Origin of the sequence: Bradyrhizobium sp. BRP22, from assembly GCF_020194175.1 — a bacterium.
Lineage (GTDB): Bacteria > Pseudomonadota > Alphaproteobacteria > Rhizobiales > Xanthobacteraceae > Bradyrhizobium.
The window spans coordinates 1-56801 of record NZ_JADYVX010000044.1 but is presented as its reverse complement, the minus strand read 5'-3'; the positions used below and the strand labels follow the sequence as shown (position 1 = coordinate 56801).

Here is a 56801-nt window from a genome sequence, read left to right as displayed (position 1 = left end):
GCGGCGCAGCGTTCGGCGACTCTTCGCAAGTACTATGAGGGCTTCCTGAGCGAGGTTGGTTAGACGGTCTGCTCGGCAAATGTTGGTGGCCGAGCCAAGTGAGCGGTGGTGCGACCCATTGGCGATCAGTACGTCGCCCAGCGGCGCCGCGCGTCGCCTCGACGAGCGCTGTCTTCGGACAGTCGAATGGCTTCGCTTTAAAGACGAGGCGGGGCGCCTCCGCTCGCGGATGCCGAGCACTTTCGGAGCCTCGACCTCGTCGATCCTGATCGCGAGGAACTGCGTAGCTTACAGAATAGATCTGTCGTTCGTTCATATGCCGGCTCTAGTCCGCAGATTGCGAAGCTTGCCGCGATTTAACACTCTGCTCTTGCATCAGATCCTATGAACGCGCCACCTCTCTCGATGTGTTTTTGTTGATCGGATCGAGCGGGCCGCGTTTGGCCAAGCGAGCGAGCGTTGCTGCGTGCGCGCCATCGAACGCGGCCGCCTTCAACAGAGGCACGGCAAGGTCGAGACACACGTCGCTCCTCTCGGTAGTCCTGAGGCAGAGTTCCGAGTCGCTGCAGGTTCCTAGCGGAACACATCCGTCTAGGTCGGACCTTTGGTTGCTAGCTCGGTAGAGGAAATTATCGAGCTTATTCCTGGCTCCCCTAGTTTCTTTGTGAGCGAGGATCGCTGGCGAGCCACAAGATCGGGCGGCTCAACTACAAGAATTTATAGGAGAGGAATATCTTTTGGACTTAACTTCCGAAGATCGGTCACGGTGACTGTTGCTTCGGGATCAAGCTTGCGCTGAATCGCGGGCGAGACCATTAAGTGCGTATTTCGCAAATGCGGAACAGCAATTTCGCTAAATCGCGGACGGGCGCGCAACTTTTTTCTTTCGCATGCTGTTGTCTTCGAGGTCGATCTCGAAGATGGTGTCTGCGAGCGCGGGATCATCGAACACGCAAAGGTACCCCCGTTCTTGACCGGGTCGTGTCTCACGTCACGATTGCCGACCCGCGTCATTTTCTGTTTGGACGGCGGCTTGCCGTCTTAACGGAACGATCGGGGCGCGGTCCTGCGTACGTCGTTGTCGCGCAGCCGGCAGTTCGGATCGCGTCGACAGATTCGCTGAACCGCCAAACTGTACCAGCATTGCCGACTTACCGCGCATCAGCGCGCGCACACCCATCCCATTGTGCCGGTTAAGTCCAGCGCGAATCCAGCCCGTGAGGTCGTTGAGCTCTTCTCCGGGGTCTGGGCCTGACCCGCCGACCGCTTCCAGGCCGTCCTCGCGCTCAAATGTTGCATCAGTTCGGGATGACCAAGAACGATATCCGCCAGGTCACCGACTTTCGCATCGTTATTGTGGGCGTCAACCAGTTGGGCCTCGGTGTGCGCGATCGCTTGAGCGAATTCGGCAATTAGGGGACGACTCTCGTCGATGACGTTCCCCTCCGCAATCACGCTCTTGTCGAAGGGAAGCAAGAGTTGACGCAATTCTGCGTAGACGCCCAGCGCGCGGAGGAGATCGTAAAGGGTTCCGCCCTAGTGGTCGCATGCGCTGAATTCGGCGGGAGCGGTCTTCTCAAGCCGTGGAACGCCCTTGCTTTCCAACAAAGCAAACCTTTTCTGCCGGTGCTTATTGAGGATGCCACCATCCGACTCGGCCCGCTTGTGATCCCGGAGCAGACGGCGTGCCTGGCCTGTCTGGAGGTACGGCAGAACTCCCATCTACGAGAGAAGGTGCACGACCAGCGTCTTATTGAGGCCTTCCTACCCCAGGGGCAGGCCTTCATCGGTGCGCACCCGGCGGTGACCTCCATCGCTTGCAAACTTGCGGCCTTCGAGATACTCCGGTTCAGCGCGAACCTGTTTCCGCGCCGTGCGGGCAAGCTCATCGAGATGAACCTGATGGGCTCGAGCATGATCGCAAGCTGCGTGTTGAAGGCACCACGCTGTCCCGTCTGCAGTCCGCTCCGCCACGCGAGCAAGGTGAACCTCGAGAAAATCTCCCTGAACCGAGAGCGCTGGGCCCAGGTCGAGGCGATGGGAGGGAGGAATGACGCGGATTAGAACAGCCGCCGGCTTCGACCGGCTGCGCGCCATTTTAAGCTACCTTTACGATCCGAAAGTCGGCATCCTCAATTCGATACATTCGATACAGGAGAACGACAGGGAGGCCGGGTCACCGGAATTCTTTCGATACATGACCGTCGCCGCGGGCACGCGCGCCTTAAGCGGTCTCGAGAACTTCTCCGTCGGGGGTGGTGGATCGACGTCTCGCGACCTCGCGTTGGCGAAAGCCATCGGCGAGGCGATCGAACGCTATGTCGCGGCGATTTACGATCGGCGGGACCATCCAATTTACACCTATCAGTCGGCGCCCTTCCAATGTGTGCCGCCCACCGACTTCGCGCTGTACGACGACCAGCAGCTCACCAAACTGGACTTCCCTTATCGGCCCTTCACGGCGGAAAGTGACGTCCGCTGGATGCCGGCCCGCAGCTTGGTCTCGGGCAAGAGCATCCATGTGGCAGCCTGCTTCGTCTACTTGCCCTATCTATTCTCGCCGGACGGAGACGAATGGCCCTTGGCACAGTCAATCTCGACCGGACTGGCCTGCCACGATAGCTTCGAGCGCGCCGCGGCAGCAGGTATCTGCGAGGTGATTGAGCGGGACTGCTTCTCGATCACCTGGCAGGCCATGCTCTCCCGCTCCCGCATTCGGCTCGATAGTCTGGCCGACCACCAAAAGAACCTGATCCGCCGTTTCACCTCCGTCCGTTACGGGATCCACATGATGGAGATCAGCCAAGACAACGAAGTCCCGACGATCCTCACAGTCCTGGCGGCCCCCGGGGCTCCAAGGCAGCACCGCTCGCGGTGGCGGCAGCCGCCGACCTTAGCCCTGATGTCGCCGTCACGAAGTCGCTGGAGGAGCTGGCGCACACCGAACGCTATGTCCGCCAGTTGATGGCCGAACTCAAACGGATCGACGAAGAATGTGACCACAAAAACGTCTACAGCCAAGTGAGCCATGTGAACTTCTGGACGTCGCCGGAACGGGCCGAGCAGGCAGCATTTCTTATTCCTCGGCTACGGAGATCGACTTCCGAGAGCTTCCCGACCGGGCCACCGGCGAGCCTGCGCGCGATCTCGAGACGCTGGTCGACCAGGTGGCTGGGACGGGACACGATGTCCTGGCCGCCGACCTGACGACAGAAGACGTCGCGGCGCCGGGCTTTCATGTGATCCGGGCCCTGATCCCCGGCTACCACCCCATGTTCATGGGCTATGCGTCGCGGGCACTGGGACGCGTCTCTGGGAACTGCCACGGAAGCTGGGCTATCCCGGCCTGACCAGGGAACATGGCGACAATCCCATGCCCCATCCTTTTCCCTAACCGAGATTCGAAGGACCGCGATGAGATCCGATAGACCAACATGGGATGACCTGGTCTGGGGCACCGAGGATCTGGACCTGATCTGGGAGGCGTTCCATGAGAACTCCAAATCCACGGCCGTAGACGACGCGCTTCCCAACTACGTCGTCGTCGATTGGATGACCCGGATGAAGAATGCGCTGCCTTACGATGCTTTCGCGGCCATTCCCCTGCCGCCGGTCGCCATTCTACCGCCCTTCAGGCTCGGCCTGGGCGAGGCGATCTTGGCACGACAAACTCCCAGGGGCATCGCACCCGCGAGTATGTCATTCGCAATGCTAGCGGCGCTCCTCTTTTACAGCTACGGCATCAACCGGCCCAACGAAGCAACGCCCTTCCCGCGCCCGCTCCGGAATGTGCCGTCGGGTGGGGCTCTCTTTCCGCTGGAAATCTACTTCCATGCGCGTAGCGCGGTCGAGAGCCTAGCGCCCGGCCTATACCACTACAATTCCGAGGAGCATTGCGTACGCCGGATCGTCAATCGGGACCTTTCGGAGGAGCTGGCCTGCTGTCTCTTTCAGCCTGAGATCGTCCGAGGTGCCGCGCTCTTGGTCATCCAGACGGCGCTGTTCCGCCGCAACACGGTGAAGTATGGGGATCGTGGCTATCGGTTCACATTGATAGAGGCTGGACATGTCGCCCAAAATATAAATCTCGTCGCGACTGCGCTCGGGCTCGGCGTTTGGAACGTCGGGGGCTTCCAGGACCGGGCGCTTGATCGACTCTTGGGCATTGATGGCATCAACCATTCATCCCTCTACCTCCAGGCCATCGGAGAAAAGATTGATTGATCAGGCGCTCATCGGGAGCGGCGTCTGCTTGCTCCCCGTTATCGCACCGGAAAAGATCTGTCTTGGGTCGCAGCTTCCCTCTCACGCGGAACACCATTCATCGCCAGCGACCTCACTCTCGGAAGCTGGTGGAGCCATTGGGTCGCACGCGAGCTTGCAAATGAGTTAGACTTGGACCTGCGAGCGATGCCGCGCCCTGCACTGGGATTAACGGACTGGACGGATGCCAGCCACGCCGAGGCTGATCCGCTTCCTCGGCCGGGCTCACTCCTCCACGCCAGCCGCCCTATGGCGTCCCGCGCATTCAGGCCGAGGTTCAGGAGCGCGGTCGAGAGCTGACTGGGATCGATCAGAGCCGGCGCGCAATCGTGCGCCAGCATCGAATCGATTTCGATCTGTTCGCCGAGCGTGGGTCGTAGCAACCGCGCTGTCTCGACGACCAAAGCGTTGACATCCGTGCTGCGCGGCTGCAACGGCTGCTGACGGGCAAAGGCCAGCAGATGTTGGATCAGGTCGGCCCCTCTCGATGCAGCGGCGCTAAGCATCTGGGTGATTTGGACGAGATGCGGACGATCCTTGACCGCGTCGGCCAGGATTTCGATGGTTCCGGTGATCACGGTCAGAATGTTGTTGAAGTCGTGCGCGAGACCACCGGTGAGTTGGCCGACGGCTTCCATTTCTGCGCTTGCCGGACCTGAGCCTCGTTGGCCTCGATCTCCTGAAAGCGTTTGACCATGGCTTCGGCGGTGCGCCGTTGTCTGATGTCCTCCTCAAGTGCCGCATAGGCTCGCTGAAGTCGCATGCGTGACGGCAGCACCAGGATTCGCGGCAGCAGCAGCAGAGCTGCCGTGATGCCGACCGAAATCAACGCCAGCAAGCACTTTGTTAGGCCCTCGATGTGGTAAGCCGGGACCCATAAAGTGAGGATCGACAGCAAGCGGGTCACTCCGCAGACGCCGGCGAAGAGGGCGAAGGCCCAGAATACGCTGCGGAACATAATGTCACGGCGCCGCCACACGAAAAAGCTGAGGACGAACGCGGTGGTAAAGAAGGCGCCGGCGAGCATGGCATCGGAAACGGCGTTCAACCAGATCAATTCCGGCTTCCACAGCAGACACGCGCCATACGGAGTGAGCGTCGACATTGCAGATAGCTCCCAAAAGAAGCGGAACAACTCTCATCGCGATCCGACCTGCGCCGGAACAACAGGGCGGATGATCAGCGTTCCCTCATCGGCGCAGCGCCGACCGTCAGATACGTTCCGCAGGAGTCCAGAGCCGCCCGGCTGCAAGGTTTTGCCGCTGTCGCGATTAGCTTGGAGTAACAGTAGACCGCGGCGCCACGAGCATCCTCGGCCGCGTGGTGTCGAAAATCTATGCAGAGCGCTCGAGCCAGATTGGCTAAGCCATACCGGCCATCCGGTCGGAAATGCTCCCCGCTTCGGCTAGCCACACGTAGCCCATCAACCCATACACAGGGAGAGGCATTTGGCTCCGTATTTCTGGGCCGCCCGCGCCAGTGCCGTGCGGTCGAACGCGCTGTGGTGGGCAATCGCTATGTCCTCGAACGCTGAGCTGATGACCGGCAGCACCTTCTCCATCGTTGGCTTGCCGGCGACATCCTCCGGTCTGATGCCGTGGTTAGATATTCATCGGATCGAAGTAACCTTGCGGATCGATCAGGATCACCAGAGATCTCGCTCTGCCGGAAGTGCACCAGCCCTATTGAAGATACTAGCCGAATCGGCATTGGCCGGCTCAACTGCGTGTTTTGGCAGTTGACGGACACGGATTTCGGTAATTCGCGGATAGCGGTTTCAGTGATTCCGGGACAGGAATTCCGGTAAATCACGGACAGTTGTGAGGGTTGGTTTTCGAGAGCGCCGTTCGGGCAATGTTCTCTATCAAGGTGAGTTTGAGAGGAGCAGTGCCAAGCGCGTTTAGTTTCGGCGAACGAGCGGGGTCTCCGACCATGGCATTGGCAGCAAGGGCCAGCACTTCTTGCCTCGATCCATCCAGTAATCGCCGCGATGCTGCCCGAATCGGAAGGCTAATGGCCTCTCGCAACGCTCTCCTGGGCGTTGTACCTTGGCGAACTCGCTTCATCCCTTCAGCCCCCAAGCCCCGGGGTGGAGCGAGTGTCCAGCAGTGCAGCGTCTGCCCTTCTGGTCGTGTGCTCTCAAAATGCCCCAGGTGGCCACGCGACGCGTCACGGCCCATGCGCATCCTTATTCAGCGGCCATTACTTCTGTCGTGCGGTGCGGTTGTGATGTTGATACGATTAACCTCTTATTCGAGCTGGCGCCAAATTGGCCCCGTCAAGATCCAATTCACCGGATTCCGGTCGCATTGTGTCGACGAGAATGGGTATCACTTGACGACCGAAATTGCGGTACCGCAGCGAACCCCTCCGGATCACGCCGGCAGAAGCTGGCTCGCGAGGAAGTCCGGACCGGTCCCCTTGGGGCGAATACGATCGTATTCACCGGCCCGTTACAAATCGCGCGTTCCGAGGCCGCTATCGCCGCGGCCGAGGCTGGCTGCACGGTAGCGGACTCTGTAACGAAAAAAGACCACCATCCTAGTCGTCGGCAATCAGGATCTCCCACCTTGCGAGGGGGAAGAGCTCGAAGCACCGGAATTGTGAGAATCTGATAGCGGCCGGCGCAGCCATTCGAATTGTTGGCAAGAGCGATTTCATGCTCATGGTGGGGCGCTACGTAGGAGAGCGTCTCCATCCCAGCATTTATCTTAGTCTGGTCGGCCTATCGCCCGCGAGAGAGGGATCGCGATTGCCGACTATTCGAAGCCCTGCGGTTGAGGGCGCGAGCCCGCGCCCCCTGGTGGACATGGAATACTCTGACGGCGTACCCAACCAGCGCGCCGGCAAAGAAGACGCCCACCAACAAAGCCGGTGCAGACAAGTCCATTGAATGAACCTCGCTGCCTCGACGGTCTGATTACTGGATCATAGCAAAGTGCCTGAGAGTTTACTCGCTCCACAATGCTTTGCTGATTGGTGTCAAGGAGCCGAGTCTCACATCCCTGGAAAGCCGCATGTCAATGAGAGAGGGCTGTCCCTTGCTGTGGTCCTTGCGGAAGTTGGCGCGCACGAATTGGTTGAGACCGCTCGGCTATCTCCCGACCTGGAGCCCGCCAGCGATAGAGGGCGGCCGCCCGGCCTTCATGGAACGGTGAGCACGCTCCAGGTTCGCCCCAGAGAATTAGCCCAAGGGCTTGAAGCGCACGTAACGTCAGGTTGTACGGTCAAATGAAGGTTGAGGGCGATCCCCAGAACGTTCATGACGCAGCTCGGATATATTCCAGATGTACCGGCGAAAGGAACTCGAGCACGGTCTTGATCTGGATAATGGCTGACCGACCACTCTCATCAACTGACGGTGAGGATCGTTTGCGGGTGCGGGCGGAATCGGTATAGCGTCGCAACGCGAGCTGTCACCTGCGGCGACGGATCAATCGTTAGCACAGAGCCGCGGCGCAGCCTCCGGACGTTTCCTGTTTCGTTAAATGCCATTTGTCATGCCCGTGTAACTCTGACAGATAGAAGACAACCGGGAATCCACATCATGCTCGCCGAGTCGGAGATCACATGTGCGAATGCAAACGTTCGAACAAGCATCGTCTGGACAATTGTGCTCGGCTTTGCCGCCGATCCATTGATGCGCTGGAGTTGGCCTGACGTAAGGCAATATCTTCGAAACATGCCTAACTTCGTTAACGCCTGTGGTGGACGAGCATTCGACCATGGGACAGCGTACGTCACGGGAGGGATCCGCGCCGCAGCCCTGTGGCTGCCGCCTGGCGTACAGCAAGACGAGTCCGCGTTGGACGAAATCATGGCACTGTCCCTGAACCCGGAGATCATCGACGACATGGCGCTCCTGCGGCACGAAATGGCCGAACATCGTCCGCCCGAGCCGCACTGGTACCTGCCTTTCATCGCGGCCGATCCGAAGTGGGTCGGACACGGACTTGGCACATTACTGATGAAATACGCTCTTCATCGATGCGATGAGCAGGGCATTACCGCGTATCTTGAAAGCTCGAATCCCGAGCACATTCCCTTTTATCGTAACCACGGCTTCAAGATCATTGCCAGAATACAACATGGTTCTCCGCCGCCGCTCACGCCAATGTTGCGAGCAGCCAAATAAAGCGAATATCGGGCGAGGCTCGGTCTGATCGATGCGCCAAATCGGCAACATTGGCAACGGTTGTTCGGGCCTGGTGGCACTTCACGTCTCTAAGCGATGGAAGGACCGGCGGGCGCTGCGGGCAGCGAATGACGTAAGGGCATGTAGACGACGTCCTCCGCGCCGAGCATTAGCGCCAGCAGCGCGGGACGAAAGCGGTGGCGATCGGCACCAAGGCGACTTACCCAGCCTTCATCGAGCCCGCGCTGGTGACACAGGTGATCGGGTGCCCTCCGGGAGGCGCTGGATCGATGAGATCAAGTTCGACGGCTACCGCGCCCAGCTCCACATTGCCAAATGAGGCGATCAAGATCTTCAGGCGGCGGCGTCTCGACTAGATGAACCGCCTCCGCAAGATCGCAGATGACACCTGGCACGTCTCCGAGGATAGCCAACCAAGGTGGCCTTACTCTGCCAGCTTTGTTTCGATGTACGCGTTCACGAGCTCGGCGAAGGAGCGGCGATCCCCGATCACGGCATTGGCGTGAGAGAGAATGTGTTGCTGAACAAGCCGAAGGCCGCTCTTGCGAGCCCTCGGCAGGGTGACGTCCCAGTATTCGTTAATGGCCCTCTCAGCCAACCGAATGCGGTTCAGATCGCCTTTAGCGATCAATCTACGCAGGATTCCTAAACAAGTTTCCAAGTGGGGCATCGGTCGAAGACTTATTGCTTTTCGAGTCTTTGGTCGTCTGCTGCAAGCTTCTGCCATTCATCGTCGAGGCGCTGCCACGGCTCTTTGTCGAGGGGGCGGCTCGCTCGCTCCGCCTGCGCACGGCAATCCTCGACCTTGGTGCGGTAATAGGCTGAGTTATTTCAAGGCATATTCCGTTCTAGGTCATGTGCCCCGGCGCGACCGTTGGGCGCGCCGGGCCGGGGCGGTGCTCCCTCTCGGCCGATCGTGGGGTCAGGGGCCTGACGCTCGATCAGCAAAGAGGTCGCACATCAGCAAAGGCGTCTCGGTGAACTGCCGGAGGCTGAGAGTGTCGCGTTCGTCAGGCTCACTCCTGCAGGCGTCTTCGGCTGAGGCGAGCACCGGTAGCTTTGCGAGCCTCAGTCATTCATCGGAACGCCGCAGTAGTCGCATCGCGCCAGCCGGCTTTGCAGTTTGCTGCCGGCATTGCTCGGCTCGCGCTGGGAGAATTTCTGCATGATCAGCCATAGCGTCTCGTACTATTGATAGCCCGAAGGGCCACTCGGCCTACCAGCAACATAGCGCGGCTAATTCACTTTGGCTTTGATTTAGATCATCTTCCCGGGACGCTCGCAGCCCGCTGCGCGAGTTGGTTGCTGCCCTTCGCATCCGTAGCAGTTACGGCAGGCTTCCAGCACCGCCCGCACGGCGAGCCGCGGTAAGACAGCGGTATCCGATTGGCCTCTGCGGCCAGAGCCAGTATCTTTTCGGCTAGGCATGCCTTCAACGATGACGTCCGCTTTGCTGTCGGTAATCTGACAGGCGTTTGCGGACGGCAGTTGACGCGCCTGATGTCGGAAGCTCCAGGCCGCGCTGTCGTCGGCTGGCGTCCGCCACACACGAACAGACCCTTCGCCAGATCCCCTGCGCAAGCTGTCAGTGCCGTCGGTGGGTGCTGCCTGAAAGTTGGTGGTCGGGCTGGCGGGCTACCTAGCCCGATTGTCGAACAGGCGTCCAAGGACGCCGTGACACTTCAGCGCACGGAGCTCGATGTTGCGGGCCGGTCGAGAGCAAACGAGCTGGTGGCCCCGCGTTGCGCGCCACGAGTTTCGCAGATCAGACACCTGGCAGCGTAGAACATCCTCCAGCATCCACGACAGCAGAACGACAAGCCGCGGGTTCTCGGTCGGATGGGGAAGCTTGGTGCGGCAGCGGCGAACGCTATGTCCGGGCCTCGGTCATGCCGCGGCCCCGACAAGGTTTTGGCTTGCAAAGGGGGTGTAAGCCTTTAATGTGGCTGTCCGGACAATCGCCCCAGCCCTTTAATTGCAAGGTGTTGTCACACTTCCATTCTTTGTCTCCAGTGGCACGGTGGTAGCGACCACTTGGTCGGAGCTGGTCGAGGTTGCCGAGACAAGGTGATCGCGGGTGACGAGAGAAATCGCCAACCGGAACTGGCTAAGGACAGTCTCTTTAACCGGTCAACTTGATCGCGTTGATGTCGCAGCTGGGGTTATGGTCCTTTCGGAGGTCGCGGGCGGTGCGGTCTCGGGCATCATCAGCATGGCACAGAGCCCGGCCGCGCTGGCGACAAGCATTACCAGGCGGGCGCCAGCGCGTTCCCGGTAGCGTGGATCAGCCAGTGACGACGACTTGCGCTGTGCCTCCGAAGATCGCGATCGCAAAAGCGTAAATCGTCGCGAAGGCGCCACCGCGAATGTCCTTGGGCAAGCCTTCGGCCATACTCACATAGAAGGCGCTATACGGAATCGTTCCGATAAGGGTGAGCGCGCCGAGGCCTCCGAGAAGTGCGGGGGCACTGCGGCTCTCTGTGATCCACAAGAACACCGGATACGTCATCAGCAACGCAGCAATCTGCGGCCATATCATGATGTGCCGGCGTCCGGCCAGATCCGCGCGCCAACCGCCCAGCAAGGCGGCAGCAATTCCTGCCGTGTTGCCGATGAGCGTGGTGGCAAAGGCGAGAGGCGCAGACACTTGCAGGGTGTTCAGCGCATAGGTGGTCATATATTGCGTGACGTAGGTAATAATCGTGCAGCTCGCCAATATGACGAATCCCAAGCTCATGATGCGGCGAGCGGCATGCGATCTCCTTACAGTCTGGACGAGGAGAGCTGAGGCTTCAGGGCGCTGCAAGTTTCCGACAGGCCCTCCGCAACCAAAATCCGAACGGCAGCGTACCGGCGCCGAGCAAAAGCGCGATCCGTCATCCGTACGCATTGAGTGCCTCGGTTGTCATAGTGAGGGAAAGTATTTCTCCAACCAACGCTCCGGCGGTCGCAGCTACCTGTTGGCTGGCAGGCTGAAACGAGACAGCAAGACCGCGGGCTTGGGCCGGGGCCGCTTCCATCAAATAGGCGGTAGTCGGACCGACTTCACCTCCGAGAGCGAAGCCCTGCACCAAACGTGCGAAAATGGCCAATAAAGGAGCAGCAATCCCTATTGTCTCGTAGGAGGGCGTAACAGCCAACACCAGGATCGCGGCACTGATCATGGCAAAGCTGGCCGTCATCGCGGGCCGGCGCCCGACCCGATCCGAGTACGAGCCGAGCACGATGGCCCCGATCGGTCTGGTTACAAAACCTGCGCCAAACGTCGCTAGCGACAGCATGAGGCTGGCGAACGGGTCGCTCGTCGGGAAGAACGCCTCACCGATCTGGATCGCGAAAAAGCTATAGGTCCCGAAGTCGTAGAATTCGAGAATATTGCCGATCGTGGCACCCAACACGGCGCGGCTGGTCAAACGCTCGTCTGCTGCAACGAGGACCGGCTCCAGCGTCTTCCGAGCAAATTGCCTGGTCATCCTCGATCCGTCTGAAGCACGATCGTTGGCCGAGCATTTTCGACCAGCCAGGTCGCGCACTCGCATTTCACTTGCCTCACGCACCCTCTGTCTTGACGTGGCCGGCCCGCGCGCCAGTGCTCACATGTGAAGCATGTGTTGACGAAGCTCATGATAATGAGCGCAATAAACATGCCTGCCTCTTACAGGCCCATTCAAGCGCTGAACTAATTGCGGCAATCGCCAGCAAAGATGATGAACGCGCTGCAATTCTTGGGCGCGCGCGTTCATTGCGCTCCTTTGCATTGGCGAGTTTGCGACAACATTGGTGGGCGCCGAACGTGGTAGTGCCTGCTTTCACACACAACGGCTACCCGCGCGTGCATACTGCCTTCTCGGCTGCGTGCGCGGACGCGTTAGGCGATTGGCCCGGCTTTTGCTCCGTTGCTTGGCAGTTGCGTGCAGCTGTCACTGCCTCGGGATTGTCTCCTGCACAATACAGAATCGCCGCGCGATCAGAGAGAAATAGGGAGCTCGCATTGCTGATGGACCATGAAAATGACCGACACCATCCCAGCGCAGCAGACATCAGACGGTGATATCCGGGCGCGGCGAGCCTCGGCTCAGCGGGGCGCAAATGCCAAGCGTGATGCGCCAGAGTTTGAGAATTAAGCCGCGGCGGGAAAGGTCTTCCGTGAAGCCGGTGAAGCGAAGCGCTCGGGCCGACATGACAGCGCTCCGGCCCACAGATAGAATTGCTGCCGGATCGGCTGCAATGGCTGTTCATTCCAGGCGGCCTCGAAAAGGAGCCGCGCCGAGACATGCGGCGCTTATCACTAACGTAGACCGTCAACGCCGAGAGGCGCAGTCGGGCAAGGATCGAAGTTGTTAGTCCGTTTCGTACCGTACTTTGTTGAAGCAGGCCCCCTACAGACCCTTGCTCCTGAAAAACACTTACCTATTTCAGCAGCGCCTGCGCTGGCACTGCGGGCATGGATCGCTAGCAATCCATAAATCGTCAACTTATGCAGATGTTAGGAGGCCTGTATGAAATTCCGTCCGCTTCACGACCGCGTCGTTGTCAAGCGCATCGAGGCAGAGGAGAAGACCGCCGGCGGCATCATCATTCCAGACACAGCCAAGGAAAAGCCCTCTCAAGGCGAAATCATCGCTGTTGGCCCAGGTGGCCATGACGAGGCTGGCAAGTTGACCGCGATCGACGTGAAGGTCGGCGACCGCGTCCTGTTCGGCAAGTGGTCGGGCACCGAGGTCAAGATCGATGGCCAGGAGCTGTTGATCATGAAGGAGAGCGACATCATGGGCGTTCTCACCGATCTGTCTTCCAACAAGAAGGCTGCCTAATCCACCGCTCGCACCCCTCACCCCTGATGAGGAGCGCTCGTCGGGCGTCTCGCTAAGGGTGAGAAGAAACGAAACTTAGGGAAAGATCATTATGTCAGCTAAAGAAGTCAAATTCTCCGTCGAGGCGCGCGACAAGATGCTGCGCGGCGTCGACATCCTCGCCAATGCGGTGAAGGTCACCCTCGGTCCGAAGGGCCGCAACGTCGTGCTCGACAAGTCGTTCGGCGCTCCCCGCATCACCAAGGACGGCGTCACCGTCGCCAAGGAGATCGAGCTCGACGACAAGTTCGAGAACATGGGCGCCCAGATGGTGCGCGAAGTCGCCTCCAAGTCCGCGGACGCGGCCGGCGACGGCACCACCACCGCGACCGTGCTGGCCCAGGCGATCGTGAAGGAAGGCGCCAAGTCGGTCGCCGCCGGCATGAACCCGATGGACCTGAAGCGCGGCATCGACCTCGCGGTCGAGGCTGTGGTTGCGGACCTGCAGAAGAACTCCAAGAAGGTCACCTCCAACGACGAGATCGCCCAGGTCGGCACCATCTCCGCCAACGGCGACGCCGAGATCGGCAAGTTCCTCTCCGACGCCATGAATAAGGTCGGCAACGAGGGCGTGATCACGGTCGAGGAAGCCAAGTCGCTGGAGACCGAGCTCGACGTCGTCGAGGGCATGCAGTTCGACCGCGGCTACATCTCGCCCTACTTCGTCACCAACGCCGACAAGATGCGCGTTGAGATGGACGACGCCTACATCCTCATCAACGAGAAGAAGCTCTCCTCGCTGAACGAGCTGCTGCCGCTGCTCGAGGCCGTGGTGCAGACCGGCAAGCCGCTGGTCATCGTCGCTGAAGACGTCGAAGGCGAAGCCCTCGCTACCCTCGTCGTCAACCGCCTCCGTGGCGGCCTGAAGGTCGCAGCCGTCAAGGCTCCGGGCTTCGGCGATCGCCGCAAGGCCATGCTGCAGGACATCGCGATCCTGACCGGCGGCCAGGCGATCTCGGAAGATCTCGGCATCAAGCTCGAGAACGTCACGCTGCAGATGCTCGGTCGCGCCAAGAAGGTGATGATCGACAAGGAGAACACCACGATCGTCAACGGCGCCGGCAAGAAGGCCGATATCGAGGCGCGCGTGGCGCAGATCAAGGCGCAGATCGAGGAGACCACCTCGGACTACGACCGTGAGAAGCTGCAGGAGCGTCTGGCCAAGCTCGCGGGCGGCGTCGCGGTGATCCGCGTCGGCGGCGCGACCGAGATCGAGGTGAAGGAGCGCAAGGATCGCGTTGATGACGCGATGCACGCGACCCGTGCGGCGGTCGAGGAAGGCATCGTTCCGGGCGGCGGCGTCGCCCTGCTCCGTGCGACCGAAGCGCTCAAGGGCCTGCGCACCAAGAACGACGACCAGAAGACCGGCGTCGAGATCGTGCGCAAGGCGCTGTCCTGGCCGGCCCGGCAGATCGCGATCAACGCCGGTGAAGATGGCTCGGTCGTGGTCGGTAAAGTCCTGGAGAAGGATCAGTACTCTTACGGCTTCGATGCGCAGACGGCCGAATACAGCAACCTGGTCTCCAAGGGCATCATCGACCCGACCAAGGTCGTGCGCACCGCAGTCCAGAACGCCTCCTCCGTGGCGGCTCTCCTGATCACCACCGAGGCGATGGTCGCCGAGTTGCCGAAGAAGCCGGCCGCCGGCCCCGCAATGCCTCCTGGCGGCGGCATGGGCGGCATGGGTGGCATGGACTTCTGATCCAGCCGCCGACCATGTGAACCACGAAATGCAAAAAACCCGGCAACAATGCCGGGGTTTTTGTTTGCTCTTGCAATCTTTTGCCACGTTATTCCGGGATCCCACTACGCGCGTGCCGAAACCTGCTGTTGGCTAAAATGCAGCAGCGCTGGTCGGCTTTTTCGTTAATCATGTTCAGCCGATTGTGAACCCGGGATTTCAAATGCCGACCCGATGCAACAAAAGTCTCCGCGAGACGCCCCGCTCGTCTGAAGCGTCGGTTCCCGGCGGCCGACGGATTGAACCGCTGGCCCGTCTCGGCAGCGAGCTGTCTACCGAGAGTCTCTAATTCTCGGCGGCGCAGCATGCCGACCTATGAGCCGAGAGAAAGGTTGTCCGCATCTATCCAGTTGGGCTGATCCGCCAACGGGCCAAATCTTAAGCAAAGAATCAATTTGTGATTTCTTTGCTGAGCGTCTGATGCGCGAATGGTGCTTCTACAGGGCTGAAGCAGATCTGTGCCTTGGATAAACTCTCACAATTGCTTTAGCGGTCGGCTACGATTCATTGGTTTGGATGTGGGGCGGCACAATTATGGCATTGAACTTGTACACACGGTGCTCACGCTAGAACGCGGCCGGAACCCTACCGCCCGTTCGGGCTACGCCTGGCCCAGTGGCTACGGTTTGCACGACATCGACATGCCGCGGGCCTCCATATAGAAGGATCCTGATGACTTCGCCGCCGCTAGCATCCGCTGACACTCCTCATACCCCTTCAGCTTGTCCGCGAGCGTCTTCTTGTTGTCAATCACCCATTTGAGCTCTGGTAATACCAGTACCGACACGACGTGATGCCCTCCGCCGCATCGGCCTGATTGGCGTCAGTGGAGGCGATGCTGGACAGAATGCATGCGATCGCAATCTTTCTCATTCGATCCTCTATCTCCCGCTGACTTTGCGCTGGACCACGCCAACGCGTCAGCAGGCGAATGCAGCCGGGTTGTGGGTTGACAGTCGTCGCTAATGCACGTGCGTCATGCTGACGATCTTGCCGCTGTCATATCTGACAAGCCCGCCTTCGGTGCGGCAGAAGCAGCCGAGGTGACACCCGTGTCACAGCCAAGAACCACGCGAGCAAGGTTGCTCTTGTTTCCTTCGAGGTTCGGCTGTCGGACCGTGATGTCCGAACCAGTACGGTTTCACAACCGACGCCCGGCGCTGCGCCCGCCTGTCAGATCTGGCACGCATGGTTATGACAGATTGCGTTCGTTATCGGCACGCAAGTTTGTACGAAATGGACCAACGTGTGCACTCGGCAACTGTGTTCCAATCGTGCCGGCGTACACTGTGCACCGCTGATTCTCTTCAGTTGCCTACACCGACGTTTAAGGCGTCCCGTGTGTACCTATCGCTCGCGCAATCCATCCAGTTGAATGCAGGTGTAGCGACACCACCATGAAGCTCACGAACACGGTGGCGATCGCGTACAGTACGAGTTCGACCGAGAACATCGTGACCCAGAAGCTGGTCGCGAAATTCGTGTCATGCGGCCGCAAGATATCGCCGAGGACGGTCGGTAGCATCAGCACGCAGTTATCAGCGACCAGCCGAGCTGCCGCCCCGACAGGGCGGCGCTCGCTCCACAAGGAGAATGGTTCCCGAACCTAACTTGGTCGAAGTTTCGGGCCGGGCCGTCCTTAAGAGAAAAGCCCCTCGCGGGCTCGCGGGCCTCTCTAAATTGGGGCAGTCTCGAAGTTCTATCGGGGCGGCTGTAGCCCCGACTAAGAAGCCCATTTCTCGATATGCGCTGCGGTTGTCTGATTTGATTTTTGGCGGACCGATTTGAACATTAGTGGTCTGAATCCGCCTCGTCCACTGGAGTTGGTTGCGTGGCGTTTTTCAGCCTCCATAGCCGGCCGTGGTCGGCCGCCGCGCTGCGCCGATTGAGCCAGCTCGAAGCCGTCCCTGGGGGGATAGATCCCGCGGCAAACCGCGAGGTTACGCTAAATGATTTCTACGCCAGCATCGTTTCCTGGTACGACGAAATCCGGGTTTGCAGGTGAATGCGAAATACCGCGCTCGACGATACGGGTCGCTAGCAGCCACTCATTTGCGTGGTCAGTTGCAATGATCATAAGCGCATCCTGGTTAGGAAGCGCCTGCAGGCGAGCGATCAACTCCCGAACTTGCATAGCGATCTCCGCCTGCGGCCGGCTCTCAGAACCCGGTCGCAAGAAGCGTCGCCTCGCTTCCATGTTACCGAGGATGTCGTGTCGTTCACCTAAACAAATGTTTAGTCATGGTTTGTCACCGACGATACTGGGGCCCGTTCCGCCCCTTGCGCAAGCTTCAGCCAATCTTCGGCAAGAAGCAGCCAGGCCTCCTTATCCCGGCTTACCCCAACAAGCGACGTTGATGAGCATAGGTCGGATTGCAATCGCTATCCCTGGTCCAGGCCTATCACTATATCGCCTGCTTCGTGTATTTCAGCGTTTCGGTTCACTTTGCGGAAATTGCCACTACTCCGCGACAGGCCGCTTGGCGTTTGCGGCCCCGCCGTGTGTCGCTGCCTCGTCTTGCAGCTGTTTGATGCTCTCAATTTGCGCCGTCGAGGTCTTCGGCGGCCGCGATCTTGTTGCGCGCTCCCTCGACTGCGAGAATGAGTTCACTCAGCTTGACTTGCAGCGCGAGGGTGTCCCGGTTCTGTGAATGCTGGATCAGGAAAACCATTAGAAACGTAATGATAGTCGTGCCTGTGTTGATGACGAGCTGCCAAGTGTCGCTGTAGTGGAAGATCGGTCCAGTAACACCCCAGAGCACGACGATAGCGGAGGCGAGAATGAACGCGATCGGCTTCCCGGCAAGGCGGCCGCATTCGCAGGCGAACCAATGAGACCACTCTCGGCTTTTACTCTCCTGGTGAGCTTGCAGGGTCTGGAAGTGTTTCCGTGCTGAAGTGGTCATAAAATGCTCCAGTATTTTTGGCCGGCACCATAATACTCGTATTCCGCCCCCAGGCGCCTTGGTACGCAAGTATCGTTCAGCCGCCCGCCGCGAAATGGTGACAGACAGTCATATCGCCGTCAATAAACAGAGTCGCGCCGGTGACGTAGTCGGCGGCATCGGAGAGAAAGCCAGGCAACCGCCTGGGCGATATCCTCGGGCTCATCGATGCATTTGTACGGGACGAGCGTCATGAGCTGGCGATCGGCTGCAGGGGTCTCCCAGGCGTGAGAATTGATCGGCGTCCGAATGGCTGCGGGCGCCACACCATTGGCGCGGATGGCCGGCGGGCCCACGTGCTCGGCGATACTACGCATTGCATGACGCCACTTTTGCATGGCGTAGTTGACGTAACCGGCCCAAGGGATCTCTTGGTAGACTGGGCTCATGAACACAAGCTTGCCTGCCGCCGGCTGAGACATCGATTGCAACACCGCCTGACGAATTCGCCGACGCTTCTCGCGCACAAAGGAACTGGCCGGACAGATTGACACTGATTACCTTTTCCATTGGTTCAACGTCATGTCTTGGAAACCGGCGTCCTGCTGCAATCCCGCGTTGTTGACCGCAATGTGCAGCGTTTCGAAATGAGCAATGGCCCGCGCAAGCATCGGATTGGATTTTGTCCTGCCTGCTCACGTCTGCTTGGATCGTGATTGCCCGCCGACCGGACGCTTCGATAGCGTCGGCCACCTCATCTGCCGCCGCTGGGTAAAACAACGCAATCGACAGCGACCTCAGCGCCAGACGCGGCAAGCCCAAGGGCCACCGCTCTGCCGATGCCCGACCCCGCCCCGGCTTACCAGTGCCGGCTGCCCTTGCAAGACAAGGGGAAACCGAATGGACCTAGCCGTAGTCCACTGCGACGACACGTTTGTTTAGCACGCCAAAACTATCGCGCTTGTATTCCGCAGGAACGATGCCTGCCTCTGGCTCCGCATTGCCAAGTACGAGGCAATGGACGGGCTGGCCGAGGTCGCCCTGGCATGGGCGTTTGTTACGCCCAAAGATGGGCCTGGACCTTCGTTCAGGATCTCCCCGCCAGGAACTTCCATGAGATCGGGCCGGCGACGAAGGTCATCGAGCTGCAGCGGCTCGTGCTGTGGCGCTCTCCTTGCGCCAATCATCCAAGCAGCGGCGCGTGCGGTCCACTGCTCGATTGCGCGAGCAATGCTGCGGCTCGGGAGAAGTTCGTGCTCAAGCGCTATTGCGATGCTGGGCAGCGTGCCGAATTCGCAAGCGCTCGCCATCCTTGCCCGGGTGTCATTCGTTGGAGCCCCGATGAGTTTACTCCAATTCGGCCAACTACTCCGAAATGGGACCGACGTTCTCCTTCGCAAAGATTGCTCCGCCCGCACCGAGCTTTACGTGGTCGGCCCTCTTGCCGGCTCGGAATGCCCCGTCGCCGCGATCGTTGATCATTCCAGTCGTCTGGTCCCCGCCTGGTCCCACAGCCGGTGAGCACCCCCTCCATTATTATCTATCAGCCGGAAACCGGTGCTCCGCTGCAGGCATGTTGAGGCGTCGTCGGCCGGCGTGCGAATCAAGAGATCTGACCGCATATGATCGATCGGTTGCGGGGGCTTCGGACAGTGCACGAATAACTATTCGCCCCAGCTGCCTTATCCCGGGTCGTCGCAACGAATTCAGGTCTCTCGTGGGCCAATCTTGAGCCAACTTTTTGATCCTGAGACGCCGCCTGCCATCCAGCTCTCATCCGAATTTGAATAACACCCCGTATCCGCCACGCGGATAGCTCCATTCGATGTCGCCACTTGGTTCACCGATGACGCGGCAGGTACCGCATTCGATGCAGCCGTCGACGGTGACCTCGACCTGCCCTTTGTCGTTAAGCTCATAGCAGCGCGCCGGGCACACCTTCAAAAGTGCAAGCAGCTGCGCGGTCGGCTTGGTGTGTGCGCGCACTTTGATGTGAGGATGACCGACGTCGACCAGATAGCGGTTGTAGAACAGTTTGTCCTCGACGCGCACTGATGTCTCGACACTCATATTTCAGCTTCCTTGGCTTCGATTCGGAGAGGTTACCGCCAAGCGCGCGCGAGGCGGAATGCATCGCCAAACAGACCGGTCCATGACCGCGCATTGACAAAGGATTTCAATGTCAGCTTCTCTTTCTCGGCCTTCGGTGTGCCGTCGACGCGTACATAGTTCTGCATCGCCCTGGAGAGGAGCTGCGGATAGGTGAGAAAGAAGTTTTGGGAATTGGTATGCATCAGCCTCGGCATATCTTTGTGCTTCTTGAGATCCTTTATCACAAAGGATTCGTCCAGCATCTTTTTGTAGAGTGACAGATTTTCCGCCGTCATGGGCTGGCGCCGTGATCTCACCTGCACGATGGCTTCCGCCGCAATGCGGCCCGAGGTCATCGCGAGGTTAGAGCCCTCGCGATGAACGGCGTTGTTGAGCTGCGCTGCATCGCCCACCACTAACCAACCGTCGCCATAAAGCTGTGGGATAGCCTTGTAGCCCCCTTCAGGGATGAGGTGCGCAGAATATTCCTTGACCTCCGATCCTTCGATCAGGGGCGCGACGGATGGATGACGCTTGAAACCATCGAGCAGACCATATGGCGTCTCTCCAGTGCGCTGAAAATCGGCAACGATACAGCCGATACCTAGCGAGATGCACTCCCTATTGGCATAGATGAAGCCCATCCCAGTCATGCCGCGGGAAATGGTGCCGGCCGCTTCGACGACGACGCCTTCGTCGCCCTTGAGATTGAAGCGGGCCTCGATGGTCTCACGCGGCACGAAGTGCATTTCCTTGACCGCGAGTGCCACCCTGTCCGGCTTGGGCCGCTCGCGCAGGCGCGCACGCGTACCGAGTAGGCCATTGACGCCTTCGGCCAGCACCACGACATCTGCGTGGATTTCGCCGTCGCGGCGATCTGTACGAACACCGATGACTTTCCCATGGGCGTCGCGCGCCAGCTCAGTGACGGTGGTCTCGCACAGCACAGTCGCGCCGGCCTCGCGCACTTTCGAGGAGAACCACTTGTCGAACTGCGCGCGGATAATCGTGTACCGGTTCGGCCGCTCTTCGTTGAAGTCCTCAGAGCGGTAGTGCACGCCGACATGCGAGCGATCGTCCATCATCCAAAACCGCTGCTCGACGAGATGACGTTCGAGCGGCGCGTCGTCGCGAAAGTCTGGGATCAATTTTTCCAGCATGTCGGCATAGAGGATTGCGCCCTGGACATTCTTCGAGCCGGCATATTCACCGCGCTCAAGCTGCAGCACCTTCATGCCGCGTTTGGCCATGGCCAGCGCCGCCGCGTTGCCGGACATGCCGGCGCCGACCACGATTGCATCGAACTTCTCCTCGATCACAACGACCTCCTCTAGCTCGCGATCCGGTCGCGGAAATGCGGCGAAAGCCGTGCACGAAATGCGGCCGTCAGCGCCGGTAACAAGTGCATAGCGTCATTGACGATGCCGATATGGGCGAAGTCGAAGATCGGTGCGTTCTTGTCGGTATTGATGGCAACGATCAGATCGGCGCCCTCCACGCCGACACGATGCTGGATCGCGCCGGAAATGCCTGCGGCAATATAGAGCTTCGGCCGGATGGTCTTGCCGGTCTGGCCGATCTGCCGGTCGGATGTGACCCAGCCCTTTTGTACCAGCGGCCGCGAACAGCCATATTCCGCGCCGAGCACATCGGCGAGCTGTCGTACCAGCTGGAAACTCTCCGGTGAGCCCAGCCCCAGCCCGCCAGCGACGACGACGTCGGCATAGGCGAGATTAGATTTGGCCGAATCACGGTCCGGCACGAAGGACAGCACCTTGGTGACGATGTCTTCTTCGGGCAGGCGGAGCGGATGGACGATGATGCGGGCGGCATCGCGCGCGATCCGCTCTGGCATCGGCATCACGCGTGGGCGGACGGTTGCCATCTGCGGCCGGTAATTCAAAGTGTAGATCGTGCAAAGCAGCGATCCGCCAAAGGTCGGACGCGTGGCCGCAAGCGAACCATCCGCGTCGACATCGAGCTCGGTGCAGTCCGCCGTGAGGCCCGTCAGCAGTGTGGTGGCTACCGAGCCCGCAAGGTCGCGACCGAGCGTAGTTGCGCCTAACAGCAGGATCTCTGGCTTATAGGTGTTGACGAGATCGGTCAGCGCTTTGGTGTAGGACTCGTTGCGATACTCCGATAGCACATTCTCGGTTACGAGATAGCTTAGGTCGGCGCCATAACAGAAGGATTCGAGCGCCGCGTTACGGGTGGCCTCGCCCTCCGGGCCGATGACAACAGCGGCGAGATCAACCTTCAGCTTGTCAGCAAGCTTCCGGCCCGCACCCATGAGTTCCCAGGAGACGGGATGCACCTGGCCGCGCTCCTGCTCGACAAAGACCCAGATATGCTTGTAGGCCTTAAAGTGCTCCGGCAATTCTCTTTTCGCTCCTGCACGGCCGCCCGCGACCGGCGTGGGAGCTGTGGTGATGTTGCTCATAGCCTTGCCCCTCAGAACCAGCGCGCCTGCGCCACAACACCGGTTTGTAGCTTCGGTTGGCCCTTCAAGATGGCTATCATCAACAACTCGGTCGGCTGCTTCGTGGCTGCCATCAGACTCTTCGCGGCGTGTGGTGAAGGCGCAAAGACACGCTCGAGTATGATCGGCGAGGCGCGCACGCCGTATTTTGGAATGTTCTCGACGCCGCCCTCCTGCCCGCTCCATTTGAGAACTGGCCCCAGCGCCGCGCGCAGGGCGCCGGTTATGCTGCCGCGGCAAATTTGGCTCTCTTCCGCAATGGTTGGCCAGGGACGGCCGCCTTGTGCGCAACATCGGCGCGCCGCGTTCGGCGCGGCGCCACACGTCGAGCGTGGTGAGCGGGGTGATCTTGCTGGAGAATTTTTCACGCAGTAAGCGCGCGGCCTCGTGCGCAAACAACGCGTATCGGTTGACGATACTCGCCCGCCCCGGCGCAACGTAACGTTGGTCAGAGGATTGATGCGGATCTGTGCGGAATCGGGAACCTGCTTGATGGAAACGATACTGTGCATGCCTTCTCCAGAGCTAGCGTGGAAACGCGAGTTACCCATTAGCGGCCAACTCCCGGTCGATCCCAGTCTCAATAGCGTGAAAGATAAGTCCTCATCAGTCTGAGCGTGAACCACCAGATGATGGCGGCGCGAGCGGCGAGCAGGAACGGCAACATGATTGGTCTTGCTCCAAATCTCGTCTCGGCAACAATTCTGCGTAGTCCGTCGCCGAATGACGGACCTGGCCGGAGAACAGCAAGTGTCGTACCAGTTGGAGGCCATCGAAAATCGGAGCTCCGATCAATGAGTTGAGAAACCTTGAATGAAGGGATCAGTTAGCATCGCAGACAATAATCCGACATACGTCGGGAAGACGACAGCGTGGCTTCGCGCGTTTCTGTAGAGAGTGATCTGGATGAACCGGAATATGGCACAACGCGCTGGACCGACATCGCTTGAGCAGATCTGAGCTCAAACGTGAGGCTATTTCAGTGAGCTCAACGGTACGAAGGCGGCCGGTTTCTTGGGCTCGGCGACCGCATCCTTCAAGACCTTGAACACCCGCTGGTCCATCGGCGAGGACGCCACGAAATCGGCATAAGCCTGCTCCAGCACCGTCTTGCAGCGCGCGGCGACCTCCTCCTCCGCCCTGCCTTCGAATTGTTCCTTCGCAAGATATTCTCCCATGCGCTTTAAGATATGCAGGCGCGCGACATTGACGATCCTGGGGTCGTACTGGACGCCAAGCAGCGCAAAAAAATCTTCGGCCGACGAGGCCTTGTTGAGCCGATCCAGGGTACTGGCTGCCGACTGTTTCTTGCTCATCGATATCTCCTTGGGGTTAGGCTCTCCGGCCGGTGGTCGCGACGCAGCACCGGCCCTGCCTGGCTCCTTGCGACGCTGCTTTGCGCAGGCGGCGCTTTATATGGTCTACGCAGACTGTGCCTTCGCGCATTCAGCGCGAGCAGCGAGGATTTCCGCGGCACGCCGACGGCTTCGAACTGGCCGGCGGTGATGGCCCGCCTCACGCGCAATTGGTCAACGAGCGCTCGCGGATGTCGCGCCAGATCGCCGCCACCGTTTCGCGCGCCACCGGCCGCTTGTGCTCGATGGCATGTTTTCGCACCGTCGAGAGGATCTGTCTTGCCTCCTCGGAGCTAGCGGCGAGCTGCAACTCGTCAAGCAGCGTCGTAATGGCAGACAGGCCGGAATGCTTGCCGATCACAATACGATTGAAACGACCAAGCAAATGGGGGTCGAGCGACTGATAGGTGCGTTGATCCTTTAATAAGCCATGGACATGAATGCCGGACTCATGGGTGAACACATGCTCCCCGACGATCGCCTTGTTCGGAGGAATTGTACGTGCAGCCGCGGCCGCCACCACGGTCGCGACGTTCTCGAGCTCCGGCAGTACGATGCCGGTGTCACGCCCGTAGAGCTGTTTGAGCGCGACAGCGACTTCTTCCAGCGGTGCATTGCCCGCTCGCTCGCCGAGCCCGATGACGGTCACCGAAGCGTGGCTCGCGCCACCCTTGATGGCGGCGAGCGTATTGGCGGTCGCGAGCCCGAGATCGTCATGGGCGTGAAATTCGAGTTCCAGATCGGTGGTCGCGCGCAAACGCGCGATCAGCGCATAGCTGGAATCCGGATCAAGCACGCTAAGAGTGTCGGCAATGCGAAAGCGCCGTGCGCCCGCGGCTTTTGCGGTGGCGATCAGCGTGATGAGAAAATCGACGTCAGCGCGGGAGGAGTCTTCGCCGCCGACGGCGACCTCAAGCCCCCGCTCACGGGCGTAACTGACCACCCGCCTCACCTGCTCCAGCCCCAGCTCGCGGTCACCGCCAAGCTTGGCGGCAATCTGTACGTCGGAAGCCGGAATCGAGACATTGACCATCGACACCTTGGCCTCGATTGCCGCATCGACATCGGCTTCACGCATCCGGCACCAGCCGATGGTCGTGAGCCGCAGGCCGGCCTCTACAATGGCGCGGATAGCCGCGATCTCTTCACTACCTATTGCCGGCGTCCCCGCTTCGATCTCAGTGACGCCGGCCCGCGCCAGCGCCTGCGCGATCGCCACCTTTTCGTCGGTGGCAAAGGCAACGCCAGGCGCCTGTTCGCCGTCGCGCAGCGTCGTGTCGTTGAGCACGATCGGACTTCCCGATGCCGTCTCGGACCATGACGGTTTGGCAGAGGTGGCGGCGATCATGGGAAGCTCCTTGTTCTTGGCGAAGAAGGCTTGAGCAACCCGCATGCCACGCCGGCACTGGCCCCAAGCTGTTGAACAAGCGCACAGTTTTCGGCTCAGCCGGATTGTCGCAAACGCGACAGCGTGCCAAGTTCGACGCGTCGGACAACCTCACGGCGCAATCGCGTGGCATCAGCGCGGCCTGCGGCTCAGATGGATGATCAGATCGAGGCCGGAAAATTCGGTGGCCCGGCAGCGGCGCGGTCGCATTCACAAGCACGAGATCCGCATGGAGCAACTATCCTCGCCGTGCAGAAATATTGCGGATGTGCGTGGGTGTTGGTGTCGGAAACGATCTCGGCCCATACATCGGGAGCGGTCGCTCCGCTTGCGTGAACTGGTTCAAGGTCTTGTAGATGGTCGACTGTGAGACCGGAAAGCCTCTCTCACGTGCCTGAGCAAATAACATCTCTGCGCTAACATGCCGGTCGCCCCTGGCAAAGCACAACTCGCTTAAGAGCACGCGCTGCTGTGTCGGGCGCAGCCTGGCGTTAAGCAAGACATCCTTCCAGCCGGGGTCGGGACATTGCCGTCTGAAATCGACCTAGGTCGCGTCCACTTGCGCCTCGTCGAAGCCAGTACGACCCGCGCGTCTTCGGTTGGAAGTCTGGCCAACAGACGATCCATTGGGTGTCGCTCACCTTGGGCAGGCGCCGGCCGCGTCCGGGACAGCCGCCTGCAACAGAACGTGTCGCCGGCGCTCGGCCATCCGGCTCTCGCCGTTTTCATCGCCAAAGCAGCGGTTGAAGTCCTTACATTGCGTGCACACCGGTGTCGTGCACATCACAAGGCCGTCGCCCTCGCACAGCATGCGATAGAGGAACCGCTTCCAGCGCATATTGTTGACATTGCGCGCGGCCAGCGGCGCGAAATGGCGGCTTAGAAGCCTAGATAATTCGCCACGATCGCGCAATCCGAGATCTTCCCAGAGATGATTTGGCTCGATCGCGCGACGCGCGATCATCGCAGCCAGCCAGCCGCCGATGTCCCCTTCGGTCGAGCGTTGCGCGAGCAGCAGATCACGCAACATTGCGACCTCATCGCTCTCATTGCGCTTGAAACGCAAAAGCAACTCCTCGGCTTTGATCCGAACCGACGGGAAGTACTGCTCCAGCAATGCCGCCAGCTCATGGCTGGACAGGCCGGCGTTCCCGGAAAGAAGACCACCATCCATCGTGGCGACCGCCAGAATGGACGCCAGCACATGGCGATCGAAATTGCTGTCACTGGTTAGGTCGGCATCTGCGGGGTTCGTCCCAGTAAGCAGGCGGTAGGCCGCAATTCCCCTATGCCGCTCGCCGCTCGCATCAGTTGCTCTGGCCCCTACAAGCGGAACGGAGTGCGCTTCGAACATCGATTGCCAACCTTTCCACCGCGCTCAAGTATGCTCCGCTGCACCGTAATGCTGGTCACGAGATCTTTCGCCGGAACGCCGGCCTCCCTTCTTCAGCATTGGGGAGGCCGGCCGGCATCGGCATGCCGTTTACTCGGCGGCGAGTTCGGCGGCGGTCTTGCCGATGATGGACTCGTCAACTGGCTTCATGATGCCGTGCTCCATCAGCATGTCCTCGAGCTCATCCATGGAGATCGGAGTCGGGATGATGCCCTTGCCGCCATTGTTGTGGATCTTGGTCGCAAGATTGCGATAGTGATCGGCTTGCTGGGACTCGGGGGCATACTCTAGCACGGTCATGCGACGCAGCTCCGCATGTTGCACGACGTTGTCGCGCGGCACGAAATAGATAAGCTGGGTGCCGAGCTTCTTGGCGAGCGCCTCCGCCAGTTCCAGCTCCTTATCTGTCTGCCGCTCGTTGCAGATCAGGCCGCCGAGCCGCACGCCGCCAGAGTTTGCATATTTCAGAATGCCCTTGGAAATGTTATTGGCGGCATACATTGCCATCATCTCGCCGGACATAACGATGTAGATTTCCTGTGCCTTGTTCTCGCGGATCGGCATCGCAAAACCGCCGCAGACGACGTCGCCGAGCACATCATAGGAGACGTAGTCGATGTTCTCATACGCGCCGTTCTCTTCCAGGAAGTTGATCGAGGTGATGACGCCGCGGCCAGCGCAGCCAACGCCCGGCTCCGGACCACCCGACTCGACGCAGCGGATGTCTTGGTAACCGATCTTCATTACGTCCTCGATTTCAAGGTCCTCGACGCTGCCGGCACTCGCCGCCAGGCTCAAAATAGTGTCCTGCGCCTTGGCGTGCAGGATGAGGCGGGTCGAGTCCGCCTTGGGATCGCAGCCCACGATCAGGATCTTGTGGCCCATTTCAGCCAGCGCCGCCAGGGTGTTCTGGGAGGTGGTCGACTTGCCGATGCCACCCTTGCCGTAGAACGCGATTTGTCTCAGTGAAGACATGTTGCTCTCCATCAACCGATTTGCCAAAGTTGCGCGCTGGCTCGCGCGCCAGCTTTGTTTCTCTCTCAGAAACGAGGCACACGGGTTCAAGGGAAGGAGAGCATCGCTCGTCTTGCGCGTCTGCGTGCACTCAGCCCTCAGTCAGTGTTGCGGTATCTTGATAGCAACCGCCGTGCCAACACCGTCCACGATCTTTAAGCTTCTGATTTCGCGTTGAAAAACTTGCGAGCCGGCGGATGCACCAGGTGTTTTGAACTTTACAGCAATTGTGTCGCTGTCAGAAGCCGAACAAGGATCGCAAGCGTCAAACGGACAAAAGCCGGGTTGGCAGCGGCCATTTCGATGCGTCATGCGTGGAACGGAAATTGCTAATTGCTCTTGTAAGCCGCTTCGGCGCGAGTTTCAGGAGAGCGACGGTGCAGATGGGCGTCGAAACCTCGAATGCGGAGGGCCGGCGGCGGGTCTTCGTGGTCGATGATGATGAGATCACCCGCGTGGCTTTGCAGCTTATGCTGCATGACGAGATCGAAACGCACGAGCTTGCGACGCCCGAAGAGGCTTTTGTCAGGGGCGTTGATTGGTTGAAGCCCGATCTGGTGCTGCTCGGCGCCTCGTTTTTCAATCAGAAAGGGCCGGCGTTGATCGGCCAATTGGCGGTCCATTTTCCCGATGTGCGGATCCTGATTGTCTGCGATAAATCCGACGAGGCTACCGCGGCCGAAGGCATCAAGGCGGGCGCGCACGGCGTGCTTATCAAGCCGCTGACCTTAGAGACCGTTCGCAAGAAGGTGGATACGATCCTCGAACGCGGCGCCACCGCGCCCATCGTGCGGCTCAGGGTGCCGAAATAGACCTCGCCATGGCGACGATCATTTTCTATCAAAAACCCGGCTGCGCCACCAACGCGCGCCAGATGCAGGCGCTGAAGGCCGCGGGCCACCACGTGATTGCCAGGGATATCTTGAAGAAGCCGTGGCGCGCGGAGGAACTACGCCAATTCTTTGGCAATACGCCGGTCGGGTCCTGGTTCAACCGCGCCGCACGCCGTATCAAGTCAGGCAAAGTCAATCCCGACACCAGCGACGCAGCGAGCGCACTCGCGCTGATGCTGAGCGATCCGCTCCTGATCAAACGCCCGCTGATCAACGCCGACGGCGCAAGATGCGCAGGATTCGATCGTGAGCCCGTGCTGTCACTGCTCGGGCGGAGCATTGATCTCGGGCGATGCTCGCGCGAGGGAACCGGACGGTACTGCCCGAGCGGGTGAGCTTGACAACTCGTAGCTCTGCTGAGAGGCGAAGAAACCGATGTTTCCCTCGCTCGCCGTTCTTCACGGGCGCGAGGGGGAGGTTCGCTGGACGACAATCGGGCTCACGCGCGTCTATAACTACGGTTGATGAAAAAGCCCCAGCGTGCAGCCAGCCAATGCGGCCATCGCGTCGGAGCCTGCACATTCGCCGATGCTGAATTGCGCGCGAAAGCCGGACATCAGCGGACGCCTTGCTGCACGTTCCAGTTCGATCGCATGATACCCGCAGAGACATCGATCAAGCTGAGCGAGGCGCCGAAGGCAGCTAGCGCAGCCCCAAGCGCCAGAGGCGTAGTCGCAACCGCGAGCCACGGCAGGACGAGCGCAATTCCGAACCAGCCGATCAGGATGAACCGCTTGCTGCCGCAGCACGCGCTCAACAAGCCGGCCAAAAGCACCGAGATGACCGAGCCGATGCCCAGGCAGAGCAGCAGAGAGCCAAGAACTCCGTTATCGACAGCCAGCCGCTCGTTCGCGAACGGCACCAGCGGCGCCCAGACCGCAATGCCGAAGCCGGCGACAAAAAATGCGAGGCGCGTCGTGATCCGGCTGGCCAGGCGACCGACAGAGACCATTGGAGAAGCCCGGAGGAAGAGTTGGTGGTTTCGTGTTCGCGCACGTTAAGGACGTCACGGCAGAGCATGCGCGGCTGCGACCGCAGTTGCAGCCGCTCGAACATGCTGTTTTATGTCGCCTCACAACAAATCGGCGGGGCGGCCAGACGCTCCTCCGAACAAGTGCGGAGTCCGTCCCTACAGCACCGCCCTCGCGCCCGAGCGGTGATGGTGCGCCGAATGAAGCAAGCGACGTGCCAATCTTGAAAGTTGGAGTCCTATAGTCGTTTCGTACTGGGTGTGTGTAGCGTCAAGTCGTGGATGTCGGTCTCAAAGCCGACAAAACGACCCGCTCTCACTTCAGTGCGCTCGAAGGCTCTGCCAAACGGGTGTCACTATCAGTTGCTGTGTGATCAGTTCGGGGTTCTCGACCACCATGTCGCGCAGCGTGTCCTCGACCATGCGCCAATCCATACACTTGATCCGGACGGGCGAGCATCGCCGGCCTGCAATACAACCCAATCGCCGGCCTTGACATCCTCGCCATGGAAATAGGTGCCGGTTGGCGGCTCTTCCTTGAAGGCGGTCTTGCCCTGCACAGCCAGACCGATGCGTTGATCGCGTCGGTCTCCGGCTCGATGTAGCTTCCGATGGCTTTGTTGTTAACCAGCTCGGTAGTGCAGAGATCGCTAACGAGCTTCATCAGCTCGGCCCTTCTGGTCCTCCGAATTAGAGGGCCGTTCCAATATCGAAACACGTACCATCCCTCCCCTCCTGCTCTTTCAGGATGTCTTCCAGCGTCTAAGCGAGCGGGTGCGCGCGTCGGCGAGCGCCTAGCTAACCCATGGCCCTAAGGCATTCGGCCAGCTTGATGGCGATGATGACGCTCATTTACGGTCTGCCCACTCATTTTTGAGCCAGGTGCAGGAACGCCATGCGAGTCAGCGGGCAGCTGACAAAGAAAAGGCCGCCTGCGTCACCACAAGCGGCCGAAGTCTAGGGAGGAAACGCCCAAGGAGGGCAGGAAGCAGCCTAGGACGACCGCCATCAGCAGCTCAATTGAACGTAGGTAATCGTCGGGTATCCAAAGGATGGGACGGATCGATACGAAGGTTTATGTCGAGATCGGCTATGGCAACGCCAAATTGGCCGCTCACCGCTGGCACCGGCCACCGTATGCCGCACCAGGATCATTTCCAATCCGACGTCCGAAACAGGCACGGCGCGACTTGATTAGCAAATGCGGGCTGGCGCCTTTCAGAGAAAGGAGGACCTGGGCAAATTGGCGAACATTCTCTCTTCAATGAACTGCCGCGCATGCGCAGGGCATGACAGGCGGCACAACTTCGAGGACCCTCGGCCGCGCGTTACCGCTGCGGCTGGATTGCTTTAGAGCATGATCGGCAAACGTGGAAACCGGCTTTTTCCGAGAAGATCATGCTCAAAGAAAACATCGGGCGGAACGACGATTCGAAGAAAAGTCGGTCATCACGCTCTATGGCGTGGTCTTATTGCAACATGGCAACTTAATCGCGCCTCCAAGTCCGACTTTGATTCCCGTCAAATACTTCGCCTTTCTGCCTGTGTGACAGAGACGTCGCGCGACCCCCTCGCGCTGACTTGGGAATCGGAGAATTTGATGAGAACAAGAGCAATTCTGACGACGGCCTCGCTGCTCGTGATTGCGGCGGCATTCGGTGACGCCACCATGTCGCTGCAAGCTGCCGATCTCGCGTCGGCACCGATCTACACCAAAGCGCCGCCGGTCGAACCCTTCAATCCTTGGATGATCCGCCTGCGCGTGCTCGGCGTGTTACCGGATGCCCGAGGTAGCTCGGTTGACGTCTTCGGTGTACCAGCCCTATCGTCGCCGAACTCCGGTCTCTCGATCAGCGATCAAGTGATCCCGGAGCTCGACATCACCTATTTCTTCACCCCAAACGTCGCTGCCGAACTCATCCTCGGCGCAACCAGGCATCACATCAGCGGCACCGGGACGCTCAACGGGCTCGACATCGGCAGAGCCTGGCTGTTGCCGCCGACGCTGACCCTGCAATATCACTTCACCGAGTTCGGTGCGTTCAAGCCGTATATCGGTGCCGGCATCAACTACACCGTGTTCTTCAACCAGTCCGCGGCCAACACGCCGATCGACGGCTTTGCGGTGACGGACTTGCACATCAGCAACCAGGTCGGCGCCGCGGTCCAGTTCGGCTTCGACTACATGCTTGATCGCCACTGGGGTCTCAACGTCGACGTGAAGAAGCTGTGGCTGCGGCCGGATTACTCGGCAACCGTCAACAACGCGATTCCAGTCACCGGGCGCGCCAACATCGATCCGTGGCTGGTGGGCGGCGGCGTCACCTACAAATTCTGACGCAGGAGCACGATCCGGGAAAGTAGAAACCTTGTGGCGCTAGCACCACGATCGAGCGAGCTGACGATTCCAAGAAGCGTCGTCTCGCTCTGCGCCGGGATCCGGGCCCGGCGCCGCATTCGCTTTGACGTTGCGCTATCGGCGGAGCCAGTATGACGTGACGGACGCGATCGAATGGTAAGTGTGATTGATCAACTCATATTCACATTTCGCGAGCATCGCGCAAAGCAACACATGGACATCAACGTTAGGGATCCAAACGTCTCGCCCGTGGGCGATGCCAACAAATGGTAACCAGTGGCTTGAATTTCAAAGGCTCGTCCAAGGTGAGAACCTGGTCCCGGAGTACCCCTCTCACCGAACATCCCGGTGAAAGCGAGGGCGGTACAGATAAGGTCAAGCGCTTGGTGTTTGGCACGTCTTCGTGAAGAAGCACCGTAAGATCGCCACGCTCATCATCGTGGCGAAAGAAGGTAATCCAACATTCCGAAGACGCCAGCGTTGATTGGAAGCCGGTCCTTACTTGATAGCCCGCGCAAGCGGTCTTAACCGGGGCTCCTCAGCTCCGCTTCAACACCGTCACCAGACGGTCGACACGTTTACCTTTCTTGAGATGCGACTCGATGATTTCGTCGATGTCGTCAGGCGTGGTCGGGCGGTACCAGACGCCATCGGGATAGACCACCATCAACGGTCCGGCCCTGCAAAAGCCGAGGCAGCCGGCCGCCGTGACGCCGATATCAGTGAGCGCTTGCGCTTCGATCGCCTTGCTCAGCCTGTCCCAGAGGGCTTGCGCGCCAGCTGCACCGCAGCTGCCGTGCGGATGAGTGGGCGGACGCTGGACGTGGCAGGCAAAGACATGATGCCTGTAGAGTTGAGGAAGCTCGAATTCGGTTTCTGAGTTCATGCGCCTGCCACACCTTCATTGGGTTCATCTAAAGAGAGATAACGTCCGAGCGCATCGCCGCTGCGACCGCGGTCGTCAGCGCGATCCATGAACTTGTCGCCCTATTTTCCGCTGAGCGCCGTATCGACTATCTGATGCTGCTTGCTCCGGCTCTTGGCTACGAGAGGGGCGACGCGACGCGAGCACGACAATGATCGCCGTCGTCGGCAACATCAGCCATGGACGCCTCCCGGTCCCGAAAGGCCTTTCCTGATCACAACTTTCAACGCCTGGTCCCATTACCCCGATCTGCCTTACTGCCGCTTGGCTTGTTCGCCCATCTTGCGTCTCTATGCAAGCTCCGAACCACGATGCGCAACGCGCGCTTCTGCGCCGATACTTGCCGGCCTGCCGCGGCACAACTGTTACTCATTGTCACCTGTGCTACAGCAACGGTCTCTTTCGTTGCGTAACTGACAAACATCGACCCAGACGCGTGTACCTCCAGCTTTTCCGTAGCTAGGCCTTAAGTTAGCCGAAGAAATCCCAGTCCTTCTGCATGGCCCGGCTCTTGCAGTCTCGTCTCGCGAAAGGATGTAGCGCGTCATGCCCGTCATCTTCTCGGAGGAGTCCATCGGCTACTTTGCCGATCAGCTCGATGCCCTGCTGCAGCAGGACATCACCTACCCGCACCATTCGGTGCGCACCGACCGCATGTTTCGGGTGGGCGCTGAACGCTGTGACGAGGAGCGTGATTTGCCGAGCGCGGCTTGCGCAAGGGCTCAAGCCAAGCCGGCTGTGATGACGACTGCGCTAATGGCAAACCGCAATCGTGGATGCGAGCGGCGCCGGCACTTCATGCTCTACACCTCGAAGGCCCTGAACTTCAATCAGTCCATCCTGAGGCAAAGACCTCGATTGCAAGGCTAAGGTCAATGGATATACCGCTTGAATTGATGCGCCCGGCATCTGCACTCGCAGGAACATTCCCTTCTCGCCGCACGCACGGCCAGCCTACTCCAAGCCAGGCTGCGAGAACTCCTGATACAGGATCGTCATTTCATTACTTAAGCGGTCCTGTTACGTCTGGGCCTGAGATCCCCCTGCCCCAGCCCAGACGGAGCCCTCGGCGGTTGTCGCCGCCGAGGGCTTTTTTTTGTCTCGAGCGTCTGTTGGATGTCATTAACACCTGCTCGTCTCGGCTCCCCACAAGTGCGGCCTCGGAAGTGAAGCCCGCACACGGATTCACCCGGCCGAATGCTGCTGGGCTCGACGTTCGCCGTCTTGCCTCCCTCACTCGGTGGACAGCGTCGAGCCGCGCCGCTCGCGCTCGGCAGCACGCGATTTTATGGATTTAGCAATATGTGGGGAGGAAGTCCCGTTCTGAAAGCACGCAGGCGGTCCTATCGCAGGCTAGGGTGGACGGAAAGCAAAAGGAATGCGGGACAAAGTCAGCCCCCACCTATTCTTGGGTCCGACGGCTTTCCTCATACGGCTTGCCTGTCTAGTTGCGTCCAGCTAGCGAGCGTTGACAACGCGAAATCGAGTTCGGCGCGCGCAGTGTGTTCGCTAGCGATCCTCTCCTGCGATGCGGCGCACATGTAGGCGCGGCAGGCGTCCAACCCGGCGCGCCGATGAGAAAGCCGAGATGGAGCTGCCGCGGGCTGCTGGAATGGCCCTTCTCGGGCGTATAGAGTTTTGGCGGCTAGTCCATTCGGTGAGCTAGCGCTGGAACACCTCCCTAGGCCGTGGAGATCGGTCGGACGCAGGGCGCGAATGATCTCCATTTCAGGGTACTGCGTCCATGCGCGATGAGAGTTGGCGACCGGGCGTTTGATCCTCGCAAAGCCACTTTTCTCCGAAAAGACTCCCTAAGTCCACGGGTCATGAGATCAAGCCCGTTACTCTGGATGGATCATGATGTCCATGGTTTCGTCGCCATCCTCGAACGGACCAGGAAACCCGGTGTCCTCCACCAGCTTCACGCCACACAGGCAGACCTCGCCCCCGATCACGGCGAGCGCAACCGGCTCAAGCGCTCTACCGTTACAGGGGCCACCGATGCAAAGCCCGCTGTCGATCTCGAAGATCGCTCCGTGCCGGCCGCACCTGAGAAAGGCACGGTCGGGCGAGAAAAATTCGCCCGCACGGATGTTGAGCCAGACGCCGTCATGTGGGCAGCGGTTGACATAGCCGTGATAATCATTGCCAACGGTCCGAACCACAACAATCGGAAACGGCCGACTCTCACCGCTCTCGTCGATCCGCGACAGGCTAAAGCCCCTCGCGCTGTCCCGCTCAATTGCCTCGGCGGGGCAGACGGCGAACACCTCAATCTCTTGCCTGCCCATGTCGCGCTGCTCCCCTTGCTCGTGCGTCGTGTTTTCTTGCGCGAAAGACATCGACGGCGATACCGGTCAACCCAAGGACGTCAATTCCACCCTGGTAGGCATTGACGGCCCGCTGAGTGAGAACATCAAGTTGCATTGAGCTTCTCATGTCTTCCCACAGTGCCTTCAAAGCGGCCTTGGCCAGACAAGTAGGCCGGAGCATCCGCGTGTGGTCTGCTCCTGCGTTTGTCCGGAAATGCGATCTCCGGTTTCTGCAGCACCGCCAAGAGTGATGTGGCCTGAATGGCATCAATTATCTTGTCCCACGGTGAGACTGCGCCTGTCGACATTCAAGCCTGCCTTTCGCCTCGCATTGGTAATTCATCATTGCTAATAAATTGCTGCGCCAGCGCCGATGTTGATGGACGCGTCCTTCATCGTCTCCACGATGAACTCGATCTGCTCGTCGGTGAGGTGGCTGTGAAACGGCAGTGCCAGGGCGCGATCGGCGATCTTTTCGGTAACCCGGAAGTCGCCATGACGATACCCGAGTTCGAAATAATGCCGCTGCAAATGCAAAGGATAGCAATAGGCTGCGGCCTCGACGTGCTCGGTGCGGAGGTCATCGACAATGGCGTCGCGGCTGGATCGCGTGAAACGCGTTCCGAGATGGACAAGATAGAGAAGCCAGTTCACTTCGGTCACATCGGGACCGACATAGGGAGGCTTGACACCCTCGAAGGATTGCATATGCGCGTTGTAGAGCTGCTCGGCGAGCCGGCGCCGCTCCAGGATTTCCTCGAGGCGCTTCAGCTGCGCAAGACCCAGCGCGGCTGTGAGATCGCTTATGCTGGCTTGGTGGGGCGCTGCGCTGCTCACGTCAACTGAGGAGCGCTCATCTAAGCGATGGGCGCGATGGCGACGCAAGCCGACGGCCATGTCGATGTCGTCGGTCACCACCATGCCGCCTTCGCCGCAGGTCAGGGCCAGTGGCTGGGCGAAGTCGAACACGGCGATATCGCCAAAGCGGCCGACGAGTTCGCCCTTGTATCGCGATCCGATCGCTTCGGTTGAATCCTCCAGGAGCGGCAATTGATGGCGTTGCGCAATCGCGCGCAAGTCCGACCAAGGCGCCGGATGGCCATTGGGGTTGCCACCAATGATCGCCCGCGTATTGGCCGTGACACGCTCTTCGACCTTCGCCGGAGCCAAGGCTCCCGACCAATAGTCGACGTCGGCGAATACGGCCCTCGCGCCCACAAGACTGATAGCATGCACTACCTCGCGAAACGAATAAGGTGAGGCAATCACCTCCTGCCCCGCTCCGATGCCGAGCGCTTTGAGCGCAAGCAGAAGCCCGATCGTGCCGCTGGGCACGGCAACGGCATATTTGCGCCCAAGGTAGGCGGCAAAAGCTTTCTCGAAGGATTCAGTGATGGTCCCATTGGAGACTCGCGGCGAACACAGCAGCGCTTCCACGGCTGAAAGCTCGGCGGAGGTGATATCGGGGTCTGAGAGCGGAATGAAGCGTAAACCGGGCTCGACCGCGTCCGCGCCATCGTCGCGATGCCCTACCGGTCCAACGCCGATCACCGCCCAATCCTCCTGGCTGCCAGCAGGATACCAATTGCCCGCGCCGGATCGGGCGTGATCTCGAGGCAGCGATCGCAGCCATCGATCAGATGCAGATCAAAATTCGGAAGACTCCGGAATGGTCGCTCGGTCACGCCAGAGGCATCACAGCGTGTCACCGCAAGATGCGGAAAGCGACGCCGCAAGTCGCGAACCGGATTTGCATTAGCCTGCGCCGCCGCGAGCACCCGTTCGATTTCGATCAGTTCGTCTGTGCCGAGCGCCATCGCGTCTCCCATATAATCGGATCCTAAATAAACTTCATAGCCAGAACAGCCGCTCGGAATCGGTGTTCAAGTCCTCGATCGCTGAGATCAGCCGGTGGTAAATACTATAAAACTCCCAGCTTCCGTTTGCGTGGTTCTTGTGAAACAGCTTCCACATGCCGCACACCGTGTCGTAGTGGATCAGCGCGACATCGATAAGGCCGCCGTCGGCATCGATATTGCGAGAGCAGCAGGGACTTTCGATCAGATAGCCACCCCTCACCGCCTTCACTTTCGGCGAGACATAGCGATAGCGCTTGCGCGCGCTCAATGCGCGCTCGATCCGCTTGCAATCGAGCTCGTTTGGGTGAGGGATCATCCTGGTCGCTACCTTTCTGATCACCGCGGCATTCATCGCCAAAGGCCCCTCATAGCACTGTGATTTCTTCTTCAAGACAACCGACGACCATCCTCTCGGCGAACCCGACGAGATAGATTGGCACGTTGCCTTCCGAATGCCTGGCGATCTGCACGATCTCGCCGATCCTCCGGCGCCGATCAGGAGTCCATCGGCCGGTGCATCGGGAAACGAGCCGTCATTGATGATGTCGACCGCTGCCTTGACGCGTTGACCCCATTGGTATTTCGGCAGCCTGCGCGCGATCAGGGGCCGCCCTCTTCAGGCAACGGCAGGTCCACGAGCTCGTCGCGCTCCACCTCCGGCTCGAGCTCCTTGCGCTTCATGCCGACGCAGTTGCCGCTTTCAAGAAATTGAACCCCATAGATGTAGAACTGCTGCAGGAAAGTGCCGATTGAGGCGACGTAACCCACCTCCCCCTTTTTGACGAGGATCTCGCCGATCTCCTTGCCGGCATATGTTCCGTCATTGCGGATGGTACGGCTGGCTCGCACCTTTTCGCCGAAGCTGAAGAAAGGCGGCCCAGTCAACTCGACCACCTCGCTGTCGCGAATGATGTTGCTCATGCCATACTGTCTCTCGGTCGTTCGGGCCGGGTGGCCACGCACACGGGGGGACTTCCTGCACCATCTGGTCCTCGTCTTTGGTCAATTCCGCGAGCCCGGCCGCCGTGACGCGGCTTGCCACCTCATAGCGGACACGCCAATCCGGATCGCGGCGCAGCATGCTGAGGGAATCTGCACACAGGCGCCGTGCGACCTCGAGCCGCACGGCGCCATTGGGATCATTGACCATGCCAAGCAGCCACTCATTGGGAACGCGGATCGCAACCACGCGGCGGACCTCGGGTTCGTCATCGCTCATAAGAAGCCCAAGCAGCGCCGGCGCGATCCGGCTCGCCAGCACCAGGCGGACATAACAGTCCTGGTCCGAGATCATCGGCGCCAGCTCCTCGCCATCCAGCAAGGTCGCAACCCGCATCCTCACCTCCCGATGCGGATCGTTGCGCAGCCGCAGCACAAAGCGTTTGGGCAGGCGCCGCGCGGCGTTCCAGCGCACGGTTTCCTCAGCATCGTCCAGGAGCATCGGCAGCAGAAACACGCTCGCGTGGTTGGCTGCGATCGCGCGCACCTCGAAATGCGGATGGGTAATGTAGGCGTCGGCCAGCGCCGGATTCCAGTTGAAGAAACGGTCGATCCGGCGAGCATAGCGGTCGTGGACGCAGGCGTGCAGCAAGCGGCAATCGCCGCTGGCCCTGAGCCCGATATGAGCGCAGGTCTCGCAGTCGACCTCGTCACGAAGCCAGTCGCGGGCCTTATCGATGTCAATCGTCATCGTCCAGCTCCATTCGCTGCAGCACGTCCAGGAGCACCCTGGCGCCGATCTTGTCGGTCGGGTCGAGCTCCACGAGCTTGCTGGCAGCTGCGCGACCTTCATCCAAATTGCCGAGCCGCATCTGCAGGTACGCGTAGGCTTTTAGCGAAAACAAATAGAAGCGCGGCAGGATGTTCTCGTAGCAATCGAAAGCAGCCTCGCCCGCGCTGACCCGCCGCCAATCGTCAACGAGACCGTTTTCGTGCGCCGCCTTGGAAATACAGAGCTTTGCCACCTCCAATGCCTCAGCCAGGCGACCTTTGTAGAAATAGAAGCGGTAAAGTCCGATTAGGACGGCGGCGTGGCCCGGCGCTAACGCCTGCGCTTCGTGCAGGTGCTTTTCCGCGACCGCATCCACGTGATAGAGGAGCCCGGCCTGCCTCAGATGATCTTCAGCTTCGCGCGGCAGGGCTTCCCGGAGTAGCATGTGCGCGATCAGCGCCCCATCGCTCCTGGACAGCGGATTGCCTGCCCCAGCGAGGTTCATTGGCAGCTTTCCTGTTCGAATGGGCAGCCCTTGCGCTGGAGTAGCACACCTGCTTCTTGGAAGATCGGTCCGGCCGGCGCGGCAGTGCCTGTCAATCGATCGTGACACCGCCGAGCATTAGCGGCCCCCCGAATTGAGGCAATATTACCGGTTCCGCTCGAGGCCTTGCTGACCGGGCCGAGGTGCCGGCGCAACACCTGTCTTACCGGACAAATCCGAGCAACCACCGGCGGTGGCGGCGAGGCGGAAGCTGCGCTAGCGGTGCGCAGCATGAAAATCGTGAGGTTTTCAGCGCTGGGCACCGGTGTAAAGATCATGGAATCGGCCCCTATTTACGCGCGCGCCTGGTAGCGCGGCAAGGAGGTGTCCACGACGCAGGTGTTATCGACCGGGCACACCGCGACGCATTGCGGCTCGTCAAAATGGCCGACGCACTCGGTGCATTTCTTGGGATCGATGACGAAAGTACCGCCTTTCTCCGAGATTGCGACGTTGGGACATTCGAGCTCGCAAGCTGAGCAGCTCGTGCATTGCGAGGCGATGATCTTGAATGGCATTGACCTTCCCCTTAGGCGGCCGAAATCAGTGCGGCTTGGCGGATCGCCGCCTCACCCCGCTCGGTATGCTGGATTTCCCCGCTTTGCACCTTCTCCAGATAGGACTTGAACCAGGCGATCGCTGATTTTTCGATGAACTCATGAGCGTATCGGTCCACTGGCTCGATCCCGGCCTTCAACAAATTGCTTTTCGGACAGCCGCCGATCTTAGCCACGAATACCGCATGGCAGTCCTTGATGGCGCGGATGATAGTGGCAAGGCGTTCCTCCTCGCCATAACCGCCCTGACAATAGTGATCGACACGGCGATGGCCGACGAACTTGGCACCCGTCGTGGAGAGTTCGTACACCTGGAACTCTTTGGCGTGACCGAAATGCTCGTTGATCACGCCCGCGCCCTTCGTCGCCACGGCAACCATGAGATTGATGTCGCTCATATTCGTTGCAAGCTCGACCAGCTCCTCCTGCTTGCCAGCAAGCCTTGCAAGGCGCTCCTCCTCGACTTTGGCCTGATAGGCCTTGCGCATCTGCAGGTCATATTCGACGTCCATGGCCATAACCTTCTCGGTAGTGAACTCCGCGCTGCGGTCCTCGCCGAGCAAGCCGATAGCGTCGGCTCGGCACTGCCGGCAGTGCCGCATCAGGTTCATCTCACCCGCGCAGGCATCCTGCAGTGCCTTCAATTCCTGCGCAGTTGGCTCCCGCTGCCCGCTCAGACCGAACACCGTGCCGTGCTCGGGCGCGGAGATCAGCGGCATTATGTTGTGCAGGAACGCGCCGCGAGATTTGACCGCCTTGTTGACCTTGACCAGATGCTGGTCGTTTATGCCTGGGATCATCACCGAATTGATCTTGCAGAGGATGCCCCGCTCGGTGAGCATCTCAAGCCCTTGCAGCTGGCGATCGTTGAGGATCTTTGCGGCTTCTACGCCGGTGTAACGCTTGTGGTTGTAGAAAATCCACGGATAGATTTTGGCGCCGATTTCGGGGTCGACCATGTTGATGGTGATGGTGACATGGTCAATCTTGAAGTTGGCGATCGTGTCAATATGGTCGGGTAGCAGCAGGCCGTTGGTCGACATGCACAGCTTGATATCGGGAGCCGACCTGGCCACCAGCTCGAAGGTCTTGAAGGTCCTTTTCGGATTGGCCAGGGGATCGCCGGGCCCCGCGATGCCGAGTACAGTCATCTGTGGGATGGTGGAGGCGACCGCCAGCACTTTTTTCGCCGCCTGCTCCGGCGTTAGTTTTTCGCTCACCACGCCGGGCCGCGATTCATTGGCGCAATCATATTTGCGATTGCAGTAATTGCACTGGATGTTGCAGGCAGGCGCGACTGCAACGTGCATGCGGGCGTAGTGATGATGCGCTGCTTCGCTGTAGCAGGGATGGTTCTTGACCTTCTCCCAGATCTCGGTCGGCAGATCACCCTGGCCGGCCTGCGAGCCGCAGCTTGCCTTGCCCCCGCCGCCGGACCTCCCGCAGCCGTTGCGCGCGGCGATCGGCATGACCTTGCCAATGTCGACTGCGCTCTCTGCCGAGCTTGCTTCGTCCAGCGTTGATACGTCCATCCTTCCATTCTCCCTGCGAGGCGCAAACTGAAAAGACGATTTGCAACTCGCGTGCCATGGCCAGATTTGCGAGCAATGTTGATTTAAGTCAAAAGGTGATCCGCTTACCGGCCCCTTTGCGGTGGAAGCGCCGCCTTCTGCACGACATTACCAATGTTAGAACTGTGACAGGCGTCTCGATCCTGACATAGAGATGAACGCACTCATTCCGTGCCGCGAACGCAAGCCAACTCGCGTGCGGCGGCACGCGAGCAAATCGAGACCCATATACAGGATGTGTCAGCTGGCCAGCAGGATCTCAATCGCGCGCGGGAGCGAGATCGCAAGCGGCGTCAGTCCCTGCTCGACCAGAAAGCGCAGCTCATTCCTGGACAGCACGTCCGCCTCCACGATAGCGTAATGAGCACCGGCCGAGCGTCTGGTGAGCTGCCGCGCATAGCTTCGCAGCAACTGATCGTTGAAGCGGCAGCCGATGAAGAGAAAGCTGCGGCCGGTGCGCCGCTCTTTCACCACGTCGGGGATCGGCGTCTGACTGTCGATCTCGGTCAGTACCTCGACATAGTCGGCGTCAGAGATCAGGAAGTTCCTTGCGGGCAGCACGCCGCCGTGCGGCTTGTAGAGGATTGTGCTCCAGCTCTGCGCCGCAGCACGATCGACTTCTTGGCCCGCAGCATCATAAAAGCGATACCACCGGTCCTCGCCGATCCCGGCGCGGCTGATACCCTGGACCTCACCCCATCCCTTGCGCCTTCCAAGCGCCGCCCGCATCGCACCGTACCAGGTGTCGACGATGAGAGGCGGGGCCAGCGCGGCAAGATGATGATGCAGCAGCGTCGGCGCGACCGGCGCAGCAAAGGCCAGCGCCATCAATGCCGTCACGGTAGAGCGATGCTTGTTGTTCTCGATGTGCTGCGCAGACGCCCAGATGTTGCCTTTGGCCCGGCGCGGCAGCGCGACCTTGCTGGCGAAGAAAGCAGCCAAGGCGTCGGGCGTCATCGGCGCATCCAGTTTGGATACATCAGCGAGGCCAGGTCCGAGATAGGGAACGATGCTGGCGGAACGCAGCCGCCTCGCTATGTCAGTGAGAATCGCCTCCGCGTCGGCCGCATTGACGAAGTCGATTTGCGCCGTCGCCTTCATCGGCCCTCGCCGTCCTCGCCACGCTTCCTTGCATTGATCGTGATCGGCAGTGGCGTATCGCTTGCCATTTCGGGCAGATCTAGCACCCAGCCATTGCCTATTCTGATCCAGCCACCCCACAGCGTCTCGCGCTCCGATTCCACGATCGGTTCCTCGAGATCTTTTTTCGGCACATAAATCGACAGGCCCTCCGGAGAGCGGCGGATCATAACTTTCATGAGATCAACTCGTGCATAGGGGCGAAGCGCTGGCCAGATTGGGAGGCTCTTGTGACGTGGCACGCAGGTTAGCCACGATGCCCGACAATACGCGGACGACCTGATCGACTTCGTCGGCGGTGGTTTCACGCGAGAGGGAAAAGCGCACCGCACCGCGGAGGCTCCTTGCCGGCACGTTCATGGCGCGCAGCACATGCGACGGCTCCATTGACCCGGAGCTGCAAGCTGATCCGAGCGAAGCGGCAATGCCCGCTCGATTGAGGTGGTGAACGATTGCTTCGCCTTCGAGATCTTCGAAGGCGATGTTGGTTGTGTTCGGCAGGCGATTGCTGACATCACCGAGCGCGATGCAGTGGCCGGTGTGCAAAATCGCTTGCTCCAGGCGATCGCGCAAGGCGGCAATGCGAACACGCTCCGCCTCGAGCCCCTGCGCCGCGAGCTCTGCAGCTTTTCCAACACCGATGATGCCGGGTATGTTCTCGGTTCCACCGCGGCGCCGTCGCTCCTGTGCTCCACCCCAGATCAGCGGCCTGAATTTCGTGCCTTGTCGTAAATAGAGCGCACCGATGCCCTTGGGGCCGTGCAGCTTGTGCGCTGACAGCGAGAGCATGTCGATAGCACTGTCCCTCAGGTCGATGGGCACCCTGCCTATGGCCTGCACCGCATCGCTGTGAAACAGCGCACCTGCCGCACGCGCCAAGGTGGCCAGAAACTCCACCGGGAAAATCGTGCCGGTCTCGTTGTTGGCCCACATAACGGACGCAATCGCCGTACGCGGTCCAAGCGCCCAGCGAAACGCCTCGAGGTCGAGGCGGCCGCGCGAATCCACCCGGATCACATGCGTCTTGATGCCCGTTATCGCCAATTGCTCGACCAGCGTGAGGATCGCGGAATGCTCGACGGAGGTGGTGACGATCTCGTCGCGCCCTTGCTGGGTCGCGAGCGCAGAAAGGATGGCGGCGTTGTTGGACTCGGTGCCGCCGGAAGTGAAGATGATCTCATGATCGTGGGCGGCTCCCAGCAAACTCTGCAGGCTGCGGCGCGCCTTGGCCATCGCGCCCGCGACCTCACTGCCGAAGGCGTGGCTGGACGAGGCATTACCGAACCGCTCCGTTAAGAACGGCAACATGGCTTGCAAGACACACGGATTCGTCCGCGTGGTCGCATTGTTGTCGAGATAGATCGGCACAAACGTCTCGCTCAATGGCGCGGATTGGCGGCGCCGGCGACCGGGGCCAGGCGAACGAATTCGCCGAGCCTTTGGACCAGCCGTGCCTGAATGCCTTCTACCGTTGCGCTTGAAAACTTGCAGAACACGCAGGCACCGGTCAGCTTGACCGTGATCTTGCTGCCGTCGATCCCAACTAGCTGACAGTCTCCCCCGTCACGTTGCAGATTGGGCCGAATCTCCTCGATCACGGCACGAATGACTTGCTCGCGATCGGTCTCAACCACCGATGTTTGCTTCAGCTGTTCCGGTTCGATCAGCATGCTTCAATTTCTCTTTTCATCTGCCAAAGGATTTGCCGCAGGAGCAGCTTGAGCTCGCATTCGGGTTGTCGAAGGTGAAACCCGAGCCCTCCAGCGCCACGACGAAATCAATCGTCGTGCCGGCGAGGTGCTCATGGCTCTTGTTGTCGACGAACATCTTGATGCCGTCGCGCTCGATCACGGTGTCGTCGGGCTTTGCCTCGTGGGCGAGGCCCATCTTGTATTTGAATCCGTCGCAGCCGCCGGCCTCGACCATGATGCGCAGGCCGCTCGTCGGCTGCGCCGAAGCCGAGATCGCACTCTTGAGTGCGTTCACTGCACTATCCGTCAGATTGATCATAGCTCACCGTTCATCTGCCCGCATCGGTTGCCTGCGAATTGGCAAGTCGCATGCCAGCGCTCCAGAATTTGATAACGCTCGACTTTTTTCAAATCGGCCTGCTGGCTTTGCAACGCGTGTCGGGTTCCTGACATGGCTGATGAGCGGGCGCTGCGCGACTGGGTGTTTTTTTGGATTCCACCAGTGAAGCGTTCCGCCCGCGGCGGCAAACAATTTGCATCGCATCTCCCGCCGGGTGTCCGGCCATTGTCTTGGATCGAGGGATGATTTTTCATGACTGCAATCGAGAACACTGCGCTCGGCCGCTTGGAGAAGGACGGCCGCCTGCTCAATGCCATATTCAAGGGAGGCACCACCAAACCGGGCCGGTTCGGGTTTCGCGGCGATATTGCGCTGCAATTCCAGACCCAGGTCGCGGACGAGAAGCGGCCGCCCCATTATTCGATCGAACAGGTACTGACGTTCGTGCAGGAAGGCGAAAGTACCATTCCGGCCCTAGCCGGCTATTTGCACTGCTTCGCTTATCTTGCCGATGTCGCAAACGTCCTTGAGGGCGCGCTAAGCCCTGATGGCAGCTACTTCATGTTTTGCAACAACATCGACCTGTTGGCGAAATACCGAGTCAAGCTCGGTGATATCACCTTCAACGTGCTGCCATGCGATGAATCCACCGTTTGGAAGGAGATGATGGACCTGGTCGGGGTCGACAAGAATGACATGAAGAAGCTCGATGCGCCCGGCAAGCTCGACTACCTGCTCGACGCGGCCAAGAATATCGATGCGTCCTATGACGAGATCTCTTACGAAGACGGGCTGAAGAGGATGGAGCCCGTGAAAAACCGCAACGAGAACCGGCCGGTCTGAGAGCCAGCTTCAGCTTTCGCTAGAGGAATTCTCCTCCTCGACAAGCCGCACGCCGGTCACGCAGATATCGCCGTCCAGCACCCTCAACGCGACCGGCGTGAGACTGCTGCCCTTGCACGGGCCGTCGACGCAGCGGCCGGTGCCGAGCTCGAAGCTAGAGCCGTGCTTACCACACATCAGCCGGATGCCGCGTGGATCGAAAAACTGGTTGCGTTCCCAGTCCAGATGGACGCCATTGTGCGGGCATTTGTTGAGATATGCAAACACCCGCTTGCCCCAGCGCACCACGACAATGGGCCAAGGCCTCTGGCTGCCGTCTTCGTCGACGATCATAAGGTGGAACCCCATGGCGCGCTGGCTTGGAATATCGTTGAAGCCGCAGATCGCATAGGCGGTATTGGGCTGCGTCCGCTGCTCGTTCATGATAAGACAACCTTCAATTGATCATCCTGCGATCAGCTCTGCAAGAATCGCGCAAAGTACCAGATCGCCGCCCCACCCTTTCTTGGCAGTCGCGGGCGCTGTCGTAAGACCACAATTAATTGCGACCGGTGCACGATCGGCGGACTCGCGTTTTGCGGCCGTCCGCAGGCGGAGGTCACACGTTCGAATCGTGTCGGCGTGCGCCACTTCCGAACAAAACTGGGCACTCCAGCCGGAGCCGCTCCGCCACCCATGACCAGCCGTTCCAGAACGGTCCTGCGGCCGACGATCCGGATTTCCGTGTCGTCCACTTCGACCTGATCGACCACCGACCGGATATAAGCCCGCCTAAAGGGCGTCTCGCCGGTCATGATGCTTGTCCGCATCGCTTCCGTGAAGGCCGCGATCCTCTCCTCGGTGATCCGGGTCTCAGGGCGCATCTCCGCTACCGCGCGGTCGAACGCGACCTGCGCGATGTCGCGCTCGGTTTTGACGGCGGCGACGCGATCCTTGAGCGTGGGATCCGAAGGGTCCGCGATCCCGCTCTCGATGGCGGAATAGAGCCGCCCGAGCCGTCCTTCCGCGTCCGAGAGCTTCGCGCGCAGGGCCGTAAGCCGGGACGAATAGTCTTCGTCCCTCGCGGCCCGCCGTTCCATCAGGCCCGACAGCAACTCCGCAACCCGTTCAGGCGTGAGCAGTTGATCCGCGAGGCGCTCGGTCACAAGGCTGTCGAGCTTGTCCATGGGAACGCTGCGGCCCTTGCATGCGGCTTTTCTCTGCTGGGCGCAGGTGGCGCAGGTGTAATAGCGATACCTCCCCGATTTCCCGGTCCGCAGCGTCATGCCGCCAGAACAGCTCGCGCAGGTGGCAATACCTGTGAGCAAGATCGGGCCGGTCACAACGCGCGGAGGCATGGCCTACGGGTTCTTCGCTTTGAGCATCGCCTGCACGGAAATGGGATCGACGGCGACCGCGACCTGGTCGGCTTCAGGCTTCGCTTCCTTGGTCTTCCAAACCTTGCGATTGAACTTGTGCAGCCCCTTGTATGTCGCGCGCGTCAGGATTTGATGGAGAGGGCCGATGAAGACGGAATTCCCGGACGCGGGGCATCTCATCAAGGCCCAGCATCTTCCATCGTTGCACCTCTCGCTTGAGGTCACGCGCTGTCAGTTTTCAGACATGCTGAGGCTGCGGGAGGCGCATCGCCTGAAGGACTTTCACTTCACGGTCGAGGACGAGACTGACGGCTTGTGGCCGGTTCACAGCTGGGGGATGGCTTGCCAGATTGACGCCGGGTCGCGCCAGTAGAGGGGACTCGAAAAGCATGCATGAAAATCCGCTCTTGGAGCGGATTTTCATGCATGCTTCATCGGCCGGTCCTGGCAAGGGAGTGACCGGCCAGGCGGCCGCATTTCCCGCTTGAGATCGCGCTGTTGGTCTTCGGACATGCTAACGCTGCCGGCGGCGGAGGCTGAGCCGACGCGATCTTGCGGTTCCACGGGCTCTATGGCTCGCCAGCTTGGCGCTTAACTGCTTGGTTTTGAACGCATACTCGATAAGAGCTCTGGTCTTGCCATAATCGGACCGATGTATCTTTTCGTTGACATGAGCTATCGGATTGTGATGCCGTGTCCTTGGTCCTAGCACCGCGGACAGGCTTGCATGAACGGGATTAAAAGTCAGGATATCGTCGTTCTGCTGAAGCTCGTAAGCCAGGAGGAAAAGGGGTCCGGGGAGTTCCAATGGAGCTTCAAGGGTGAGGCACCGTACTCTGTGCGTAGCCTCGAAACGCTGCTGGGAATCAGCAAGACCGAGATCAACGCCTCGATCAAGCGCAGCCTTTCAACGGGGTTGGCCATCAAAGACCTCGACTCCGGTTCGGCCAAAGCCCAATCGCCGCAATCTTCATAGCTTCATCATTCATGGCCTGAAGTTTGTCTTTCCTGCAAAGCCCGGTGCCATGACGCGTGGTATTCCTACCGCCTTCGCCGCGCCGATGCTCAAAGGCCGGCTGGTCAGCGGCGGGGAGTATATTTACGTCTGGCCGTCTGCCGAAGGACATGACATGGGGCAATCCGTGCAGCCCTTATTCAAAAGTGTCCCTGAGGCCGTGCAGAAAGATGAGCGGCTATATGAATACCTCGCTCTGGTGGATGCGATCCGGCTTGGAAACCAAAGAGAAGTCGGGCTTGCCGGCGAAAGACTCTCCGAAAGGCTGCTGGAGAAATGACGGTCAAAGGCCAGCTGCTCCAAATGCTGCAGACCGTTGCGGAGGCGCTTGGAAGCGACCTTCGCCAGCGGCTGGTGTTCGTGGGAGGCGCACGACCGCCCTTTTCATCACCGATGAAGTTACCCTTGAAGGCGGCGGGCAACGGACGACGTGGATCTCATTGTTGATCTTGTCGGGTATTCGGATTGGGCGGAGCTGCAGGTGCAGCTTCGTGAGAAAGGCTTTGCGGAATCGCAGGACGATACGGTTATCTGCCGAATGCGGCTCGGCGATCTCAAGGTCGATTTTATGCCCGATGACGCCGACATTCTCGGCTTCAGTAATCGTTGGTATGCGAAAGGGATTGCAACTGCGGTCACCTGTCCGCTGACCGACACACTCGACATACGATGTCTGACGCCGGAATTGTTCATCGCCACTAAGCTGGAGGCCTACCTCGGTCGCGGCCAAGGCGATCTCTTCACGAGCCGCGATCTGGAGGACATCCTCCTGATCATCGATGGCCGGCCGGAAATCGTTGCGGAAGTCCTGGAGGCGGACGAAGACATCCGGCAGTTTATCGCAGAACAGTTTGCGGCTTTGCTCGGCAATCCCGAATTTGATTATTTTCTCGAAGGCAATATTCGGGGACCGGAGGGGCGTGTTGACATTGTCAAGAAGCGTTTTATCGCCCTGAGCGCCGGCGGTGGTTAAAATGGAGATCAATGTCAGTTGGCATAGCCAGACCGGAAAGCGCACCACGGATAATCGCGATTGCGGGGGCATTGGAATCCGGTCCGATGAAACGCTATGCATCGTTCTCGACGGCTCGACGACCGCTCCTGACAGCGGCATGCTTGCCCACGAGATCATGTGCGGCATGATTGATTGGTACGTCGCTTCTGACGAGGCGATAACCACGGAGAGTCTGGACGCGGCTGAAACAGATTCACGGCACATTGTCCTGACAGCATCCGCGCGCTTCGGCCAGTTACATGATGGTGCATATAAGTAGTCGGAACACGCTCCTCGTCTTGCATGCCGGTGACTGTCTGCTGGGACGACGGGACGGAACGATTGAGTGGTTAAACCAGCCCCATACACTCGCCAACGCCACCGGTCCTGTACCTGTTGCGACCCTCGCCGGCCTAACGACACGGCATCGACTGACCCGAAGTTTTCGGGCCAGGGAATTCATGCCTCCTGATGCAATGGAGTTGAATATCGAGAAAGAGCTCGTCATAGCGACGGACGGTTTCTGGGCGGAACTCAGCACGCAGGATCAAGCTCGCTTTCTGGAAGGTCAGAATGTACCGATGCCGACCGATGGGGATGATCGCAGCGCTCTCCGGATTCGGCTTCACGATACAGCGCCGGATAGCCGCATACGATATGACGAAAAGAGTGCTGATGGTTTTTACGCGAAAAAGGGTCGTGAATCTTGGTCGCATTCTGCGCCGGATAGAAATCTCGCAGCATCTCCGTAAATGTTTTCTACAGTGGCCTGCCGGCTCAGCCGCCCAAGCGGTTCATTAGACCCCCGGAGGCAACATGCCGCTTCGTGTGACTTTTGATACCAATGTCCTGGACCTTGCTTGCTGGCCTGAACGATTCCCGAAAGACCCTCGTCAGCCATTGATGAAGAAGGTCCACGATGCCCTCGCAAGCGGCCAGCTGGAAGGCTTTTACTCTGTGACGATGCTCACCATCGAAGGGATCATGCGGCAGGACCGCGCCGACGTGTTCGCCGGCACCCAGACTGTGATGCAGCCTGAGACCACCCGCATCACCAAAAATGCGAACCTGCCGGAGGAAATCCGCCAGAAGGTTGGCAGCGAAGATGTGGAGACGATTGGTATGGAGCTCCGTGTGGAGCAGCCGGGACGCAAGAAGCTGCATCCCGAAGTCGTTGCCCGCATGCAAGCGGCGAAAGCGCTGGGCGTCAGGGTGTTGGAAGATGTGCCCCGGATCGGAGCATTCCGTGTGAATGACCCGACTGGAGAATACTATCTTGGCCGGGGCAAAGGCGATGAGCTGCGGAAGTGGATCGATAAGGCTCATAAAGTTGCCGGGGCGATTGCAGCCCGCGGCATGGGGTATGCACAGGTCAAGGCGCTCGGAGAAAAGATGGCTGCGCGTGACCCTGAGAGCGCCTGGTTTCGCGCACTCGACAAGGCGGCGGATATTCACGAGAAGCGTGCGGTCGAGCGAGCCTTTGGCGAATGGGCCGACGGCGATAGCGTCGCCGCTCATGTCGCCTATGGTCTCGACGCGTTCTGCTCGGCAGATGTCGGCAACAGCAATGCCACGAACTCTGTGTCGCGGCTGGCTGACCGCGACCTATGGCGTGCGCTTCATGACCTTCGAGGAGCTTGCAGCCAGCCTCCCATAAATGTGCGGTTAGGATTTAACTTGAGCTACAATGACATAGCAGTTCCCAGTTTCATCCTGCCGGGCGCGCCACTTGCGAACAACGTTTGGGGTAGCCCCTCAGGGCGAGGCGCGATGGAGAGCCGATTTGGAGAGGAAATCGACAGATAGATTGCTTTTCGACGAGCTGGCGTGAATTTTCGCAAAGGCGGATATTTTGACCATTTTTCGACATACGCGCGAAAATCAGCGACATGAATTGATTTTCGACAACCTGCATGAAAGGCATTTCCGACATCCTGTCATCAAATATGATATGAAGCATACGGCGGAACTTTATCGGTATTACGACTGCACGGCAGAGGCCGAGTTTCTATACGCGTGCGTCCAAAGAACCGTCGAGTACGACCTACCTCACGAGTTAGATTATCTACGCCGCCATGATGAGGCGCGGCGGAAAATCATGGAGACGGTCGAAATGCCATACAGACTGGCCGACGACCTCTTGCTTTTCATTCGGCAGAACAACGGGACCCTGTCAAAGAAGAGAAGGCAGCGAGAGTTCGAAGCTCTGACAGATGACGAGGTCGAGCGCATCGAACGGGTCGTCCAGGATGCGTTCGACGGCTTCAGCGATAGCGGAGATTCAGCGGAAAGTTCAAACTGAAGCATCACCGGCATCCGTGCGCATTTGAAGAGCGCGGAGGCCGATGCAGAAATTATAGAGCTCCGGGTTGACATAGCCGCTCCCAGTTTCATCTCCCCGGGCGCGCCACTTTCGAAGAAAACTCGGCACTCCCGGCCGGAACTGCGCCTCCGCCCATGACCAGCCGTTCGAGAACGGTCCGGCCGCCGACGATCCGGATTTCCGCCTCGTCACCCTCGGTCTTTGCCGAGTTCGACCGATGGCATACATGCATCCGTCCCTCCGCTTTTGGAGGCACGGACGAACAGCTGAATCGGATGGCCAATCTGCAAGAGCCTTCACGCCCAAGCAGGGCCAGCATCTGGTCTTCATCGACGCCTACACCCGCGTGCATCGCCGGCCATCTGCCGAGTGGGAGATGCAGCTGCACTTCGGGGTATCCCCGCCTTCCGTTCACCAGATGGCATTGATCCTCTAACGCGCAGGCCTCATCAGGCGGCAGCCCGGCTTGGTCCGCAATATCGAAGTGCTGGTCTCTCCCGAGTAGCTACCCGTCATTGCAATCCCGAACCAATCAATCAAAACCTCTGGTCTGGCCGCAGGACCTGCAGCATCAGCCTCGTGGCGAGGGTATCGAGACAACCAACCAGGTCGAATACTGCGCCAGACCATGCGGCGAAGTCCACGCTACCTGATCGGGCGGCCGGTGCCAGCCGCCCAGGTTGCGGCCTGCTCGATCCGAAGAAAACTCACGCGGCATAGCGTAGGCGGCCCAGGCGAGTGAGCTATGTCGCATCCGCCCGATGCAGCGTGTCGACCGTGATCGTGCCGCGGGCGCGCGAGACGCAGGCGCAGATCTTTCGGTTTTCGCGCTTCTGGTGATCGCTGAAAAAAACGTCGCGATGGTCGATCTCGCCGTCGAAGGCGACGACGTCGATGGCGCAAACGCCGCACTCGCCCCGGCGACAATCGCTCATCCTCGTGGCCGGCCTCGTTGAGCACCTCGAGCAGCGAGCGGTCGCGCGGGATCTCGATCTCGGTGCCTTCGTCCTTGAGCCGCACCCGAAACGCTTGGGTCGGCAGCAGGCCGCTCGAGCCGAAAGTCTCGTAACGGAAGTCATCGAGCGCACGGCCGGCACCGCACCATGCATGCCGCGCGGCCTCCAGCATCCGCATTGGACCGCAGCACAGCGCCATGGTCTCCGCCGGAAGCGAGGCGAACAGCGCGTCCAGGTCGAGACGGCGGCCCTCGTCACCGGCGAAGACGATAAGGCGATCATCGAGCAGCGCCTTAAGCGCATCAAGATAAGCCGCGTCATTGCGCGAGTGCACAGCATAATGCAGCGTGACGTCGGCGCCGCGGCGGGCCAGCGCCTGTGCAGCACCGACGATCGGCGTTACACCAATGCCGCCCGCGACGAGGCAATAATGCTGCCTCGTCCAGTCGAGCTGAACCAGCGAGCTCGGCTGGGTAATTTTGACCCGCGCGCCTGGCGCCAGCGACCACATATAGCGCGAGCCGCCACGCGAATCGGCTGCGCGGCGAACGGCAATCCGATAGCCCAACCGATCGGCTTCGCCGACAAGCGAATAACAACGCGTCTGCGGCTGACCGTCGATACTGACGCCGACCTCGATGTGACTGCCGACCGGATAGGAGGCGATCGCAATGCCGTCCGGGCGCAGCAGGAATTCACGAATGTTAGGCGTGAGGTCACGCGTGGCGACGACAGTTGCCTGTCTCCAGGTTTCGATGAAGCGCATCGGAGTCTCCGCTTACTTGGCCGCAGGCGACTTGACCAACGCGAGTGCCTGCAGCAGATGGGTGCGATTGCGTAATGCCAGCCGCAGGTTGCGCGCGGCGAGGCGTGCATGCTCGCGCATGATTGCTTCTGCACGCGCCCCCTCGCGGTTCTCAATGGCTTCGACCGCCCCCCGATGATGGTCCTGCGCGATCAGCAGGATTTGATTGGCCTCAGGCAGCCGCGACTGCGCCATCACGAAGCCGCTGGGGGAAGCAAAGGGCAACGCGCAGGCGCGGTCGAGCTGCCGCAGCAAGGGCGGGCTGCGCGACAATTCGGTCAAGAGTGCATGGAAGCGCGCGTTCAGTGTGACGTAGGCGGAGAAGGCCTCGACCGAGATCGGATCCTGGCGCACCAGCAGGTCGATTTCACTGAGGCTTTCCTTCAGCGGTTCGAGATCGCGCGAGGAGACGCCGCGTTCGGCCGCGAAACGCGCGGCCAGCCCTTCCAGGGTGCCGCGCAGCTCGATGGCATCAAGGATGTCGCGCTCGGAAAAGGCTTTCACCCGGAAGCCGCCGGAGGGAATCGCTTCGAGCAAACCTTCCTCCTCCAGCCGCACCAGCGCCATGCGCACTGGCGTGCGCGACACGCCGGTGGTTTCGACCGCCTGCAATTCGGAGATGCGCTCGCCGGGGCGCAAACCGCCCGACAAGATCAGGTCGCGCAGCGCAAGCTGCGCGCGCACGGTCTCCGAGACGGAGCGGTCGGCGTCACGCTCCGCCATGGTCTACTCCGCGGCTAGCCGTCGCGGCGGATTTTCCTTCGCCAGCATGCGGTCGATCAGCCGCCGCGCCCACATCGCGCCGGCATCGATGTTGAGGTTGTAGAACACGCGATCCGGGTTCTCGTCCATGGCGCGCTGCTGCGCCTCCAGGATGATCTCGTCCTCACGAAAGATGCCCGCGACGCCTTCACGGATTTCCGTGGTCAAGCGCTGCTCGTTGAGGCGGTGATTGCGGACAAACGCCGAGAAATAGTGGCAGGTCTTTTCCGTCTCCGGCGTAATCGTGTTGAGCACATAGCCGTTCACACCCTGCGACCGGTCGCCTTCCGGTGCGCCTGTTCCGACCGGCGCCACCCCGACATCGATGTTGACGGTGCATGGCGCCTGGAACCGGATGATCTGCCAGCGGTCGACCGGCCCGGGCTTGCCCAGCTGTTTGGCCCAGAATGGCGGCGGCTCCACCCCTTTCATCCAGCGCGTCACCGTGACCGTCTTCTCGCCATGCGTGACATCAAACGGCGCCTCGGCAATCGCCGCATTGCCGATGCTCGAGCCATGCACAAAGGTCTCGTGGGTGAGGTCCATCAGGTTGTCGATCACGAGCTGGTAGTCGCATTTGACGTGAATGGTATTGCCGTCGCCAGCCCAAGCTGGATCGTTATTCCAGTGCATGTCCGGCACAAGGGCGGGATCAGTCAGCGCCGGATCGCCCATCCAGAGCCAGACGAAGCGATGCCGCTCGACGACCGGGTAGGCACGCACGCAGGCCGACGGATTGATCGTCTCCTGCGAGGGCATAAAGGTGCAGCGACCCTGCGCATTGTATTTCAGGCCATGATAGCCGCAGACCACGGTGTCGTCTTCGAGCCATCCCTTCGATAGTGGCACTAGGCGGTGCCAACAGGCATCCTCAAGGGCTGCAACCTCGCCATCGCTCTTCCGGTACATCACGACGTGCTTGCCGCAGATCGTGCGCGGCAACAGTTCATGTTTGACCTCCGCGTCCCAAGCGGCCGCGTACCACGCATTCCTGGGAAAGGGTTTTGGCATGAGATCCTGTCCTCCCTTGGGATCAATGCCGAATACCATATGTATACGGTGTGGCGCCAACGCGGCAGCATCTACCGGTTTTCCCTAGATGTTGAGAGATTCCTGCATACAATTCTAGTAATGCTGTGCACGACGTGCGGGGTCTCCCGATGAGCGATCGCGCCGGCTGAAGAGCCGCGCAAGCTTTCGCAGGCATTTCCGCAGCGCCTGAGGCGGGGAGTCTGGCCATTTGGACTGGAGTCGGCGATCTTCTGGAGGAACGCCTAGTGTCCGCCTGCTGCACCGGCGCGCAATTGCGATTGATCATTCACGGCAGACGCCTAGTTTGCCGGTCTTTGAAGGGCAAGTCTGCCCGATCCACCTCGCCCATGTCGAGCGCAGCCATGGCCGCCGCCCGCACGATTAAACAGCTCTCGCGTTGCGGATCGCCATTCAGCACGAGGTTGAGGATGGGCTATCTGGTGATGTCCTCTGAAATTCGGTCCCTGTTCGCCACGGCCAAGCAGATCATGGACAGACACCCGCCAGCGGTCGAGCAGGAAGCGCTCGCTACGATGTTTCGAGATGGGCATGTCAAGCGCGGCCGGCAGCGCAAGGGCGAGCGCGGGCAATCCTGGTTTGCCTTGCGCCGCAGATTTGGCGACCAAATCCCTAATCGACGGTGCCGCGGCCGGCTTGCATGTGGTGTGGTGGTCTGGTTTCGCGACCTGCCCAAACGTGCGAAGCAGCGTTGATCAAAGCTGCTCGCGTCAAGGGCGTCCGCATCTATCCGGTCGTTCCCTCTTCGATCAAGGTCTTCCGGGCCACCGGCCCGATCGGACATTATCGGGCTCGTGACGGGTTACGTCCGCGCTGGAAACCACTCCAGATCGAACGCGCCGTCAGCTTCTGGCTCAAGCGGTCGGTCAGCTTCGTTCGTGGCAATTGTCATACCGCATGCCCCTACAGCGGGACCAGCAAAATCAGCGATAACTGGTAGTTTCAATCGTGCCAAGCTGGTCTATCTCAGGGCTGAGAACGGAGAACCGACATGTATGTGCCCGCCGCCTTCAAAGATGACGAAGTCGAAAGCATCCGAGCGACCATCCGCTCCGCCGGCCTCGCTAACCTGGTCACGGCCACCGCGGACGGGCCGCTTGCGACACCCTTGCCGCTCTTCCACGAGGAGACCGAAGGACAGCACGGAGTTCTGTACGGGCACTTGGCGAAGGGCAATCCGCAGTGGCGCGCGGCCCAGAACGGCGAGGCTCTGGTGATCTCCGGAGGCCTACGTGACGCCCTCATGGTATGCCACCAAGCAAGAAACTGGGAAGGTGGTGCCGACGTGGAATTACATCGCCGTCCACGCGTACGGGCCGGTCGAGTTCTTCCAGGAGCCCGAACGTCTGCTCGAGGTGGTCACACGGCTGACGAATGTCATGAGAAGTCGCGTACGAACCCTTGGGCTGTCAGCGACGCCCCCGCTGATTTCATCGCCGCGCAACTGCGCGGCATCGTCGGGGTGCGCATTCCGGTCACCAGGTTCGAGGGCAAGCGCAAGATGAGTCAGAATCGGCGCGAGGCAGACCGCATCGGCGTCGCCGCCGGCCTTGCGGCGAGCGAAAAACCGCCGGATCGGCAAGTGGCTCCCCTCATTCCCGATTCAGGCCTAGAGGTCGTGACTTTTCTTCGACTGATGGTCCGCTCTATAGTTTTGCTCAGCATGATCGTTTCGGAACACCGATGCCCACTTATCGGGATCATGCTCAAAGGCGAGCGCAAGCGCGCTGGGTGTCGAACTCAATCAATCGTATAGAACGCTTCCCGAATGGGATCGAGATCGGGCCGGAGGCAATAATCGCCGTCTGCGTCATTACTAGGCCGGCGACGCGGTTTTTCGGATCGATCCAAAAGTGCGTGCCATAGATGCCGCCCCACCGGTAGCTGCCGGCCGGCTTTTGGCTGGAGCCGGATCGATCACGATCCCAAGGCCCAGCGTGAAGCCCCGACCCGGCCCGCGAAGCGTCGGCAGGTCGCCGGTCGCGTTCTGCGTCATCTGCCGCACCGTTTCCGCGCGGAGCACCTGAGCACCCGCACGCCGTCGAGTTCGCCTTCGTTTAGCAGCATTTGCAGGAACTGTGCATATTTCACTGATGGTGAGCAGCGATTTCGCGCGATCGTGAGCGCCGAATTCAGACGATCGTGAGCAGCCCGCTCCGGCCGAGGCGGTGATAGAGTCAGCGTTCTGGCTGCTCGTCAAGGGTGA

The 56801-nt window shown here is 60.1% G+C and carries 55 protein-coding genes and 8 pseudogenes (1 of these 63 running past the window's edge); 22 read left to right on the top strand and 41 right to left on the bottom strand.

The window, feature by feature from the left end; genetic code table 11:
- The 3 genes from I6F35_RS34765 to I6F35_RS34755 all read left to right on the top strand — a co-directional run.
- Positions 1-63: the end of an HD domain-containing protein gene (locus I6F35_RS34765; protein WP_225122140.1), read on the top strand. Its footprint begins 600 nt before the window's first position; the window shows 63 of its 663 coding nt (coding positions 601-663); the start codon falls outside the window, past its left edge; its stop codon occupies positions 61-63.
- 1416 nt (positions 64-1479) lie between these two features.
- The gene (locus I6F35_RS34760; protein WP_225122139.1) at positions 1480-2064 is read left to right on the top strand and encodes a TOMM precursor leader peptide-binding protein; all 585 of its coding nucleotides are present in this window, start codon (positions 1480-1482) and stop codon (positions 2062-2064) included.
- Complete coding sequence (locus tag I6F35_RS34755; protein WP_225122138.1) at positions 2051-2965, top strand: YcaO-like family protein; 915 nt, start codon at positions 2051-2053, stop codon at positions 2963-2965. Before I6F35_RS34760 ends, I6F35_RS34755 begins: the two co-directional genes overlap by 14 nt.
- 46 nt (positions 2966-3011) lie before the next feature.
- On the opposite strand, the gene I6F35_RS40025 is transcribed toward I6F35_RS34755, so the two are convergent.
- Positions 3012-3239, bottom strand: coding sequence for a hypothetical protein (locus I6F35_RS40025; RefSeq protein ID WP_249792844.1), 228 nt, complete (start codon positions 3237-3239; stop codon positions 3012-3014).
- Positions 3240-3414: 175 nt separating this feature from the next.
- On the opposite strand from I6F35_RS40025, the gene I6F35_RS34745 reads away from it, so the two are divergent.
- Entirely contained in the window at positions 3415-4224 is an 810-nt protein-coding gene (locus I6F35_RS34745) for a SagB family peptide dehydrogenase (protein WP_225122137.1), read from the top strand.
- Positions 4225-4511: 287 nt separating this feature from the next.
- Here the strand turns inward: I6F35_RS34745 and I6F35_RS34740 are convergent.
- A pseudogene (locus I6F35_RS34740) lies at positions 4512-5368 on the bottom strand (histidine kinase dimerization/phospho-acceptor domain-containing protein); the annotation flags it as partial.
- A gap of 318 nt (positions 5369-5686) precedes the next feature.
- Positions 5687-5824, bottom strand: coding sequence for a hypothetical protein (locus tag I6F35_RS34735; RefSeq protein WP_225122136.1), 138 nt, complete (start codon positions 5822-5824; stop codon positions 5687-5689).
- Between the two features lie 1986 nt (positions 5825-7810).
- Here I6F35_RS34735 and I6F35_RS34730 point away from each other — a divergent pair.
- On the top strand, positions 7811-8398 hold the full coding sequence (locus I6F35_RS34730) for a GNAT family N-acetyltransferase (RefSeq protein WP_225122135.1): 588 nt from the start codon (positions 7811-7813) through the stop codon (positions 8396-8398).
- A gap of 445 nt (positions 8399-8843) precedes the next feature.
- On the opposite strand, the gene I6F35_RS34725 is transcribed toward I6F35_RS34730, so the two are convergent.
- Together I6F35_RS34725 and I6F35_RS34720 are read right to left on the bottom strand one after the other, a co-directional pair.
- On the bottom strand, positions 8844-9050 hold the full coding sequence (locus tag I6F35_RS34725; protein WP_225122134.1) for a hypothetical protein: 207 nt from the start codon (positions 9048-9050) through the stop codon (positions 8844-8846).
- Between the two features lie 1499 nt (positions 9051-10549).
- Positions 10550-11892: pseudogene (locus tag I6F35_RS34720) on the bottom strand (MFS transporter).
- Positions 11893-12918: 1026 nt separating this feature from the next.
- Between I6F35_RS34720 and groES the strand changes: the two are divergent.
- Complete coding sequence (groES, locus tag I6F35_RS34715; RefSeq protein WP_225122133.1) at positions 12919-13233, top strand: co-chaperone GroES; 315 nt, start codon at positions 12919-12921, stop codon at positions 13231-13233.
- A 91-nt stretch (positions 13234-13324) separates the two neighbouring features.
- Positions 13325-14974, top strand: coding sequence for a chaperonin GroEL (gene groL, locus I6F35_RS34710; protein ID WP_225122132.1), 1650 nt, complete (start codon positions 13325-13327; stop codon positions 14972-14974).
- A 1426-nt stretch (positions 14975-16400) separates the two neighbouring features.
- On the opposite strand, the pseudogene I6F35_RS34705 reads toward groL, so the two are convergent.
- The 11 genes and pseudogenes from I6F35_RS34705 to nifH form a co-directional block, all read right to left on the bottom strand.
- Positions 16401-16547, bottom strand: a pseudogene (locus I6F35_RS34705) (GGDEF domain-containing protein); the annotation flags it as partial.
- 411 nt (positions 16548-16958) lie between these two features.
- Positions 16959-17147, bottom strand: coding sequence for a hypothetical protein (locus tag I6F35_RS34700; RefSeq protein WP_225122131.1), 189 nt, complete (start codon positions 17145-17147; stop codon positions 16959-16961).
- Positions 17148-17550: 403 nt separating this feature from the next.
- On the bottom strand, positions 17551-17886 hold the full coding sequence (locus tag I6F35_RS34695; RefSeq protein ID WP_225122147.1) for a low affinity iron permease family protein: 336 nt from the start codon (positions 17884-17886) through the stop codon (positions 17551-17553).
- 152 nt (positions 17887-18038) lie between these two features.
- A complete protein-coding gene (locus tag I6F35_RS34690) occupies positions 18039-18452 on the bottom strand; it encodes an SDR family oxidoreductase (RefSeq protein WP_225122130.1) in 414 nt (137 codons plus the stop codon).
- 1219 nt (positions 18453-19671) lie between these two features.
- Positions 19672-19968 carry a ferredoxin family protein gene (locus I6F35_RS34685; protein WP_225122129.1) on the bottom strand — a complete coding sequence of 99 codons (297 nt, stop codon included), beginning with the start codon at positions 19966-19968 and terminating at the stop codon, positions 19672-19674.
- Positions 19969-20000: 32 nt separating this feature from the next.
- Positions 20001-21308, bottom strand: a complete 1308-nt coding sequence (locus I6F35_RS34680; RefSeq protein ID WP_225122128.1) for an FAD-dependent oxidoreductase — start codon at positions 21306-21308, stop codon at positions 20001-20003.
- Between the two features lie 11 nt (positions 21309-21319).
- On the bottom strand, positions 21320-22429 hold the full coding sequence (locus tag I6F35_RS34675) for an electron transfer flavoprotein subunit alpha/FixB family protein (protein ID WP_225122146.1): 1110 nt from the start codon (positions 22427-22429) through the stop codon (positions 21320-21322).
- Positions 22430-23442: 1013 nt separating this feature from the next.
- The gene (nifW, locus tag I6F35_RS34670) at positions 23443-23784 is read right to left on the bottom strand and encodes a nitrogenase stabilizing/protective protein NifW (protein ID WP_225122127.1); all 342 of its coding nucleotides are present in this window, start codon (positions 23782-23784) and stop codon (positions 23443-23445) included.
- 199 nt (positions 23785-23983) lie between these two features.
- Complete coding sequence (nifV, locus tag I6F35_RS34665) at positions 23984-25171, bottom strand: homocitrate synthase (RefSeq protein WP_225122126.1); 1188 nt, start codon at positions 25169-25171, stop codon at positions 23984-23986.
- A gap of 676 nt (positions 25172-25847) precedes the next feature.
- Complete coding sequence (locus tag I6F35_RS34655) at positions 25848-26564, bottom strand: nitrogen fixation protein NifQ (protein ID WP_225122124.1); 717 nt, start codon at positions 26562-26564, stop codon at positions 25848-25850.
- A gap of 129 nt (positions 26565-26693) precedes the next feature.
- Positions 26694-27578, bottom strand: a complete 885-nt coding sequence (nifH, locus tag I6F35_RS34650) for a nitrogenase iron protein (RefSeq protein WP_225122123.1) — start codon at positions 27576-27578, stop codon at positions 26694-26696.
- A gap of 416 nt (positions 27579-27994) precedes the next feature.
- Between nifH and I6F35_RS34645 the strand changes: the two genes are divergently transcribed.
- Both I6F35_RS34645 and I6F35_RS34640 read left to right on the top strand, forming a co-directional pair.
- Positions 27995-28429 (top strand): response regulator, encoded by a 435-nt coding sequence (locus tag I6F35_RS34645; protein ID WP_225122122.1) that lies wholly within the window; start codon positions 27995-27997, stop codon positions 28427-28429.
- A gap of 8 nt (positions 28430-28437) precedes the next feature.
- Positions 28438-28845 carry an ArsC/Spx/MgsR family protein gene (locus tag I6F35_RS34640; protein ID WP_225122121.1) on the top strand — a complete coding sequence of 136 codons (408 nt, stop codon included), beginning with the start codon at positions 28438-28440 and terminating at the stop codon, positions 28843-28845.
- A gap of 156 nt (positions 28846-29001) precedes the next feature.
- On the opposite strand, the pseudogene I6F35_RS34635 reads toward I6F35_RS34640, so the two are convergent.
- Positions 29002-29462: pseudogene (locus tag I6F35_RS34635) on the bottom strand (MFS transporter); the annotation flags it as partial.
- 1618 nt (positions 29463-31080) lie between these two features.
- Between I6F35_RS34635 and I6F35_RS34630 the strand changes: the two are divergent.
- The gene (locus I6F35_RS34630) at positions 31081-31818 is read left to right on the top strand and encodes an OmpW family protein (RefSeq protein WP_275945530.1); all 738 of its coding nucleotides are present in this window, start codon (positions 31081-31083) and stop codon (positions 31816-31818) included.
- A gap of 559 nt (positions 31819-32377) precedes the next feature.
- Here the strand turns inward: I6F35_RS34630 and I6F35_RS34625 are convergent.
- A complete protein-coding gene (locus I6F35_RS34625) occupies positions 32378-32725 on the bottom strand; it encodes a (2Fe-2S) ferredoxin domain-containing protein (protein ID WP_225122120.1) in 348 nt (115 codons plus the stop codon).
- Between the two features lie 585 nt (positions 32726-33310).
- Between I6F35_RS34625 and I6F35_RS34620 the strand changes: the two genes are divergently transcribed.
- On the top strand, positions 33311-33634 hold the full coding sequence (locus I6F35_RS34620) for a hypothetical protein (RefSeq protein WP_225122119.1): 324 nt from the start codon (positions 33311-33313) through the stop codon (positions 33632-33634).
- A gap of 971 nt (positions 33635-34605) precedes the next feature.
- On the opposite strand, the gene I6F35_RS34615 is transcribed toward I6F35_RS34620, so the two are convergent.
- The 16 genes and pseudogenes from I6F35_RS34615 to I6F35_RS34540 form a co-directional block, all read right to left on the bottom strand.
- Positions 34606-35055, bottom strand: a complete 450-nt coding sequence (locus I6F35_RS34615) for a Rieske 2Fe-2S domain-containing protein (RefSeq protein ID WP_225122144.1) — start codon at positions 35053-35055, stop codon at positions 34606-34608.
- A gap of 369 nt (positions 35056-35424) precedes the next feature.
- Complete coding sequence (locus tag I6F35_RS34610) at positions 35425-36558, bottom strand: DegT/DnrJ/EryC1/StrS family aminotransferase (protein ID WP_225122143.1); 1134 nt, start codon at positions 36556-36558, stop codon at positions 35425-35427.
- 65 nt (positions 36559-36623) lie between these two features.
- Positions 36624-36893 (bottom strand): hypothetical protein, encoded by a 270-nt coding sequence (locus tag I6F35_RS34605; RefSeq protein WP_225122118.1) that lies wholly within the window; start codon positions 36891-36893, stop codon positions 36624-36626.
- Positions 36894-36927: 34 nt separating this feature from the next.
- On the bottom strand, positions 36928-37287 hold the full coding sequence (locus I6F35_RS34600; RefSeq protein WP_225122142.1) for a hypothetical protein: 360 nt from the start codon (positions 37285-37287) through the stop codon (positions 36928-36930).
- A 13-nt stretch (positions 37288-37300) separates the two neighbouring features.
- Positions 37301-37539: pseudogene (locus tag I6F35_RS34595) on the bottom strand (nitrogen fixation protein NifZ).
- Positions 37536-37856: a nitrogen fixation protein NifZ gene (locus I6F35_RS34590; protein WP_208829847.1), complete on the bottom strand. Its 321-nt coding sequence runs from the start codon at positions 37854-37856 to the stop codon at positions 37536-37538. The pseudogene I6F35_RS34595 and the gene I6F35_RS34590 overlap by 4 nt, the downstream one beginning before the upstream one ends.
- Positions 37756-38625, bottom strand: a complete 870-nt coding sequence (locus tag I6F35_RS34585) for a 4Fe4S-binding leucine-rich repeat protein (protein ID WP_225122117.1) — start codon at positions 38623-38625, stop codon at positions 37756-37758. The genes I6F35_RS34590 and I6F35_RS34585 overlap by 101 nt, the downstream gene beginning before the upstream one ends.
- Positions 38615-39151, bottom strand: coding sequence for a hypothetical protein (locus I6F35_RS34580; RefSeq protein ID WP_225122116.1), 537 nt, complete (start codon positions 39149-39151; stop codon positions 38615-38617). The genes I6F35_RS34585 and I6F35_RS34580 overlap by 11 nt, the downstream gene beginning before the upstream one ends.
- A gap of 332 nt (positions 39152-39483) precedes the next feature.
- Positions 39484-39708: a 4Fe-4S binding protein gene (locus tag I6F35_RS34575; RefSeq protein ID WP_225122115.1), complete on the bottom strand. Its 225-nt coding sequence runs from the start codon at positions 39706-39708 to the stop codon at positions 39484-39486.
- A gap of 11 nt (positions 39709-39719) precedes the next feature.
- Complete coding sequence (gene nifB, locus I6F35_RS34570) at positions 39720-41216, bottom strand: nitrogenase cofactor biosynthesis protein NifB (RefSeq protein WP_225122114.1); 1497 nt, start codon at positions 41214-41216, stop codon at positions 39720-39722.
- 342 nt (positions 41217-41558) lie between these two features.
- Positions 41559-42419, bottom strand: a complete 861-nt coding sequence (locus tag I6F35_RS34565) for an SIR2 family protein (RefSeq protein WP_225122113.1) — start codon at positions 42417-42419, stop codon at positions 41559-41561.
- A complete protein-coding gene (gene nifT, locus I6F35_RS34560; protein ID WP_225122112.1) occupies positions 42416-42637 on the bottom strand; it encodes a putative nitrogen fixation protein NifT in 222 nt (73 codons plus the stop codon). Before nifT ends, I6F35_RS34565 begins: the two co-directional genes overlap by 4 nt.
- Before the next feature lie 4 nt (positions 42638-42641).
- A complete protein-coding gene (gene nifS / locus I6F35_RS34555) occupies positions 42642-43841 on the bottom strand; it encodes a cysteine desulfurase NifS (RefSeq protein WP_225122111.1) in 1200 nt (399 codons plus the stop codon).
- Positions 43838-44128: a NifU family protein gene (locus I6F35_RS34550; RefSeq protein WP_225122110.1), complete on the bottom strand. Its 291-nt coding sequence runs from the start codon at positions 44126-44128 to the stop codon at positions 43838-43840. Before I6F35_RS34550 ends, nifS begins: the two co-directional genes overlap by 4 nt.
- 16 nt (positions 44129-44144) lie before the next feature.
- Positions 44145-44468, bottom strand: coding sequence for an iron-sulfur cluster assembly accessory protein (locus I6F35_RS34545; protein WP_208829856.1), 324 nt, complete (start codon positions 44466-44468; stop codon positions 44145-44147).
- Complete coding sequence (locus tag I6F35_RS34540; RefSeq protein ID WP_225122109.1) at positions 44465-44743, bottom strand: hypothetical protein; 279 nt, start codon at positions 44741-44743, stop codon at positions 44465-44467. The genes I6F35_RS34545 and I6F35_RS34540 overlap by 4 nt, the downstream gene beginning before the upstream one ends.
- On the opposite strand from I6F35_RS34540, the gene I6F35_RS34535 reads away from it, so the two are divergent.
- A complete protein-coding gene (locus tag I6F35_RS34535; protein WP_225122108.1) occupies positions 44742-45332 on the top strand; it encodes a hypothetical protein in 591 nt (196 codons plus the stop codon). The two genes, I6F35_RS34540 and I6F35_RS34535, sit on opposite strands and share 2 nt — an antisense overlap.
- A 9-nt stretch (positions 45333-45341) precedes the next feature.
- Here the strand turns inward: I6F35_RS34535 and I6F35_RS34530 are convergent, their stop codons facing one another.
- The 3 genes and pseudogenes from I6F35_RS34530 to I6F35_RS40020 form a co-directional block, all read right to left on the bottom strand.
- On the bottom strand, positions 45342-45755 hold the full coding sequence (locus tag I6F35_RS34530) for a Rieske 2Fe-2S domain-containing protein (RefSeq protein WP_225122107.1): 414 nt from the start codon (positions 45753-45755) through the stop codon (positions 45342-45344).
- A gap of 32 nt (positions 45756-45787) precedes the next feature.
- Positions 45788-46498 carry a hypothetical protein gene (locus tag I6F35_RS34525; protein ID WP_249792848.1) on the bottom strand — a complete coding sequence of 237 codons (711 nt, stop codon included), beginning with the start codon at positions 46496-46498 and terminating at the stop codon, positions 45788-45790.
- A gap of 24 nt (positions 46499-46522) precedes the next feature.
- Positions 46523-46597: pseudogene (locus I6F35_RS40020) on the bottom strand (hypothetical protein); the annotation flags it as partial.
- A 238-nt stretch (positions 46598-46835) separates the two neighbouring features.
- Between I6F35_RS40020 and I6F35_RS34520 the strand changes: the two are divergent.
- From I6F35_RS34520 to I6F35_RS34495, 7 genes are all read left to right on the top strand, one after another.
- Positions 46836-47063, top strand: a complete 228-nt coding sequence (locus I6F35_RS34520; RefSeq protein WP_225122105.1) for a hypothetical protein — start codon at positions 46836-46838, stop codon at positions 47061-47063.
- 354 nt (positions 47064-47417) lie between these two features.
- Entirely contained in the window at positions 47418-47666 is a 249-nt protein-coding gene (locus I6F35_RS40660; protein WP_346283234.1) for a hypothetical protein, read from the top strand.
- Between the two features lie 49 nt (positions 47667-47715).
- A complete protein-coding gene (locus tag I6F35_RS40655; RefSeq protein WP_346283233.1) occupies positions 47716-47985 on the top strand; it encodes a hypothetical protein in 270 nt (89 codons plus the stop codon).
- Between the two features lie 150 nt (positions 47986-48135).
- Entirely contained in the window at positions 48136-48678 is a 543-nt protein-coding gene (locus tag I6F35_RS34510; protein ID WP_346283232.1) for a hypothetical protein, read from the top strand.
- 1 nt (position 48679) lies between these two features.
- On the top strand, positions 48680-48979 hold the full coding sequence (locus I6F35_RS34505; RefSeq protein ID WP_225122104.1) for a hypothetical protein: 300 nt from the start codon (positions 48680-48682) through the stop codon (positions 48977-48979).
- Positions 48980-49515: 536 nt separating this feature from the next.
- Positions 49516-50505, top strand: coding sequence for a hypothetical protein (locus I6F35_RS34500; protein WP_225122103.1), 990 nt, complete (start codon positions 49516-49518; stop codon positions 50503-50505).
- Positions 50506-50551: 46 nt separating this feature from the next.
- Positions 50552-51001 carry a hypothetical protein gene (locus I6F35_RS34495; RefSeq protein WP_225122102.1) on the top strand — a complete coding sequence of 150 codons (450 nt, stop codon included), beginning with the start codon at positions 50552-50554 and terminating at the stop codon, positions 50999-51001.
- Between the two features lie 764 nt (positions 51002-51765).
- Here the strand turns inward: I6F35_RS34495 and I6F35_RS34485 are convergent.
- The 3 genes and pseudogenes from I6F35_RS34485 to I6F35_RS34475 form a co-directional block, all read right to left on the bottom strand.
- Positions 51766-52744: pseudogene (locus tag I6F35_RS34485) on the bottom strand (PDR/VanB family oxidoreductase).
- Positions 52745-52756: 12 nt separating this feature from the next.
- Positions 52757-53506 (bottom strand): GntR family transcriptional regulator, encoded by a 750-nt coding sequence (locus I6F35_RS34480; protein WP_225122101.1) that lies wholly within the window; start codon positions 53504-53506, stop codon positions 52757-52759.
- Between the two features lie 3 nt (positions 53507-53509).
- The gene (locus I6F35_RS34475) at positions 53510-54556 is read right to left on the bottom strand and encodes an aromatic ring-hydroxylating dioxygenase subunit alpha (protein WP_225122100.1); all 1047 of its coding nucleotides are present in this window, start codon (positions 54554-54556) and stop codon (positions 53510-53512) included.
- A gap of 449 nt (positions 54557-55005) precedes the next feature.
- Here I6F35_RS34475 and I6F35_RS34470 point away from each other — a divergent pair, with 449 nt between their 5' ends.
- The 3 genes and pseudogenes from I6F35_RS34470 to I6F35_RS34460 all read left to right on the top strand — a co-directional run bounded on the left by I6F35_RS34470 (position 55006) and on the right by I6F35_RS34460 (position 56351).
- Positions 55006-55290 carry a hypothetical protein gene (locus tag I6F35_RS34470; protein ID WP_225122099.1) on the top strand — a complete coding sequence of 95 codons (285 nt, stop codon included), beginning with the start codon at positions 55006-55008 and terminating at the stop codon, positions 55288-55290.
- A complete protein-coding gene (locus I6F35_RS34465) occupies positions 55287-55535 on the top strand; it encodes a hypothetical protein (protein ID WP_225122098.1) in 249 nt (82 codons plus the stop codon). The genes I6F35_RS34470 and I6F35_RS34465 overlap by 4 nt, the downstream gene beginning before the upstream one ends.
- Positions 55536-55586: 51 nt before the next feature.
- A pseudogene (locus I6F35_RS34460) lies at positions 55587-56351 on the top strand (FMN-binding negative transcriptional regulator).
- A gap of 60 nt (positions 56352-56411) precedes the next feature.
- On the opposite strand, the gene I6F35_RS40015 reads toward I6F35_RS34460, so the two are convergent.
- The coding region (locus tag I6F35_RS40015) for a hypothetical protein (RefSeq protein WP_249792843.1) at positions 56412-56801 on the bottom strand (390 nt) is incomplete at its 5' end.

Coding starts and splice junctions, on each gene's coding strand:
- I6F35_RS34755 (WP_225122138.1), top strand. CDS start 2,051: ATGACGCGGATTAGAACAGCCGCCGGCTTCGACCGGCTGCGCGCCATT.
- I6F35_RS40025 (WP_249792844.1), bottom strand. CDS start 3,239: ATGAAAGCCCGGCGCCGCGACGTCTTCTGTCGTCAGGTCGGCGGCCAG.
- I6F35_RS34745 (WP_225122137.1), top strand. CDS start 3,415: ATGAGATCCGATAGACCAACATGGGATGACCTGGTCTGGGGCACCGAG.
- I6F35_RS34735 (WP_225122136.1), bottom strand. CDS start 5,824: ATGGAGAAGGTGCTGCCGGTCATCAGCTCAGCGTTCGAGGACATAGCG.
- I6F35_RS34730 (WP_225122135.1), top strand. CDS start 7,811: ATGCTCGCCGAGTCGGAGATCACATGTGCGAATGCAAACGTTCGAACA.
- groES (WP_225122133.1), top strand. CDS start 12,919: ATGAAATTCCGTCCGCTTCACGACCGCGTCGTTGTCAAGCGCATCGAG.
- groL (WP_225122132.1), top strand. CDS start 13,325: ATGTCAGCTAAAGAAGTCAAATTCTCCGTCGAGGCGCGCGACAAGATG.
- I6F35_RS34700 (WP_225122131.1), bottom strand. CDS start 17,147: ATGCAAGTTCGGGAGTTGATCGCTCGCCTGCAGGCGCTTCCTAACCAG.
- I6F35_RS34685 (WP_225122129.1), bottom strand. CDS start 19,968: ATGAGTGTCGAGACATCAGTGCGCGTCGAGGACAAACTGTTCTACAAC.
- I6F35_RS34675 (WP_225122146.1), bottom strand. CDS start 22,429: ATGAGCAACATCACCACAGCTCCCACGCCGGTCGCGGGCGGCCGTGCA.
- nifW (WP_225122127.1), bottom strand. CDS start 23,784: ATGAGCAAGAAACAGTCGGCAGCCAGTACCCTGGATCGGCTCAACAAG.
- nifV (WP_225122126.1), bottom strand. CDS start 25,171: ATGATCGCCGCCACCTCTGCCAAACCGTCATGGTCCGAGACGGCATCG.
- I6F35_RS34655 (WP_225122124.1), bottom strand. CDS start 26,564: ATGTTCGAAGCGCACTCCGTTCCGCTTGTAGGGGCCAGAGCAACTGAT.
- nifH (WP_225122123.1), bottom strand. CDS start 27,578: ATGTCTTCACTGAGACAAATCGCGTTCTACGGCAAGGGTGGCATCGGC.
- I6F35_RS34640 (WP_225122121.1), top strand. CDS start 28,438: ATGGCGACGATCATTTTCTATCAAAAACCCGGCTGCGCCACCAACGCG.
- I6F35_RS34630 (WP_275945530.1), top strand. CDS start 31,081: ATGAGAACAAGAGCAATTCTGACGACGGCCTCGCTGCTCGTGATTGCG.
- I6F35_RS34625 (WP_225122120.1), bottom strand. CDS start 32,725: ATGAACTCAGAAACCGAATTCGAGCTTCCTCAACTCTACAGGCATCAT.
- I6F35_RS34620 (WP_225122119.1), top strand. CDS start 33,311: ATGCCCGTCATCTTCTCGGAGGAGTCCATCGGCTACTTTGCCGATCAG.
- I6F35_RS34615 (WP_225122144.1), bottom strand. CDS start 35,055: ATGGGCAGGCAAGAGATTGAGGTGTTCGCCGTCTGCCCCGCCGAGGCA.
- I6F35_RS34605 (WP_225122118.1), bottom strand. CDS start 36,893: ATGGCGCTCGGCACAGACGAACTGATCGAAATCGAACGGGTGCTCGCG.
- I6F35_RS34600 (WP_225122142.1), bottom strand. CDS start 37,287: ATGAATGCCGCGGTGATCAGAAAGGTAGCGACCAGGATGATCCCTCAC.
- I6F35_RS34590 (WP_208829847.1), bottom strand. CDS start 37,856: ATGAGCAACATCATTCGCGACAGCGAGGTGGTCGAGTTGACTGGGCCG.
- I6F35_RS34585 (WP_225122117.1), bottom strand. CDS start 38,625: ATGACGATTGACATCGATAAGGCCCGCGACTGGCTTCGTGACGAGGTC.
- I6F35_RS34580 (WP_225122116.1), bottom strand. CDS start 39,151: ATGAACCTCGCTGGGGCAGGCAATCCGCTGTCCAGGAGCGATGGGGCG.
- I6F35_RS34575 (WP_225122115.1), bottom strand. CDS start 39,708: ATGCCATTCAAGATCATCGCCTCGCAATGCACGAGCTGCTCAGCTTGC.
- nifB (WP_225122114.1), bottom strand. CDS start 41,216: ATGCCGATCGCCGCGCGCAACGGCTGCGGGAGGTCCGGCGGCGGGGGC.
- I6F35_RS34565 (WP_225122113.1), bottom strand. CDS start 42,419: ATGAAGGCGACGGCGCAAATCGACTTCGTCAATGCGGCCGACGCGGAG.
- nifT (WP_225122112.1), bottom strand. CDS start 42,637: ATGAAAGTTATGATCCGCCGCTCTCCGGAGGGCCTGTCGATTTATGTG.
- I6F35_RS34550 (WP_225122110.1), bottom strand. CDS start 44,128: ATGCTGATCGAACCGGAACAGCTGAAGCAAACATCGGTGGTTGAGACC.
- I6F35_RS34545 (WP_208829856.1), bottom strand. CDS start 44,468: ATGATCAATCTGACGGATAGTGCAGTGAACGCACTCAAGAGTGCGATC.
- I6F35_RS34535 (WP_225122108.1), top strand. CDS start 44,742: ATGACTGCAATCGAGAACACTGCGCTCGGCCGCTTGGAGAAGGACGGC.
- I6F35_RS34540 (WP_225122109.1), bottom strand. CDS start 44,743: ATGAAAAATCATCCCTCGATCCAAGACAATGGCCGGACACCCGGCGGG.
- I6F35_RS34530 (WP_225122107.1), bottom strand. CDS start 45,755: ATGAACGAGCAGCGGACGCAGCCCAATACCGCCTATGCGATCTGCGGC.
- I6F35_RS34525 (WP_249792848.1), bottom strand. CDS start 46,498: ATGGACAAGCTCGACAGCCTTGTGACCGAGCGCCTCGCGGATCAACTG.
- I6F35_RS34520 (WP_225122105.1), top strand. CDS start 46,836: ATGAAGACGGAATTCCCGGACGCGGGGCATCTCATCAAGGCCCAGCAT.
- I6F35_RS40660 (WP_346283234.1), top strand. CDS start 47,418: ATGAACGGGATTAAAAGTCAGGATATCGTCGTTCTGCTGAAGCTCGTA.
- I6F35_RS40655 (WP_346283233.1), top strand. CDS start 47,716: ATGACGCGTGGTATTCCTACCGCCTTCGCCGCGCCGATGCTCAAAGGC.
- I6F35_RS34505 (WP_225122104.1), top strand. CDS start 48,680: ATGGAGATCAATGTCAGTTGGCATAGCCAGACCGGAAAGCGCACCACG.
- I6F35_RS34500 (WP_225122103.1), top strand. CDS start 49,516: ATGCCGCTTCGTGTGACTTTTGATACCAATGTCCTGGACCTTGCTTGC.
- I6F35_RS34480 (WP_225122101.1), bottom strand. CDS start 53,506: ATGGCGGAGCGTGACGCCGACCGCTCCGTCTCGGAGACCGTGCGCGCG.
- I6F35_RS34475 (WP_225122100.1), bottom strand. CDS start 54,556: ATGCCAAAACCCTTTCCCAGGAATGCGTGGTACGCGGCCGCTTGGGAC.
- I6F35_RS34470 (WP_225122099.1), top strand. CDS start 55,006: ATGGGCTATCTGGTGATGTCCTCTGAAATTCGGTCCCTGTTCGCCACG.